The organism is Herbiconiux sp., from assembly GCF_023264855.1.
In the GTDB taxonomy this organism is placed as follows: Bacteria; Actinomycetota; Actinomycetes; order Actinomycetales; family Microbacteriaceae; genus Herbiconiux.
In genome coordinates, this window is the sequence record NZ_JAHFUW010000008.1 from 1 (window position 1) to 56,722 (window position 56,722).

Consider the following 56,722-nt stretch of genomic DNA (forward strand, 5'->3'; position numbering starts at 1 on the left):
GAGTCGACCACCGAGACCGGAACCCGCATCACCTTCTGGCCGAGCCGCGAGATCTTCGAGACCGTGGAGTTCGACTACGAGACCCTGCGTGCGCGGTTCCAGCAGATGGCCTTCCTCAACAAGGGCCTCGCCATCAAGCTCACCGACGAGCGCGGCGGCGAGTCGGGCGAGGAAGAGGAGACCACGGTCACCTACCTCTACGAGAACGGCCTCAAGGACTACGTCGAGTACCTCAACCGCTCGAAGAAGGCCGACCTGGTCAATGAGGAGATCATCTCCTTCGAGCAGGAGGACACGGTGCGCAAGATCGCGCTCGAGGTCGCCATGCAGTGGACCACGGGTTACACCGAGAGCGTGCACACCTACGCGAACACCATCAACACGCACGAAGGCGGCACTCACGAAGAGGGCTTCCGCGCCGCGCTCACCACGCTGGTGAACAAGTACGCGCGCGAGAAGAACATCATCAAAGAGAAAGACGACAACCTCTCCGGCGACGACGTGCGCGAGGGCCTCACCGCCGTCATCTCGATCAAGCTCGCCGAGCCGCAGTTCGAGGGCCAGACGAAGACCAAGCTCGGCAACACCGAGGCCAAGGCCTTCGTGCAGCGGGTCGTCAGCACCGAGCTCACCGACTGGTTCGACCGCAACCCCGTGCAGGCCCGCGACATCATCCGCAAGGCGATCCAGGCGTCGCAGGCCCGGATGGCGGCCCGTAAGGCGCGCGAGCAGACCCGCCGCAAGGGACTGCTCGAGGGCGGCGGGATGCCCGGCAAGCTCAAGGACTGCTCGAGCCGCGATCCCGCCAAGAGCGAGATCTTCATCGTGGAGGGTGACTCGGCCGGCGGCTCCGCCATCCAGGGCCGCAACCCCGAGACCCAGGCCATCCTGCCCCTGCGCGGCAAGATCCTGAACGTCGAGAAGGCCCGCCTCGACCGCGCGCTCGGCAACGCCGAGGTGCAGGCGATGATCACGGCGTTCGGCGCCGGCATCGGGGAGGACTTCAACCCCGAGAAGGCTCGCTACCACAAGATCGTGCTGATGGCGGATGCCGACGTCGACGGCCAGCACATCACCACGCTGCTGCTCACCCTGGTGTTCCGCTACATGCGGCCGCTGATCGAGCTGGGCTACGTGTACCTCGCGATGCCGCCGCTCTACCGGCTCAAGTGGTCGAACGCGCCGCACGACTACGTCTACTCCGACGCGGAGCGCGACGCGCTGCTGGTCGACGGCCAGGCCGCCGGCAAGCGCATCCCGAAAGACAACGGGATCCAGCGCTACAAGGGTCTGGGCGAGATGGACTACCGCGAGCTGTGGGACACCACCATGGATCCGGATACCCGCACCCTCCGCCAGATCACCCTCGACGACGCGGCCGCGGCCGACGAGATCTTCAGCACCCTGATGGGCGAAGACGTCGAGTCGCGCCGCAACTTCATCCAGCGGAACGCCAAAGACGTGCGCTTCCTGGACATCTGACCCTTCGATCGAGACTGATACCTCCTTATGACAGACGAAATCACTCCGCCCGCCGGAGACCGCATCGAACAGGTCGATCTCCAGCTGGAGATGCAGCGCTCCTACCTCGACTACGCCATGAGCGTGATCGTGGGGCGTGCCCTGCCCGACGTGCGCGACGGCCTGAAGCCCGTGCACCGCCGCGTGATCTACGCGATGTACGACGGCGGATACCGCCCCGACCGTGCCTTCTCCAAGTCGGCGCGCGTCGTCGGCGAGGTGATGGGCCAGTTCCACCCGCACGGCGACTCCTCCATCTACGACGCGCTGGTGCGGTTGATCCAGCCGTGGAACCTGCGGTACCCGCTGGCCCTCGGCCAGGGCAACTTCGGCTCGGCCGGCAACGACGGCGCCGCCGCCGCCCGATACACCGAGACCAAGATGTCGCAGCTCGCCCTCGAGATGGTGCGCGACATCACCGAGGAGACCGTCGACTTCCAGGACAACTACGACGGCCGCACGCTCGAGCCGGTCGTGCTGCCCGCGCGGTTCCCGAATCTGCTGGTGAACGGATCCGTCGGTATCGCCGTCGGCATGGCCACGAACATCCCTCCGCACAACCTGCGGGAGGTGGCATCCGGAGCCGTCTGGTACCTCGAGAACCCCGAGGCCAGCCGTGAAGAGCTGCTCGAGGCGCTGATGCAGCGCATCAAGGGCCCCGACTTCCCCACCGGGGCGCAGATCCTGGGCGTCAAGGGCATTCAGGATGCGTACCGCACCGGGCGCGGATCGATCACCATGCGCGCGGTCGTCAACGTCGAAGAGCTGCAGGGCCGCACCTGCCTGGTCGTGACCGAGCTGCCCTACCAGGTCAACCCCGACAACCTGGCCGTGAAGATCGCCGAGCTGGTGAAAGACGGCAAGCTCGCCGGTATCGCCGACATCCGCGACGAGACCTCGGGCCGCACCGGCCAGCGCCTGGTGATCGTGCTGAAGCGCGACGCCGTGGCCAAGGTGGTGCTGAACAACCTCTACAAGCACACGCAGCTGCAAGACAACTTCGGCGCCAACATGCTGGCGATCGTCGACGGCATCCCGCGCACCCTCCCGCTGGACGGCTTCATCACCGAGTGGGTGGCGCACCAGATCCAGGTGATCGTGCGCCGCACCCAGTACCGCCTGCGCGAGGCCGAGGCCCGCATGCACATCCTGCGCGGATACCTGGCGGCGCTCGACGCGCTCGACGCGGTGATCGCCCTCATCCGGCGCTCGCCCACCGTCGAGGAGGCCCGCGACGGCCTGATCGACCTGCTCTCGATCGACGAGCTGCAGGCCCGCGCCATCCTGGAACTCCAGTTGCGCCGACTGGCCGCGCTGGAGCGCCAGAAGATCCAGGACGAGGCCACCGAGCTGCAGACCCGGATCGACGAGTACAACGTCATCCTGGGCTCGCCGTCGCGTCAGCGCGAGATCATCACCGAAGAGCTCACCGAGATCGTCGACAAGTTCGGCGACGACCGGCGCACCGAGATCATGTTCGGCTTCGACGGCGACATGAACATCGAAGACCTCATCCCCGAAGAGGAGATGGTGGTCACGGTCACCCGTGGCGGCTACGTCAAGCGCACGCGCAGCGACAACTACCGCAGCCAGCACCGCGGCGGCAAGGGCGTCAAGGGCGCCCAGCTGCGGGCCGACGACGTGGTGGAGCACTTCTTCGTCACCACCACGCACCACTGGCTGCTGTTCTTCACCAACCGGGGTCGCGTGTACCGCGCCAAGGCCTACGAACTGCAGGAGGCCGGCCGCGACGCGAAGGGCCAGCACGTGGCGAACCTGCTGGCGCTCGCGCCGGAGGAGCAGATCACGCAGATCCTCGACATCCGCGACTACCAGGCGGCGCAGTTCCTGGTGCTCGCGACGCGGGGCGGCCTGCTGAAGAAGACGGCGCTGACCGAGTACGACACGAACCGCTCGGGCGGCATCATCGCCATCAACCTGCGCGAAGACGACGAGCTCGTCTCGGCGCTGCTGGTGGATGAGGACTCCGACCTGCTGCTGGTGTCGAAGAAGGGCATGTCGATCCGCTTCACGGCGACGGATGAGGCGCTGCGGCCGATGGGCCGCGCCACCTCCGGTGTCATCGGCATGAAGTTCCGCGGCGACGACGCGCTGCAGGGCGCCTCGGTGGTCTCCGACGAGGGCTACGTGTTCATCGTCACCGAGGGCGGCTACGCCAAGCGCACCTCGGTGGAGGAATACCGGGTGCAGGGCCGTGGCGGCCTCGGCATCAAGGTGGCCAAGCTGCAGGATGCGCGCGGCGACCTGATCGGCTCGCTGATCGTCGGCGAGGACGACGAGGTCCTTGTGGTCCTTGCCAGCGGCAAGGTGGTACGCTCTGCCGTGGCCGAGGTACCGGCTAAAGGACGCGACACGATGGGCGTGGTCTTCGCTCGCTTCGCGGACGAGGATCGCATCATCGCGGTGGCCAAGAACACGGAACGCAACCTGGATTCCGAGGATGCGGAGCCGCTCGACCCCGAAGCCCCTGCGGCTCCTGGAGAGGACGTAACGACGGATGAGTAACCTCGGCGACAAATTCGCGAAGAAGACGGCGCGGGTCGCCACCACCAAGCAGGTTCGGCTGAAGCTGGTCTACATCGACTTCTGGTCGGTGCTGAAGATCTCCTTCCTCTTGGCGATCATCCTGGGCATCGTGACCGTGGTCGCCTCGTTCCTGGTGTGGTCGGTGCTCAACCAGACGGGCGTGTTCGACTCCGTCAACACGCTGCTGCAAGACATCGCGGGTGCCGGCAACTTCGACCTGTTCGACTTCGCCTCGCTGCCCCAGGTGATGGGCTTCTCCGTCGTCGTCGCCGTGCTGAACGTGATCGTGATCACGGCGCTCGGCGCGATCTGGGCGGCGCTGTACAACCTCGCGGTGCGGATCACGGGCGGCGTCATGCTGGGGTTCACCAACAAGTAGACCGTATTCCGCTGGCCGATTTAGTGATCGGGGCTTCCGTAGGATAGTCTCGTCTCTGGTCAAAAAACGGGGCTATAGCTCAGGCGGTTAGAGCGCTTCGCTGATAACGAAGAGGTCCAAGGTTCAAGTCCTTGTAGCCCCACGAGAGATCCACAAGAAATCTCCGGGAGATCGGTGCGGTTCGTCCGCAAGATCTCTTGGGGGGCCTTAGCTCAGTTGGTAGAGCGCCTGCTTTGCAAGCAGGATGTCGGGAGTTCGATTCTCCCAGGCTCCACTGGCCACGGGAATGGGACGCGTACACGCGTCCCATTCGTCGTTGGTGGCAGCACTTTCGGGGTCGCATCGGCGCGGTCCCGGTGGATGGTCGGGGGGCCGCAGTGGGGATGTACAGACGAATCATTTCAGCGGTCGCCGTCGTGAGCGTGCTCGTGGCGGGCGGAATGCTCGTGCCGGGGGTTGCGGCGGCGGCGCCCGGGGCGGCGGTCGTGGCATCCGTCGACGTGACGCCGACCGATGCGCTGCGCGAGCCGTGCGCCGACGTGCTGGTGGTGGGGGTGCGCGGATCGGGGGAGAGCTCGGGATACGGTCCCACCGTGCAGAACGCGGTGCAGCAGGTCGCCGACTCCATCGGCGATCAGCGGGTGACGCGGTTCAGCACGGTGGAGTATCCATCCGAGGCCGTGTGGAAGGCGTTCACGAACGCCCTCTCGCAAGCACTGCCTACCCCGGGCCCGTGGACCTTCTTCGACGGCGTGCAGGAGGGTGTCGAGCAGCTCACCGCGATCCTGTCCGACTCCGAAGCGCGTTGCCCGATGGAGAAGTGGGTCGTGATCGGCTACTCGCAGGGCGCCCTCGCCGCTCACCGAGCGCTCGCCTACGGCTTCTCCCAAGACGTCGACCGCTTCGCCGGGGTGATGCTGATCGCCAACCCGGCCCGCGGCACCACGAACATCCCGAGCAGCGGATCGGCCGAGCCCGGGCGCGGCGTCAGCACCATGCTCGACCTCTATTCGCCGCCCTATCCGTCCGAGCTCGAACCCGTCACGATCAGCTACTGCGACGACCTCGACCTCGTCTGCGACTATTCGAATTGGGTCGAGCAGATGGCCGAATTCGATACCACGCTGGTCTGGGAGGCGATAGGCATCCACGGAGAGTCCTACAAACACGCCTCGCTGGTCACCCCCGAATCCGATTCCATCCTGCGCGCCCTGGCGAACACCCCGACGCTGCCGACGACGTTCACGAAGGTGTCCTGCCAGCCGTCGGCCCCGGTATCCGGCGCCGTGCAGAATCACTTCCCGGCCGCCGGTGACGACCCGATCGGCGCGTGGTCGGTCACGCCCGGCATGAAGGTGGGCCGGGCCACCACCACCGAGCTCGGGTTCACGCTCGGGGGCGGTGCCGACTTCGTGCTGGGCCAGGACGGCGGGTACGTGGCATCCCTTCCCGCAGGGGAATACGTCATCCCGCTCACCTTCCGCTGGCGCGCGGTGGACGGCGCCGGAGTGGCCGGTTCGCGGCCGGGCAAGCCGGCCACCCTGTACCTCACCGTGCGCGACTACGTCTGCGGCAGCCTCGCCGGCCACCTGGCCGTGGAGGGCTGGAACCCCGATCCGGTCTCCGGCGTCGCCGTGACGGCCTACCGTGCGGATACCGACGAGGTGGTCGCGAGCAGCACGAGCGACGGTTCGGGCGACTGGTTCCTGCTGGGTCTGCGCGAGGGCGCCTACGACGTGCGCTTCTCCGACGGCGACGGCGGATACTGGGATCAGTACTACACCGGCTCGGCGCCCCGCGAGGACAGCCGCTACTACCCGACCGCCGTCGAGGTACCCGGCACCGGGGACACGGTCGCCCTGGACCAGACCCTCACCCACGCCGGTGTCCTGAGCCTGCACCTCCGGTCACAGAAAGACGGGTCCCGCGTCACCGGGTTCCATGCCTCGCTCTACGGCGCGAGCGAATCGACCCTGAGCGACGAGTGGGGAACCCTCGTCATCCCCGAAGTCTTCCCTTCGGACTCGCACTGCGTCTGGATCGCCAGCTGGGACGACGCATCCCCTTACGTCGCCTGGGCCGGACAGATCTTCCGCAATGACACCTGGATCTCGATGCGTACCGAGGCCACCATCTCGGGCCGGGTGGTGGATGCCGCGGGGCGGCCGGTCGCGGGAGCGACGGTGCACGCGGACCGGCAGTCGTACGACAACGACGGAGGCTCGGGCAACTGCTACCGGGGCTTTCGCGATCACGATTCGCAGGATGCCGTGACGGCCGCCGACGGAACCTACCGCGTCCGGCACCTCTATGGGGGAAAGGCGTTCTCGGTGAGCGCCTCGCTCGAGGGATACGAGGTGCGGCGCACGTCGACCGCACCAGTGGATGCGCTGCCCGACGGCGGAGCCGCCGGCGGAGTGGACTTCGTGGCCGCTCCCGTCGCGCTGGCCACACTCACGGCCACCCCGAAGCCCACGGTCTCGGGCACGGCCCGGATGGGGCAGACGCTGACCGCGACGCCGGGAAGCTGGAAGCCGGCTCCCGTGACGCTGGCCTATCAGTGGCTTCGCGACGGGAGCCCGATCGACACGGCCACCGCATCGAGCTACCGGCTCACGGCGGAGGACCGAGGTCACCGCGTCGCCGTCTCGGTGACCGGATCCAAGGCCGGCTACGCATCCGTCACCACCACCTCCGCGCTGTCGGCCGTGGTCGACGCCGCGGAGGAATCGCCCGACGTCGACCGGGTATCCGGCGCCGACCGGTTCGAGGCGGCCATCAACGTGTCCCGCGCCGCGTACCCGGGTACGGCACCCGTGGTCTACATCGCCACCGGCACGAACTACCCGGACGCGCTCTCGGCGGGCCCCGCCGCCGTTCACGAGGGTGGGCCGCTGCTGCTCACGGCAGGTGCGACGCTCGACCCCCGGCTGAAGGCCGAGCTGAAGCGGCTCTCGCCCGCGAAGATCGTGCTGGTGGGCGGAACGGCATCCATTCCGCCGGCGATCCTCACGGCTCTGAAGACGCTGCAGCCGAATACCGTGCGCATCGCGGGCGCCGACCGTTACGAGGTCTCGCGCGCGCTGGCCGACCGGGTATTCGGCACAGGAGGTGTCTCGCGCGTGCTGGTGGCCACGGGCGCCAATTTTCCGGACGCGTTGAGCGCCGGATCGGCGGCCGGAGCGGCGAGCGGGCCGGTGGTTCTCGTGAACGGGGGAGCGGGCGTGCTCGACGACGACACGCGGGACCTGCTGAAACGGCTCGACCCCGATCAGATCGTGATCGCGGGAGGCCCGGCCTCGGTGTCGCCAGGAGTGGCGAAGGCGCTCGCGACGCTCGCGCCCACGGTGCGACGAGGGGGTGCCGACCGGTTCGAGGCGAGTGCCGCCATCAATCTGCTCGCCTTCCCCGCGGCGGACCGGGCCTTCCTGGCCACCGGACTCAAGTTCCCCGACGCGCTGGCCGGCACCGCGTGGGCCGGCCACGAGCGGGCACCGCTGTACGTGGTGACCGACCGCTGCGTGCCGCAGGTCACCCTCGCCGCCCTGAAGACGCAGGGCGTGAAGAAGGTGACGCTGATCGGAGGCGAGGCCTCCCTCGATGCCGACGTCGCCGCCCTGAGGGGCTGCTGACTCCTCATCGCCCAGTCCTCGGGCGCGATGATGAGGCAGGGGAACGACGAAGGCCCCGCACCAACCGTGCGGGGCCTTCGTCGTATCCGGTGAGAGCTCAGCCCTCGGGGTCGGTCTCGGGCTCCGGGTCTTCGTCGGCGATCCAGAGCTCGTCGTCGGCCCGGAAGGTCTGCCAGATGGCATAACCGAGGCCGACGGCGGTGACGACACCGAGGCTGACCGCGAAGACGAGGCCGACCTTCGAGCCGGCCGACTTCGGAGCGGCCTTCTGCAGCGACTTGGAGGCCTTGGAGACCTGCTTGCCGGCCTGCTGCACGAACTCCGGGTTCTTGGAGGACTGCAGCACCGCGGCGGCGGAGCCGACGGTACCGGCGATCGCGGGCAGCACGTCGGTGGCGAAGCGGTGCTTGACGGTCTCGCCGGCCACCTTCACATCCGCGACCTTACGGCTGATGGCCACGGCACCGCTGTCGACAGCGGTCTTCACCCGGGGCTTCACCTCTTCATCGGCCAGGTAGCCGGCCTGGCGCCCGGCCTCACGCAGAATCGCGTTGGCACGGTCGAGAACGTCCTGCTGGTCGACCCACAGGTCTTCTGCCGTTCCCTTCAGGCGCGTGAGCGCTTTGCGGCGCTTGCGGGAAAGACTCATAAGAAACCTCCATCGGCGAGAGCACGGTCAGTGTCATCTTGCCACGCAATCCCCGACCGGAGTAGTTCGGACCACTGATCATCCGCTTCGCATCGCCTGGAGCTTCACTGGATGCCCGATGCCGGTGTGACACAATTGGCACATGCCCGCACACACGCACGTCGCTACCCTCACCACCAACCACGGCCCGATCGTGGTCAACCTGTACGGTCACCAGGCACCCAAGACCGTCAAGAACTTCGTCGGCCTCGCCACGGGCGAGATCGAGTGGACCGACCCGAAGACGGGCCAGCCCACGAACGCCCCGTTGTACGACGGCATCGTGTTCCACCGCATCATCCCCGGCTTCATGATCCAGGGCGGCGACCCGCTGGGCAACGGCACCGGCGGCCCGGGCTACAAGTTCGACGACGAGATCAACGGCGAGCTCAACTTCAACGAGCCCTACATCCTCGCGATGGCCAACGCCGGCATCCAGGGCGGCAAGGGCACCAACGGATCGCAGTTCTTCATCACCGTCGGCAACACCAGCTGGCTGCAAGGCAAGCACACCATCTTCGGCGAGGTGGCGGACGACGCCTCCAAGCGCGTCGTAGACAAGCTCGCCGGTGTGGCCACCGACGCCTACGACCGTCCGCTGGACGACGTGGTGCTCGAGAGCGTCACCGTCGAGGCGGTCTAGGTCCGGCTCCGGCCGTTCCCACCGACCCCGTTCTGCATTCCGGCATCCTGACCCGTCGATGAGCAGCGCCTCGGCCAATCCCGACAACTACTGCTACCGGCATCCGGGCCGGCAGAGCTACATCCTCTGCCAGCGCTGCGGGCGAACGGTCTGCCCGGAGTGCCAGGTGCAGGCCGCTGTCGGCGTGCACTGTGTCGAGTGCGCCGCTCAGGATCGCCGTTCGGCACCGAAGGTGAACCGCGGCCGTCCGGCCTTCCTGCGCAACCTCACCGGCGCGGGCGCACCCGTCGTGACCTACGCGCTGATCGCGATCTGCGCCGTGGTGTTCCTGCTGCAGTCGATTCCGGGGCTCGGCGTCACGGCGGCGCTGCAGTTCGCACCGGCGTACGTGCTGCCGGTCGGGGCTCCCTTCGAGCCGTGGCGGATGATCACCTCGGTGTTCACGCACGGATCGATCCTGCACCTGCTGCTGAACATGTACACCCTGTTCATCTTCGGCAGCGGACTGGAACGCCTCCTCGGGCGCTGGCGCTACCTGGCGCTGTATCTGATCTCCGGGCTCGGCGGATCGGTCGCCGTCGTGCTCTTCGCGAGCCCGCTCTCCGCCGTCGTCGGCGCATCCGGAGCCATCTTCGGCCTGATGGGCGCGTTCTTCGTGATCAACCGGCACCTGGGCGGCAGCAGCATCCAGCTCGTGGTGCTTGTCGGCATCAACCTGGCATACGGGTTCTTCGTTCCCGGTATCTCCTGGCAGGCGCACCTCGGCGGTCTGGCCGTCGGCCTGCTGATCGCCCTCATCTACGTGCGCACGCGCCCGATCCGGATGAAGACCGCGCAGATCCTGCTGGTGGCGGCTGTCGCCGTGGCCCTGGTGGCCATCACGGTCGTCCGCGTCCTGGTCTGATCAGCCCGCCCGGGAGCGCGGATCCGGGCCGGAGATTCCACAGGGTTATCCACAGCTGTGGACTTATCCACAAGGTTATTAACATTGGGGATAATTACAGCCGTGTAATTCTCCCCAGGCTGGGCAGCGGCGAAAGAGCGCCTCAGCGCCAGCGCGTGGTCATGATGAAGCCGATGAAGGCGATCCCGAAGCCGATCAGGATGTTCCAGCTACCCAGGTCGGGAATGGGGAAAAGGCCCTGTGACACGTAGAACACGATGATCCAGAGCAGGCCCACGATCATGAAGCCGAACATCACCGGCTTGAACCACACCGGGTTCGGGTTGTTCGCGGAGGACTCGTCGCTCGATGCGCGCTGGACATCGCGGCTTCGGCGGGCGACGTCCTTCGTGGATGCTTTGTCTCGGGCCATGCCGATGATTCTAACGGGCTTTGCCTATGCGTTCTCCACCGGTTCTCCACAGGCTGAGCACTCGGGGCCGTCGCACAGGCATTACCTTTTAGGATGGTGAGCATGAGCGAGCCGTCCGCCCCGCACGACGCCGTGCCCGAACAGCTCCCGATGCGTCCGCGCCGCCGCAAGCGCAGCCCGGTCTCAAAAGCCATCGGCGTGTTCGGTGAACTGCTGATCACGGCCGGTGTGCTGGTGCTGCTGTTCCTCGGCTGGCAGTTCTCGCTGAACGGCATCATGCTGAACAACCAGCAGGCCTCCGAGGCCGGATCGCTGTCGCAGAACTGGGCGGCCGAGTCGCCGACGGCGGCACCGGTCCCCAGCGCGAGCGCCGGCGCCGAGCCGGCGGGCACGTTCCTCTACGGCGAACCGCCGGCCGGCGGTTCCGAGCCGGGCACCGGCGACGACTTCGCAGTGATGTACGTTCCGCGCTTCGGCAGCGACTTCAAGAAGACCATCGCCGAAGGCGTCGATCCGAAGACCGTGCTGAACAACGGCGGGGCGGGGCATTACGTCACCACCCAGATGCCCGGGCAGGTGGGCAACTTCGCCATCGCCGCGCACCGCGACGGCTGGGGCAGCCCCTTCCTCAAGATCAACGAGCTGCAGCTCGGCGACCCCATCTATGTCGAGACCCAAGACGGCTGGTACACCTACACCTACCGCAGCTCCGAGTACGTCACGCCCTACGGTGTCGGCGTGATCGACGCGGTTCCCCAGGTGCCGGATGCCACGGCCGCCGACCGCATCATCACCCTCACCAGCTGCAACCCGCTCTACATCGCCTCGGAGCGCATCATCGCCTACGGCGTGCTGACCGACTGGACACCGCGATCGGCCGGCGCACCCGCCGCCATCGCCGGACTCGTGGGGGCCTAGACCATGTACGCAGCCTTGTGGCGCATCCTGCCCGGACCTCTCTGGGTGCGCATCCTCATCGTCGTTGTGCTGGTCGTGGCCGTGCTCTACGCACTGGCGTTCTGGGTGTTCCCCTGGATCGACGATTTGACCGCTCCGACGCAGGATGTCACGGTGGACCAATGACCCGCGTTCTCGTGATCGACAACTACGACAGCTTCGTCTACACGCTGAACGGCTACCTCCAGCAGCTCGGCGCCGAGACCGTCGTGGTGCGCAACGATGCGTTCGACTCCGCCGACGCCGCCGAGACCATCGCCGAGTACGACGCGGTGCTGCTCTCGCCCGGCCCCGGCAAGCCGTCGGAGGCCGGGGTGTCCATCTCCGTCGTGTTCGCGGCGCTCGAGGCGCAGAAACCTCTGCTCGGCGTGTGCCTCGGCCACCAGGCGATCGCCGAGGCGATGGGCGCCACGGTCACGAACGCCGAAGAGCTCATGCACGGCAAGACCTCGGTCATCCGGCACGACGACAGCCCGTTCTACGACGGGGTTCCCGACGGCTTCACCGCCACCCGTTACCACTCGCTCGCGGTGGTCGACGGCACGGTGCCCGACACGCTCGTGGTGACGGCACGCACCGAAGGCGGCGTCATCATGGGCCTGCGTCATGCCGAAGCCCCTGTCTACGGCGTGCAGTTCCACCCAGAGTCGGTGCTCACCGAGGGCGGCTACCGGATGCTCGGCAACTGGCTGGCCACCGCCGGGCTCGACGACGCCCCCGCGAAGGCCGCCACACTCAACCCGCTGCTGCGCACCGCCCAGGCCTAGCCGTCCGTACCGGCAGGCCGTGCCGGTCCGGTGACGGTCGCCACGATCTCGTCGAGCGTGCGCCCGAAGGCGAAACGGTACCAAGCCACGGCATCCTCGCCGGAGAGCTGAGCGACGAAGCCGTCGTCGCCGGTAGCCGACCAGCGCTCTCGCCCGGGCGGCCAGGACGTCATCGGCCGCAGTGGCGGTCCCTGATCCGGCGTCGGAAGGGGCAGCCGAGGAAGCGCGTTCCTCTCCCGCTCGCGTGAGCCGACGGCAGCCGTGAGCCAGAGCTCGGCGAAGGAACTCGGGCGGAGGTTCGCGATGGGTCCCGGGTTCTCCCCGTGGTGGACGAGCGTCATCGTGTCCGAACGGACGACGATCCATCGCTCGCCGTGGGCGTCGAGTCGACAGCGCGTGTCCGAATGCAGATCGATCTTCGCGCCGAGGCGCTCGAGCGCCTCGATGCAGGCGGACGACAACAGCTTCTGGGGAACATCACGTTCGCGCCGGCGTTGCTCCTGCTCGAGACGCTCGGCGGCGAGCGGCGCGTACTCCGCACTCAGGGCCTCGCGATCGGCCGCAGCTCCCGCGGCCAGCCGCTCGTGCAGCCACTGCGGGTCGATCTGCAGGAAGTAACGGAAGACCACCGGCAGCGGAGACCTGCGTGCCTGCAGTCGGCGGTTCTCGACCAGCAGCCTCACGCCGTGGTCCGTCGACCACACCGCGGACACGATGCCGTCGACGACCGCGACCCAGGACCATCCGCGGCTGCGGATCTCCGGATGCGTCGCCTCGAGCACCTCGGCGAGGGGCGTGCGGTTCCTGAACGACCGGCGATACGCGTGCGACGACATGTCGTCGCCCATCGCAACGCTGTCGCGATCGACGTCGACGAGAAGACGAGCACCGAGCATGGCGACGATGCCGTCCGGTCGAGGCCGGCTCAGGTGCCGGTGCAGTAGGTGAGGCTGATCTCGGACTTCTGCAGAGCGTCGCCGGCGGCGATCGACTGCCGCGTCACCGGGTTGTCGGCCTGCGCCTTGCATCCCGGATCGGCCACCCAGGTCACCGTGAGCAGGCTGTTCTGCAGCTCGTTGTTCGCATCGGCGATCGGCTTGCCGGTGACATCCGGAACATCGACCAGCCCGCTGGAGACGATGATGTTGATCGTGTCGCCCGCAAAGGCCTGGCTACCGCTCTCGGGGTCGGTGCGGATGACGGAGTCGACCGGTGCGTCTTTCGAATTCTCTTTGATGGTCTGCCCGACGGTCAGCCGAGCCGCCGTGATGGCCGCCGTGGCATCGGCCACACTCTTGCCCGAGAGGCTCGGGATCGCCACCGCCTCCTTGCCCTTGGAGACCTGCACCTCGATGACCGTGCCGGGGCTCACGATCGTGCCGGAGGCCGGATCGGTCTCGACGACCTGCCCCTCGGGGATGCTGTCGCTGAACACCTCGAAGCGGGCGGTCACCAGATCGAGCTGCTGCAGCGTCGCATCCGCCGCCTCGAAGGTCTGACCCGTGACGGTCGGGATCTGCCTCGAGGTGTCGGGCAGAGCGCTCGTCGGCTGCAGGGTGAGCACCCAGAACACGATGGCCACGAGGATGACGGCGACCGAGGCGATGCCGGCCCAGATCCACACCACGGGCGGGCGGGACTGCGTGCGCACGGTGTACTCGTCGTCGCCGGCGAGCTGGGTGAGGGCGGACTCGTTGCCCTGCGCGAGGCTCGGTGGGGCGCCGAACAGGGAGGACTGGAAGTCGTCGGCCGGCAGGCGCTTGGACGGGATCTTGCCGGCGCCCGCCACCTCGAGGTCGGCGCGGAACTCGACGGCGCTCTGGAATCGGGCGAAGCGGTCTTTGGCGAGGGCGTGCAGCACGACCTGGTCGATCGCCGGCGAGACCAAGGGATTGATGCTCGACGGGGCGACCGGCATCTCGCTGACGTGCTGGTAGGCGACCGCCACCGGGGTCTCGCCCTTGAACGGGGGCTCCCCGGTGAGCATCTCGAACAGCACCACGCCGGTGGAATAGAGGTCGGTGCGGGCGTCGACGGACTCCCCGCGCGCCTGCTCGGGCGAGAAGTACTGCGCCGTGCCGAGGATGGCGGTGGTCTGCGCGACCGTGGCCGAGGAGTCGGAGATGGCGCGGGCGATGCCGAAGTCCATCACCTTGACCTGGCCGCCGTGGCTGACCATCACGTTGCCGGGCTTGATGTCGCGGTGCACGACGCCGGCTCGGTGCGAGTACTCCAGCGCCGTGAGGATGCCTTCGGTGATGCGGATGGCCTCGGCCGAGTCGACCGGCCCTTCGCGGATCAGGTCTTTGAGCAGCTTGCCCTCGACGAACTCCATCACGATGAAGGGAACGATCCCTTCGAAGCCGCCGGCCTCGGCCACGCGCTCCTCGCCGGCGTCGAAGACCCGCACGATCGTCGGATGCGCCATCCGTGACGCCGCCTGCGCCTCCTGACGGAAGCGGGTGCGGAACACCGGGTCGCCGGCCAGCGACGACTTCAGCAGCTTGATGGCCACTTGGCGCCCCAGCCGCTCGTCGCGACCGGAGTACACGTTCGACATCCCCCCGCGGCCGATGAGTTCGCCGAGGCGATACCTCCCGGCGAGGAGACGGTTGTCGTCGGTCACTGTTGCTGCTCCTGGATCGTGGGGATGAGCCTCGGGTCGCTCGTCGTGGGAAGGGAAGGGGTGCGGTGGGGGTGCTGCCGGCCTCGAACGGTTCGGATCAGTTGCCGTTTCCGGGGTCGGGGCTGGAACTGCTCGTGGGGCCGGCCACGGTGCTGAGGCTCAGCACCGGTGAGTTGCCGGAGGCCGACCCCGAGCAGCTCACGCTGTAGCTGATCTCGATCGGGGTTCCCGCAGCGTCGGCCGTGAAGCCCGCCGCGGTGCCGGACTGTGTCTGCAGCGTGGCGCCGGTGACGTTGACCGTGTATCCGTCGAGCGTGGTGCCCGACGGGCAGCTGTAGGTGGTCCAGGTGACTTCGAAGCCCTCGCCGGCGATGACCGACTTGTCGGTGACGCCGCTACCGCCCGTGGGAGCGGTGGACGGGGAGGTCGGCACGATCACGTTGCCGTAGACGGTGAGGGTGATGGTGCTGTCCTTCGGCACGTTGCCGACAGGGGAGGCCTGGTAGACGAAGTCGACCTGGTCGGCCGAGGGAGCGGCGTTGCCGACCGCCCGGGCCGCGCTGAGACCCTTACCCGCGAGGATCGCGGCCGCCTCGTCGAAGGACTTGCCCTTCAGCTCGCCCTCCGAGATCGAGACCGTGGTGGCGCTCGGCGAAGGTGTCGGCGTGTTCGAGGTCGGCACGGGTGACGGCGCCGAACTCAAAGCCGGCGTGGTGGCCGGCGCCGCACCGTTGCCGCCCTGCAGAACGAGGGCGACGATGGTGCCGACGAGCACCAGGGCCAGGATGATGATCAGCACGATCAGCGGCCAGGTCCAGGGCGAGCGCTTCTTCGGCTCGTCCTCGGCCACCTCGGTGCCGGGCGGCGGGGGAACGGGCTGCGCGGATGCTGCGCCAGGGGCCTGCAAGACCGTGGTGGCCTGCGTGGCGCCCGCGGCCGGCATCAGCTGCGTGGCCATGGTGGGAGGGAGCGGTTCGTTGCCGAGCACGGCCGGCACGGCGGCCGCGGCCGAGGCGATGTCGCCGCGGCGCAGGGCCATCGCCGCGCGGGCGAGGTTGCCGGTGGAGGAGGGCCGGTCGGCCGGCTTCTTGGCGATGCAGGAGAGCACGAGGTTGCGCACCGGCTCGGCGACCGTGACCGGCAGCTCGGGCGGTGCCTCGTTGATCTGCGCCATGGCGATGGCCACCTGCGACTCCCCGGTGAAGGGGCGCTTGCCGGCGAGGCACTCGTAGGCCACGATTCCGAGCGAGTAGATGTCGGTGGTGGGCGAGGCGGGCTGGCCGCTGGCCTGTTCTGGCGAGAGGTACTGCACCGTTCCCATCACCTGACCGGTGGCCGTGAGCGGCACCTGGTCGGCGATCCGGGCGATGCCGAAGTCGGTGATCTTCACGCGGCCGTCGGGCGTGATCAGGAGGTTGCCCGGCTTGATGTCGCGGTGCACGAGCCCCGCGGCGTGCGCGGCCTGCAGGGCGAGCGCGGTCTGGGCCACGATGTCGAGCACGCGATCCGTCGACAGCACGTGCTCGCGCTCGAGGATGGTGGACAGTGCCTCGCCGGGCACGAGCTCCATCACGAGGTAGGCGCTGCCTTCTTCTTCGCCGTAGTCGAAGACGTTGGCGATGCCCTCGTGGTTGACGAGCGCGGCGTGACGGGCTTCGGCGCGGAAGCGCTCAAGGAAGCCCGGGTCGCCCAGGTACTCGTCTTTCAGGATCTTGATGGCGACGGTGCGCCCGATCACGAGGTCGGTGGCCTGCCAGACCTCGCCCATGCCGCCGATCGCGATCCGGCTCGAAAGCTCGTACCGGCCACCGAAGGTCACCCCTGCTGTGGGTCTCATTTACTCAGCACCGCCTCTAGTACTCGTTTTGCGATCGGTGCGGCCAATTCGTTGCCTGAACCGGATTGACCCAACCCACCACCATCTTCTACGACCACTGCGACGGCTACCCGAGGGTTGTCGGCGGGAGCAAAACCGGTGAACCACAGAGTGTAGGGATCGCCCTCCCCGTTCTCCGCCGTTCCGGTCTTACCGGCCACACTGACTCCGTCTATTCTTGCATTAGTCGCTGCGCCGGAATCGACTGCCTCGACCATCAGATCCGAAAGTGTCGAAGCTGTTATAGAAGTCAGCGGCGTGCCGAACTCCTTCGCTTCGAAGCCCTGCAGAAGGCTCAGATCCGGGGCCCGGATCTCGTCCACCAGGTTCGGGGTCATCAGCTTTCCTCCGTTCGCGACCGCGGCCGAGAGCATCGCGATCTGCAACGGCGTGGCCGTGTCGCTGCCCTGGCCGAAGGCCGAGAGCGCGAGCTGCGCGTCGTCGAGCCCGCGGGGGTACACGCTGGTCGAGACATCCATCGGCACCGACAGCTCGCTGCCGAAGCCGAACGCCTTCGCCATGTCGCCGAGCGCGCCCTCGCCCATCTCCACGCCGAGCTCGGCCATCGGGATGTTGCAGGAGAGCACGAAGGCGGTGCGGATGCTGACGCTCTCGCCGCCCCCGCAGGTTCCGCCCCCGGCATTGGAGACCGTGGAGTCGCTGCCGGGCAGCGGCAGGCGCGCGAGGTTCGGCTCGGTGTGGTTCACGTCGAGGCCGGCGTTCTGCAGCGCCGCCGAGGTGGTGACGATCTTGAAGGTCGAACCGGGAGGGTTGAGGTCGTTGATGGTCTTGTTGATCAGCGGATCGCCGTCGGCCGCGAGCAGCGTGTCGTAGGTGTCGAGCACTTGCTGCGTGTCGTGCACGGCGAGCGTGTTCGGGTCGTAGTCGGGCTTGGAGACCATGGCCAGGATGCGCCCGGTCGAGGGCTCGATCGCCACGACCGCGCCCTGGTAGCTGCCGAGCGCATCGTAGGCCGCCTGCTGCACCACCGGGTCGATGGTGAGCTCGACGGAGGCGCCCTGTGGGTTCTGACCGGTGACCAGGCGGTTGAGGTAGTCGAGGAACTGCGAGTTCGAGGTGCCGGAGAGGTAGTCGTTCATCGCCTGCTCGATCTGGCTCGAACCCTGACCCAGGGTGTAGTACCCGGTGACCGCGCTGTAGAGCGGCCCCTGCGGGTAGCTGCGCTGGTACTTGAACTCGTCGTTCGTGGGCACCGAGACGGCGATCGGCTGGCCGTCGACCAGGATCGGGCCGCGCTCGGTGTCGTAGCTGGCGTAGATGGTGCGGGCGTTCCGGGCGTCGCTCGCGAGGGCATCCGCCTGGAAGAACTGGATGATCGTGGTGGACACGAGCAGGGTCAGGAACATCGCGAAGACCACGATGCTCACGCGTTTGAGTTCTCGGGTCACGGCTCTAGATCACCAGCCTTGGCTGATTGCGGACTGTGTCCGACAGGCGCAGCAGCAGCGCGACGATGATCCAGTTGGCCACCAGCGACGATCCGCCGGCCGCCATGAACGGCGCCGTGAGGCCGGTCAGCGGGATGACGCGGGTGACTCCGCCGATCACGATGAAGCACTGCAGCGCCACCGTGAACGAGAGGCCGACACCGAGCAGCCGGCCGAAGTCGTCTTGCCCGGCGAAGCTGATCCGGAACCCGCGCGAGATGAACAGCAGGTAGAGCGCCAGGATGGCGAACATGCCCGCGAGGCCGAGCTCTTCGCCGAGCGAGGCGATGATGTAGTCGCTCTGCGCGAGCGGGGTGATGTCGGGCCGGCCCTCGCCGAGCCCCGTGCCGATGAGGCCGCCGTTGGCCAGGCCGAACAAGCCCTGCACGAGCTGGTAGCTACCGCCGTCGGCGTCGTAGATGGCGGGGTTCAGCGCATCCAGCCAGTTCGTGAAGCGGTCGTTGACGTACACCAGCACCTGACCCGCGATCACGGCACCCGCGAGGAAGAGCCCGACGCCGAGCACCACCCAGCTGGCGCGGCCGGTGGAGACGTAGATCATCACCACGAACAGGCCGAAGTAGAGCAGGGCCGTGCCGAGGTCGCGCTGGAAGATGATGATCGACATCGAGAGCGCCCAGAGAACCAGGATCGGCCCGAGGTCGCGGGCCCGCGGGAACCGCATGCCGAGGAATTTGGTGCCGACCATCGAGAGGCTGTCGCGGCGGGAGACGAGGTAGCCGGCGAAGAACACGGCGAGGGCGATCTTCGCCACCTCACCGGGCTGGAACGAGAACTGGCCGACGTGGATCCACACCCGGGCGCCGTTGATCTCCTGGCCGATCACCGGCAGCATCGGCAGCAGCAGGAGCAGGGCGGCCACCAGCATGGCGAGGTAGGTGTAGCGCTGCAGCACCCGGTGATTCCGGATGACGACGATCACCACGAGGGCCAGCGCGATGGCCAGGCCGCTCCAGACGACCTGGCGCACGGCCGTGCTCTCCCAGCCGGTGAGCTTCTCGGCGATGTCGATGCGGTAGATCATCGCGATGCCGATGCCGTTCATCAGCGCCGCGATCGGCAGGATGAACGGATCGGCGTTCGTGGCCACGAATCGCAGGGCGACGTGCATGCCGAGCACCAGCACCGCGAGGCCGGCGCCGAGCGTGAACACGGTCATGTCGGCGTAGCCGAGTGCGCCGAACTGCACCAGCACCACGGCGAAGGCGTTCACGGCGCAGACGAACAGCAGCAGGAACAGCTCGAGATTGCGCAGCTTCTGCGGCACCCGGATGCGCCGGATGCCCCGGCCCGGTGTGGCGGAGGCGGGTTCGGCGGCGGGGGCGACCGCGTTCGTCACTGGCCCGCCCCTGGGGTGGGGTCGGTGGCGGGTGCGCTCGTGGGGGTGGGCGTGGCCGTGCCGGTGGGTGCGGGGGTCGCCGATCCGTCGCCCCCCAGCTGGGTCTCGGTGCCGGTGGCCGCCGCGTCGCTCAGCCGCTTCACGATCTCCAGCGCCGCGGTGACGGAGTCGGCGCTGATGGTGTTCTCGACCTGACGCTGCGTGTACGGAGGCAGCACCTCGGTGGTGATGTCGGTCTCCTGGAAGACGTGCGAGAGCTCGATCGGGCCGACGGTCTGCTGGATGCCCTGGAAGATGGCGACGGTTCCGTCGGAGCTGCCCACGTAGTAGCGGGTCTGCGTCCAGCGGTAGCCGGCGTACAGGCCCGCGGCGATCAGGGCGAGCACCACGAGGGCGCCGACCAGCCAGGTGACCTTGCGGCGCCGGCTGCGGCGGCGGTCTTCTTCGATCAGCTCGTCGAGGTAGTCGTCCGACTCGGCCTCGAAGTGGCTCACCGCGGGCGTGCGGTGCAGGCGGAGGCCGGGGCGCGAGGAGCGGCGGCCGGGCTGCTGCTCGAAGGCGATCGGAAGCGCGGCCGAGCCGACCAGCACCGGGCTGGTCTCCGGCGTCTCGATCGACTGGTGCACATCCACCACCACGACGGTGACGTTGTCGGGGGCGCCGTGATCCAGGCTGGCCTTCACCAGCGCGTTCGCGGCATCCTTGGGCTGGATGTTGCTGCCCAGGATCTTCTCGATGTCTTCGGGCTCGATGACCCCCGAGAGGCCGTCGGAGCAGAGCATCCAGCGGTCGCCCGGGCGGGTGTCCATCACCTGCAGGTCGACCTCTGGGGCCGCGTCGACGTCGCCGAGCACGCGCATCAGCACCGAGCGGCGCGGGTGGGTCTTCGCCTCCTCGGGCGTGATGCGGCCGGAGTCGACCAGGCGCTGCACGAAGGTGTGGTCGATGGTGATCTGGGTGAGCGCGTCGTCGCGCAGGCGGTAGACCCGGGAGTCGCCGATGTGGGCGAGGGCGACGCTCTGGCCCACTCGCACCAGGGCGCTGAGCGTGGTGCCCATGCCGGTGAGCTCCGGATGCTCGTAGACGGTCTCGGTGAGCACGGCGTTGGCCGCGACGATGGCCTCCTGCAGCGCGAACTCGGCGTCGACCGCCGAGGTGTACTGGCCGTCGATCTCGATCAGCCGCTTGAGCGCCAGGGCGCTCGCCACGTCGCCGCCCGCGTGACCGCCCATCCCGTCGGCCACGGCGAAGAGGGTCTCGCCCGCGTACCCGGAGTCCTGGTTGTTGGAGCGGATCTTGCCGACATGGGAGACGGCCGCGCTCACGGTCACGATCGCCATGGGCTACCGCCGCAGTTCGAAGCTCGTGGCTCCGATTCGGATCGGCGTGTTCAGGGGCACGTGCGTGGGCGAGGTGACCCGCTGGCCGTCGAGGAAGGTCCCGTTGGTGGAATCGAGGTCTTGGATGACCCACTCCTCGCTCCACACCATCAGGCGGGCGTGGTGCGTGGAGGTGTAGTCGTCGCGGATGACGACGCTGGAGTCGGAGGAGCGGCCGATCGTGAGGGGCTCGGTGCCGAGGGGGATCTCGCTGCCGGCCTTGGTGCCGGAGGTGATGACCAGGCGCCGGGCGTTGGCGGTGCTGGCGTGCGGCGGGCCGCTCAGTTCGGTGCCGGGGGCCGGCACGAAGGTGGGCACCTTGGGGGCCGGAGGGGCGGCCGCTGCTGCGGCACCGGCAACGGCTGCTGCGGCCCCTGCGGCCACCGGGGCCTGGCCGGCGCCGGATGCCGCCCCGGAGCCGGCGGCGGATGCAGCGCCGCTCGTCGCGGCGGGGGCCTCGCGCAGCTTGCGAACGCGCTGGCCGAACAGGTCGGAACGCATCGCGTACACCACGATGAAGATGAACACCCAGAGCAACGCCAGGAAGGCGAGCTGCAGGATGAGGAGTGTCAGTTCGCTCATGTCGCCGCCTACCGCCAGAATCCGCCCGGATCGGCCTGGGGCCGACCGTTGGAGGCGGAGCCGGCCGCCGGGGCGCCTGCTCCCGACGAGCGGGACCCCGATGAGCCGGAGCCCGTTTGGGGAACGACCCGGAAGACGATGCTCGTGCGGCCGATCAGGATGACCGAGTCGGGCTCGAGGGTGGCGCGCTGGAAGGCCTGGCCGTTCAGCTGCGAGCCGTTGGTGCTGCCGAGGTCGCGCGCCTGGGCGTGCGAGCCGTCCCAGAGGATCTCGACGTGCTTGCGCGAGGTACCGGTGTCGTCGATGGTGATGTCGGCGTCGCTGCCGCGCCCGATGATGGTGCGCGACTTGGTGATCGGGTAGCGCTGCCCCGCGACGTCCAGAACCGGCGTCCAGGTGACGTTGCCCTGCACGGTGGAGGACTCGATCCGCACCACGCCCGTCGTGAGCTTCGCATCGCCCTCGAGCTCGATCGACACGGCGCCGGCGAACTGGAAGCCCTGCTGGGCCGCGTGCTGGGTGACGATCTGGTGCAGGTCGTCGATCAGGGCCTGGCCGATGCCGGTCATGCGCTGCAGATCGGCCGGCGCGAGCAGAACCCGGAAGCTGTTGGGAACCAGGATGCGGTCGCGCGAGACGACGGCCGCGGTGGTGTCGAGCTCGCGTTTCAGGGCCGACGAGATCTCGACCGGCTGGAGCCCCGAGCGGAAGGTCTTCGCGAATGCGCCGTTGACGGCGCGCTCGAGACCCTTCTCGAAGTTGTCCAGTATTCCCACGTCAGATCGTTCCCATTCTCCCGGCACTGCTCCGATGATGTTACTTGCCTTGCGTGGCAATCCACCTAAGGAGGCGCTCAAGAGCGCCTCCTACCCACCCGATGGGGCGCCCGAGGGCGCCTTCGATGCCCTTCGGAGCGTGCCTTGACGTGCGAGTTCGCGACCATCGCATCCGTCGTGCTAATCTCTCCTAGTTCGCGCGAGTGGCGGAATTGGCAGACGCGCTGGCTTCAGGTGCCAGTGCCCGCAAGGGCGTGGGGGTTCAAGTCCCCCCTCGCGCACGAACGCAAGGGTCCGACTTCCCGGAGTACCAGGGAGTTCGGGCCCTTCTCCTTTGCGGACCCTCTCCGTTTCTGCCCCGCTTCTCAGGCTCGGTCGGCCAGGCTCAGCGGGGGACGAGCATCCGGTCGAGGGCCTCGGTGATGTCGTCGCGCACGCGAGCGTCGGGGGTCGTCGACTCGCCGTCGCCGGGCTGGGGGCCGTAGTCGCCGAACTGGGCGTGGTTCGCGCCCTCGATCACGACGAAGTCGGTCTCGGCGGGCAGCTGGGCGCGGGAGGCCTCGATCTTGGCGGGGGTGCTGAGGCCGTCGTTGCTCGCGGAGATCGACAGCACGGGCTTGCCGAGTCCGGAGGCGTCGCCCGCGCAGTACGAGCCGAAGAGCACCAGGCCCGCGATCGCGTCGTCGGTGGCGTACTGGCAGGCCTTCACACCGCCGAGTGAATGTCCGCCCACGTACCAGGTGCTCACGTCGGGGGCGAGGGCCGTGAAATCGCCGATCGGGCGCCATTCGAGGATCGCGTAGTTGGCGATGGGGCGCACGATCACCACGGTGCTGCCCGCCTCGACGGCGCCGCTCAGCTTCTCGGCGTAGGCGAGCGGATCGACCTTGGCACCGGCGAGGAACACCAGGCCCACGCCGTTCGACTCGCCGGCGGGGGAGAGCACGACGGATCCGTAGCTGTACTGCACGTCGACCGCCGAGTTGCCGGCGAGGGCGAGCACCGGGTCGCGTTCCGCGGCGTACGTGACGTGGGCATCGGCCAGGAACCCCACGATCGCGAGCACCAGGAGCACGACCAGCGCGATCGCTCCGGCTCCGATGCGGCGGGCGATCGGATGCCGGCGCTGGGCGGGGGAGGATGGTGCGTCGGTCACGGTTCGACCCTATCCCCGGGCACCGACGTCAGCGGGGTGCCCGGGCAGCAGGGGGGTCAGCGGCCGAGACCGAGGGTGTCGTACCGGGCGAGCGCGTCGGCATCCGTCGCCCGGGTGGCGGCCCGGCGCGCGCCGTCGAGGGCCGCCACCGGATCGGCCTCCTGCCGCGCCAGGTCGAGTTCGTGACGGGCGGCGGCGAGACGGGTGCGGGCATCCGGACCCACCCGGCCACGGCCGGCGGCGATGGCGTCATCGGCCGTGCGGATGTGGCTCTCGGCGATCGCGATGGCACCCACCAGGGCCGAGCGGGCCGAGTCGAGCCGCTGCTGCGCCGTGCGGGCGATGGCGAGGGTGTCGTCCAGGCGACCGGCCGCGGCGGCGAGGGCGTCGACGTCGGCGACGGGATCCGCGGCGGTGCGCGCGCGGGCGGTGTCGACGGCGGCCTCCAGGGCGGCGGAGGCGGCGGTGATCCGCTCTGCGGCCGCCGGGTCTTCGACCGAATCGCGCAGGTGGGCCGCCTCGGTGCGCTGCACTCCGGCGGCGCTCAGGGCCGTCTCGCGGGCGACCCGGGCGTCGCGCAGGGTCTGACGCATCCGTTCCACCGCGTCCAGCCGGGCCTGTGCCCGTCGAACGGCCGCCTCGGCCTGCTGCGCCTGGCGTGCCGCGGGAGCGAGGGTGCTCGCGCTGAGGGCGGCCTCGGCGGCGGTCACGTCCCGTTCCGCCGCGTCGAAGGCCTGCTCGACCTCGTCCGCGGCGCCGGCCACCGGGGCGATCGCCGTGCTCGCATAGGCGTCGGCGAGTTCGGACAGGGTCGCCCGCGCCTCGGGCAGTCGTGCACGCCCGGCGGCGATCGCGGCGCGCGTGCGGGCGAGGGCGTCGGGGGCCGAGGTCTCGTCGCGCCGGCGTTCCTGGATGCTGCGGGACTGCGCCGTCACGAGCGCGAGCGCGGAATCGCTGAGACTCAGGATGCGCTTGCTCCAGTCCCTCTGCTGCTGCTCGGTGTCGGGCACCGAGTCGTCGAGCCGCTGCCGCAGCGCGAAGGCCTCCGAGGCACGCCGGCGGGCCGTGTCGAGGGCCTCGGCGAACTCGATGGCGGCTGCCTCGCCGAACTCGGCCCGGGTGAACTCCACCTCGTCGACGGCTTCGCGCAGGGCGTCGTCCATCTGCACGAGCTGGATGCTGGCGCGCTTGACGAGTTCGTCGACCGGCAGGCGCACGGGGGCCCCGCCGCCCTGCAGGGCATCGCCCGTGCTGCGGGTGAGTCGACCCGGTACCGGGCGGCCGAGGCGCCGGCTGCGGCGCCGCAGCAGCGAGGCGCCGACGACCAGGGCGGCGATCACCCCGGCGAACACGACGAGGCTGGGAAGAAGGGAGAAGTCGCCCATGCCACCCATCGTAGGGAGTGCGGATGGGCGGGGGCTGGCTGTCGGGCCGGGCTGGTGGGCCGCGCGGTGAGTAGAGATTGCTCATAACGCAGCGGGTGGTCGCTCGAACAGAGTGGGGAGCGGATCCGTCGCACCCGGCGCCCGGATCGCATCACGTCCGTCGAAATGAGCCCTTCTCCATGTCTGCTTTCCGTGTACCCCGCAAACGATCCCCGCGACCCGGACTGATGGCTACGGCCGTCGTCGCGGGCGCCGGCCTGGCACTCGTGGCTGCGGGACCGGTCTTCGCGGCCACGCCGGTGCACGGGGTCGCGCCGGCGGCGCCGCATCCGATCGTCGTGCAGGCTCCCGGGGATCAGATCTCGGTGTCGGTTCCGGGGGTGGGGCCCGACTTCGGCTACGTCAAGCAGGGCAACGTCATCACGCGCACGATCGAGATCCTGAACGACGGCGTCGATTCGATCACCATCGACCCGGCGACCTTCAACGCGCTGGCCGCGCCCTTCACGCTGGTCTCCACCACCATCGTGAAAGGGGTGGCGATCGCGCCTGGCCAGCGCAAGTCGGTCACGGTCACGTATACCGCTCCCCCTGCCGGAACGAAGTCATCGCAGCTGATCAACCTCCAGCTCGTCGACTTCGATCGACCGGGCACCGGCTCCTACGCCATGCAGTTCATGGCCGAGTCTCTGGCCACCGACCGGGCGCACTTCGAGGCGACGACCGCGGCGGGCGCGAGCACGGTCGCGTTCGGCTCCGTGAAAGTGGGAGCGAGCGCCGTCGTGCCGATGAAACTCGTGGTGCAGGGGATCGACCCGTTGTTCTTCAAGGAGAGCGCGATCGAGGTGAAAGACCAGACCGGCAAGCCCCTGCCCGTGACGGTGTCGAAGTCGTCGTTCGGCAGCGGCAAGACCTTTGCGCCCGGCGACACGGCGACGTTCGAGCTGACCTTCGCCCCGACCGCTGCGGGCACGTACGACGGCACCGTCACCATCATCGCCCAGGTGATGAACGGCGACCCGGAGACCCCGGCGCTGATCGTCGTGCGTCCCCTGACCGGTTCGGCGCCGGCCGTCGTGATCCCGACGCCCGCCCCGACTCCGACTCCCGTGCCGACGACGCCGAGCACGCCTACGCCGCGGCCCACCACTGCGCCCGGCACGGGCGGCACGGGCGGCTCGGGAACGGGGACCGGCTCCGGTACCGGAACCTCCGGGTCGTCCGTCTCAGGGATCGGCTCCGGGGCCGGGGCGGGCTCGGGCTCGTCGCTGGCGCACACCGGCGGCTCGCCCGTGATCGGGCTGGGCTTCGCCGGGCTCACGCTGGCTCTGGGTGGCGGCGCCCTCGCGCTCGTGAAGCGCTCGCGCCGGCGCCTCCAGCGCGACTAGAGCAGGGCGTCGCGCAGTTGGTCGACGGAGTGCACGACGGCGATGGCTCCCACCGCCTCGGCGGGGGAGCCGTAGCCCCACTCCACCATGATCGCGGGTACGCCGTGCGCCGCCGCGCCCTGGACGTCGTGCTCGCGGTCGCCCACCATCACGAGGTTCGAGAGATCCACGTCCTGAGCCCGCAGTCGCACCAGTGCCTCCTCCACCACGTCGGCCTTGGCGCTGCGGGTCTCGTCTTCGGATGAGCCGCAGATGACGGTGAAGCAGTCCGAGAGCTCGAGGTGCGCCAGCACGCGGAGCGCCTGGGTCTCGGCCTTCGAGGTGGCGAGGGCCAGCGGAATGCCAGCCGCGTGCAGCGCCCGCACCAGTCCCACCATGCCCGGGTAGACCGTCGAGTCACCCTGGGGGCCCTCCGACGCCGCCAGGCCGCGGTAGACGAGCAGCGCCTCCTGGGCCTCCTCGTCGTTCATCGACGCGACCTCGCGGAATCCGTCGAGGATCGGCGGGCCGACGAAGGCCACCAACTCCGCCGGCAGCGGCACCGGGCGACCCATCTTCTCGAGTGTGCGGGACAGCCGGCCGATGATGCCGGGGGCGGAATCGGTGATGGTCCCGTCGAGATCGAAGAGGATGCAGGACCACGGTTTCGCGGGGCTATGGGTAGTCACTCGCTCGATTCTACGGTCGAGCCCCGACGGCCCGGAATCCGGGAGGTGGATCATGCCCGCCGGACAGCGAACGCCGGGTTGAGAGGGAATAGAATCGCCCGACCATGCTCGCATTCGCCGCGCGCCGGATCGGGCCGCTCCTGACCGCGCTCCTCCTGATCGCTGCGGTGATCGTGATCGCCACCGGCGTGCTGCCCTGGCCCGACACCGTCGAGCTGGCCCGACGGGTCACTCCGGTGCTGGCCTTCGTGGTGGCCATCACCGTCGTGGCCGAACTGGCGAGCGAAGCGGGCGTCTTCACGGCGCTCGCCGAGCGGATGGCGGGCTGGGGCCGCGGCCGCATCGCGATGCTCTGGCTGCTGGTGCTGGCGCTCGCCGTGGTGAGCACGGCGTTCCTCTCGCTCGACACCACGGCGGTGCTGGTGACCCCGGTCGTGGTGGTGCTCGCTCTGCACATCGGCATCTCACCGATCCCGTTCGCGCTCGCGGCCGTCTGGCTCGCCAACACCGCGTCCCTCTTCCTCCCGGTGTCGAACCTCACGAACCTGCTGGCGGCGGGGTCGTTCGACGGCGGGGTCGCCGGTTTCCTGGCGGTGGTGTGGGCACCCGCCGTGGTCGGCGTCGTGGTGAGCGCGGGCATCCTGTCCCTGGTGTTCCGCCGATCCCTGCGCGGGCGCTTCGAGCTGCCCGAGCGCACCCCGGTCGACGACCGGCCGTTGCTCGTGTTCAGCGCGGTCGTGGTGCTTCTGCTGCTCCCGATGCTGGTGTCGGGCCTCGAGGTGGCCTTCGTGGCCGGGGGAGCAGCCGTGCTGCTGCTCGCCGCATTCGTCATCCGGCGCCCGCGAGCCATCGGCCCGTCGCTGGTGCCCTGGCAGGCCCTCGGCATCGCCATCGGCCTGTTCGTGCTGGTCGAGGCGGCTCACGCGCACGGTCTGGAAGACCTTCTGGCGACGGTCTCCGGATCGGGCGACGACCCGCTCAGCCTGCTTCATCTGGCCGCCGTCGGCGCTCTCGGCGCCAACACCATCAACAATCTGCCGGCCTACCTCGTGCTCGAGCCGCTGGCCGGCGACCCGGTGCGGCTGGCCGCGCTGCTGATCGGCGTGAACCTCGGCCCGCTGGTGACCCCGTGGGCGTCGCTTGCCACACTGCTCTGGCACCAGCGGCTGACCACCCTCGGTGTGCGCATCTCCTGGCCGCGATTCATGTTGCTCGGCCTCGTGGCCGTGGCGGTGATCGTGCCGCTGGCCGTCGTGGCCTTGGCGCTCACCAACCCCGCTTGACGCGAGACGGGCGGGTGTGTGTCAGGCGGTGACGAACTCGCGCTTCACGACCTGTGCGATGCTGCCGGCGTCGAACTGCACGGCGACGAAGTCGGCGGTCTCCACCAGTGCGAGCGCCTGCGGTGCGGCGAGGAACATCGCCTTCGTGCCGGCCCGATCCGCTTCCGGAACCGCCAGGCGCAGCTCGGCGAGCGAGGTGAACAGCGGCAGCACGAGCTCACCGGTGGTCGAGAGCAGGGTGCGTACCTGCGGGTCGGCCGCATCCGTCGTGCCGGTGATGTCGACGACGAGGCCGCCGGTGCGCATCGCCTTCAGCAGGGCGTCGAGGGTGCTCCGATTCGGCAGGCGCCCGAACGTCTCCAGCGCCCTGCGCAGGGGGCGGTTCGAATACGACTTGGGGAATGCCGGAGTGCTGCGTGCCACCCGTTCAGCCTAGAGGGCGGCATCCGCGGGGCGCCGACGCCGTCAGAACAGGCGGCTGTCGGCGTCGTCGAGACCGCGCATGGCGTCGTAGTCGAGCACCACGCAGCGGATGCCTCGATCCTGAGCCAGGGTGCGCGCCTGCGGTTTGATCTCCTGGGCCGCGAACACGCCCTGCACCGGCGAGAGGTGCGGGTCGCGGTTCATCAGCTCGAGGTAGCGGGTGAGCTGCTCGACGCCGTCGATGTCGCCCCGCCGCTTGATCTCGACGGCGACCGCGGCACCGCCCGAGTCCCGGGCCAGGATGTCGACCGGCCCGATCGCGGTCATGTACTCCCGGCGCACCAGCGTGTGCCCGTCGCCCAGGAGCGTGATCTGCTCGGCCAGCAGCTTCTGCAGGTGCGCCTCGACGCCGTCTTTCACCAGGCCGGGGTCGATGCCGAGCTCGTGCGCGGAATCGTGCTCGATGTCGTACAGCGAGACCACGAGCACGTCGTCGGTCTTCTTCTGCGTGACCTTCCAGAGCTCGGTGATGCCCGCCTCGGCCTGATCGGCGTCCGGCTCGAGCACGGTGATCGAGCACGGCGGGCTCATCCAGTTCAGCGGCTTGTACGAGCCGCCGTCGGAGTGCACCAGGATGCTGCCGTCGCTCTTCAGCATCAGCAGCCGCTTGGCGAGCGGCAAGTGGGCGCTCAGACGCCCGGCGTAATCGACGGAGCAGGTGGCAATGACAAGACGCACCTGTAGAGCGTAACCGTCAGGCGGTGCCGGGGGCGGTTCAGGAGGCGCCGGCGCCGGCGTTCGCCTTCACGCGGGCGCGCGGGCCGGTGAGCTCGCGGGCGGCCGGCGAGGCGAGGCCGGCGAGGGCCACCAGCACGAGCACCAGCAGCAGGGCGTTCCGGATGCCGAAGTCGTGGCCGAGCAGCCCGATCACCGGCGGGCCCACCAGGAAGGCCACGTAGCCGATGATCGCGACGGCGCTCACCCGGGCCGCGGAGCTCTTGGGATCGGGCGCATCCGCGGCCGCCGACATGCCCACCGGGAAGCCGAGCGAGCAGCCGAGCGCCCAGAACACCACGCCCACGACGCCGACCCAGAGGGTGGGGGCGATGATGAAGGCGAGGATGCCGAGGAAGCCGAGGATCGCGCCGGTGCGGAGCACGGGCACGCGGCCGAAGCGGTCCAGCAGGGGGCCGCCGGCGACCCGTCCGGCGGTCATCGCCACGGTGAAGACGCCGAAGACCACGGCGCCGAGGGTGTTGTCGGTGGAGAAGCCGTCGACGACCGCGAGGGCCAGCCAGTCGTTCGCCGAGCCTTCGGCGAACGCCATCCCGAGCATGATGACGCCGATGGCGAGCAGGCGGACGTCTGTCCAGACGGCGAGGCTCGCGCGGAGGCGCTGGCCCCAGGTGCCGGTGGCGGCCAGAGCCTCGGCGTCGGCGTCGCCGGCGCTCGCGGTCTCGGTCGAGGCCGCCGCTTCGGCGCCCTTCGGGACGAAGCGGATGGCGACGAGCGCGCTCGCCACGATCAGTACCGCGATCACCGACAGGTGCACGCCCACGCTCACCGAGAGGGCGGAGGCGAGCGCGCCGATGCCCGCGCCGGTGACCGTGCCGAAGCTGAAGAAGGCGTGCATGAGCGGCAGCACGGTCTTGCCGATGCTGCGCTCGACGGCGGCGCCCTCGACGTTCATAATCACGTCGACGGCCCCGTTGCCGAAGCCGAAGAGCGCCAGCCCCGCGCCCACCACGACCGCCGAGCCGGTGAAGGTGGCCCCGAGGCCGATCACCGCGGTGGCGACGGCGATCAGCATCAGGCACAGCAGCATGCCCGCGCGCGCTCCCCAACGGCCCATGATGTGCGGTGCCGCGATCAGACCGAGGATGGCGCCGATCGACATCATCAGGATCAGCACTCCGACCTGGGCCGTGTCGATCTGCAGGAGGTCGCGCACGGCGGGCAGCCGGGCGATCCAGCTGGCGATCGAGAAGCCCGAGAGCGCGAAGATCGCGAAGATGGCGTTCCGCCAGGCGGTGAGCTGACGGCGGGTGAGGGTGTCGGTCATGGGTTCCTTCGGGGCGCCGCCGAGGCGGTGGGAGGGGAGCCGGTGAAACGGCGGGCTGAGCGGGAAATCTCTGATCGAATCGATTCGATCGAAACGATTCGACTACGCTACCGAACATGTCCCGCCCGGAGCAACCACGAGCCACGCTCTCGCACGTGGCCGAGCGTGCCGGGGTCTCGCGCTCCACGGCCTCGCTCGCGTTCAGCGGCGCGGGCCCGGTATCGGCGGCCACGCGCGAGCGGGTGATGCGGGCGGCCGCCGAGCTGAGCTACTCGGGGCCGGATCCGCGGGCCCGATCGCTGCGCCAGGGCCGCTCGGGGGTGGTCGGCATCGTGTTCGACGAGCGCCTGCTGCACGCGTTCCGCGACCCGGTGAACATCGCGACGCTCGATGGCATCGCCTCGGGGCTGGAGGTCGACAGCAACGGCCTGCTGCTGATGACCGAGACGGGCGCGACGGGAGGCGGCATCCGTTCGGCGTCGGTCGACGCGGTGGTGTTGATGGGCTGCAGCCCGCTGTTCGACGAGATCGTCGCCGTGCTCACCCAGCGCGGCATCCCGCTGGTCTCCATCGAAGGCGGCCGCGTGCCCGGCGTCGTCGACATCGCGCTCGACAACGCGGATGCCACGGAGACCCTCGCCCGGCATCTGCACGCGTTCGGCCACCGGCGGGTCGCGATGGTGACCCTGGGAGTGGATGCCCGGCGCACCGAAGGGCCCTTCCCCACCACGCGTCGGGAATCGATCACCACGGCGGTGACCGCCGATCGGCTGGCCGGAGCGCTCCGGGTGTTCCCCGACCTCGTGGCCTACGCCTCCTCGTACAACCTGGTGGAGAACGGGATGCGGGCGGCGCGCGCCCTGCTCGAGGTGCCCGAGGCCGAGCGCCCGACCGCGATCATGGCGCAGAGCGATCTGCTCGCCGCGGGGGTGCTGCAGTGCGCGGCCTCCCTCGGGCTGCGCGTGCCGGAGGATCTCAGCGTGACCGGATTCGACGGCGTGCCGCTGGACGGACTGGGCCTGCACGACCTCACCACGATGCAGCAGCCCACCGCCGAGAAGGGGCGCGCGGTGGGGCGGGCCGTCGCGGCACTGCTCGCGGGCGAACCGGCGGCGTCGGAGCGGTTCGAGTGCCGCCTGCACGTGGGCGGCACGACCGGGCCGGTGCCGGCGGGGGCCTAGCGGGGGAACGAGTTGTCCCCAGGTGGCGCCGGCGACCGGGTTCTCCACAGCTCGGGTCGATCTGCGGGGCCGAACGGCGCGTGCACTACTGTCGTGCTCATCAGCGGTTCGGGCACGAGGGAAGGAGGGCGAGCATGACGCAGGCGGCGCCGAGGGTGACGGTGGCGGGCACCGCGCCGGCGCGCAGCGGGCTGGTCTTGATCGCCCTGATCCTCGCCGCGGGGGTCGCGAACCTCAACCTCTCGGTGGCCAACGTCGCCCTGCCCTCGATCGGGCACGACTTCGACGCCTCGCAGACCGCACTCAATCTGGTGGCCGTCGGCTTCTCGCTGGGGTTGGCCGGCTCCGTGCTCTACCTGGGTGCGCTCGGCGACCGGCACGGCCGCAAGCGGATGCTGGTGCTGGGTCTGGTGCTCAGCATCCCGGCCGCCCTGCTGGCCTCGCTCGCACCCTCGGTCGAGGTGCTCTTCGTGGCGCGGCTGGTCGGCGGTGTGGCCGCGGGAATGGCCTATCCCACCACGCTGTCGCTGATCACCGCACTGTGGAGCGGGCCCAGGCGGATCGCGGCGATCGCGCTCTGGTCGGGCCTCGGCGGCGCGATCTCGGCGCTCGGGCCGCTCGCCTCCGGCTGGCTGCTCGGGCAGTTCCACTGGGGATCGGTGTTCCTGATGACCATCCCGCTGGCGGCGGTCACCTTGGTGCTCGTGCTGATCGTGGTGCCGGCCAAGGTGAACGAGGGCCGCGACCCGGTCGACAACCTCGGCGGTGTGCTCTCGATCGTGATGGTCACCTCGCTCGTGCTCGCCATCAACTTCGCCGCGGTGCCGGGCGCCGGAGTGTTCTCGCTGGTGCTCGCGGGGATCGCGGTGCTCGGTGGTGCGGGCTTCGTCCTGCGCCAGCGCCGGGCGGCGCATCCGCTCTACGACCTGCGCATCGCGCGGCGGCGGCCGTTCTGGGTGGCGGCGGTCGGCGGCATCATCGTGTTCGGCTCGCTGATGGGCGCGATGTACGTGGGGCAGCTGTTCCTGCAGAACGTGCTCGGCTACACGGCGCTCGAGGCGGGGGCGTCGATCCTGCCGGCGGCGGTGCTGATGGTGCTCGCCTCGCCGCTGTCGAGCCGGCTGATCGCGCGGTTCGGGGCGCGGATCGTGTTCCTCATCGGCTTCGCCTGCTGCCTGCTGGCCTTCCTCACGATGTACCTGTTCTGGGACGTCGGCTCGCCGTTCTGGCCGGTGGGGCTCGGGTACGCCCTGATCGGCCTCGGGGTGGGGATCGCGGGGCCGCCCGCCTCCCGGTCGCTGACCGACTCGGTGCCGGTGACCCGGGCCGGGATGGCGTCGGGAACGTCGGATCTGCAGCGCGACCTCGGCGGATCGATCATGCAGTCGGTGCTGGGTGCGATCCTGACGGCCGGCTACGCGGCGGCCACCGCGGCGGCGATCAGCTCGGCGCCGGCCTCGGTGCAGACGCAGATCACGAGCGAGGTGCAGGCCCAACTGCAGAAGTCCTTCGACGGCGCGGTGGCGATCGCACAGCAGCATCCGCAGTACGCCGATGCGATCGTGGCGGCCGCTCGCCAGTCGTTCCTCGACGGCGCCGACTGGGCCTACGCCACGGGCATGCTGACGATGCTGGTCGGGGCGCTGCTGGTGCTCGTCTTCTACCCGCGCAAGGCGCGCGAGCACGAGCTGTTCGCCGAGTACGCGCGGGCGGATGCGCGGGTGGCGGAGGTCGCAGAGGCCGAGCCCGGGGTGACGGCCGCCTCCGGGGCGGAACCCGGTTCTGCCGGCGGGGCAGGGAGGTCGAGCGAGCGCACAGGAGAATAGGGGCATGCGTCTCACCGTGCTCGGCACCGCAACGCCCTTTCCTCGCCCCGACAACCCCTGTTCGGGCTACCTGCTCCAGGGGGGAACCGTGGACGACGAGAGCGGCGGAGCGGATGCTCCGGGTGCGACCGTCTGGATCGACGCGGGTGCCGGCACCCTCGCCGAACTGCAGCGCCACACCTCGATCGGGGCGCTCGACGCGATCTGGATCTCGCATCGCCACGCCGACCACGCCGCCGACCTGCTGGTGGCCTATTACGCTCTGCGGTTCGCCGAGGGCCGGCCCGAGCATCCGGTTCCCCTTCCGCTGATCGCGCCGGAGGGGATGCTCGAGCGGCTGAGTGCGTTCCTCGGCCCGTCGTCGGTCGACGAACTGCCCCGGGTGTTCGACTTCCGGCCGATGAGCGGCTGGGGTGAGGCCGTGTTCGGCTCGCTGACGCTCAGCTGGGGTCCCGTGCAGCACGGCGTGCCGGCCTTCGGCCTCACCGTCGACGAGGGCGGCCGCCGTCTCGCCTACTCGGGCGACTGCGCGCCCTGCCTCTCGCTCGAGGAGATCGGCGAGAACGCCGACCTGCTGCTGGTGGAGGCCGGTTACGACCGGGCGCCCGAGGGCGAGCCCGCCGTGCACCACACCCCCGAGGAGGCGGGACGCTCGGCCGCCACGGCCGGTGCCGCCCGCCTGGTGCTCACGCACCTCGCGGAGTCGCTGGTTCCGGATGCCGCCCGCGCCCGGGCGGCCACCGCCTACGCGGGCCCGATCGAGCTCGCGCACCCGGGAGCCGTCTTCCTGGTCTGACCCCGAGGCCCACGGCACGGCACGGAACGGGTGCGGGCGGTGCGTCAGCGGGCGGCGGGGGCTCCGGTCACGATCCAGCGGGAACCCCGGGCGCGGAGGCCGAGCGTGAGGGCGCGTGCTCCGATATAGCCGAGGCCGAACGCCAGCCAGAGCCAGACGAGGCCGGCCGTTCCCGAGGGCTGGATCAGGGCCACCGCGATCAGCAACGGCGCGTACATCGCGAGGTTCACGAGCCCCGTCAGCGCGAGATACCGCGCGTCGCCGGCGCCGATCAGCACGCCGTCGAGCACGAACACGAAACCGGCCAGCGGCACGCCGATCGCCATCACGAGCATCGTCGCGGTGAGATCCTGCCGCACCTCGGGCGAGGAGCTGAACACGAACCCGGCGAACGGCGCGGTCACCGCCACCAGTACGCCGAGCAGCACCCCCGACAGCAGGCCCCAGCGCACCAGCCGCCTCGTCACGGCGTGCACGCGCGGCACATCCGAGGCGCCGAGCCCGTGCCCCACCATCGCCTGACCGGCGATCGCCAGCGCATCCAGCACGAACGCCAGCGTCATGAACACCGTCATGGCGATCTGGAACGCCGCCAGCTGCGTCACCCCGAGCGAGGACGCCACCACGACCGTGGCGAGGATCGCCGCGCGCAGGCTGGCCGTGCGCACGAGCAGCCATCCGCCGGCCAGGGCCGCGCCCGTCACGCCGTCCAGACCGGGCCGGAGCGAGACACCGTGCCGCCGGGCGGCCCGGATCGCGATCACCACGTACACCGCGGCCATCGCCCACTGGGCCACCACCGTGCCGACGGCGGAACCGGCGATGCCCCAGCCCGCGCCGTAGATCAGCACCGCGTTCAGTGCGGCGTTCGCCGCGAATCCGGCCACCGCCACCACGAGCGGCGTGCGGGTGTCCTGCAGGCCGCGCAGCAGTCCGGTGGCCGCGATCACGATCAGCATGCCGGGCAGCCCGATCAGCGAGATCGACAGATACGTCTCGGCGTTCTGCTGCACGGCTTCGGTGCTCCCGAACAGACGGATGACGGCACCCACGAGCGGCCAGCCGGCGACGGCCAGCAGCACCCCGACGCCCAGCGCCAGCCACATGCCGTCGATACCCGCCTTCACCGCGCCCGGGGTGTCGCCGGCACCCAGACGCCGGGCGACGGCCGGCGTGGTGGCGTAGGCGAGGAAGATCAGCAGCCCGACGACCGTCTGCAGGATCGCGCTGGCGACGCCGAGGCCGGCCAGAGCATCCGCCCCCAGATGGCCCACCAGCGCGGTGTCGGTGAGCAGGAACAGGGGCTCGGCGACGAGCGCTCCGAGGGCTGGGACCGCGAGGCGCAGGATGTCGCGATCGATCGTCAGCACTCCATCAGCCTAGGACTCTGGTGCCCTCCGCCCCCCGGCTGGTAGCGTGCCGAATGTCAGCCCCGAACGCGCGCTCCGCTCGTGCGGGCACCTGCCCCCACCCTGCGAAAGGCCGCGCGATGCCCGAATTCAGCTACGGACCGGTCGAACTCATCCTGGTCGGATTCGACGGGGAGCGACCCGGCCCCGAGATCGTCGACGCCCTGCGGGACGTGATCGACGCCGGCACCGTCCGGCTGCTCGACCTCCTGTTCGTCACCCGCTCGCCTGAGGGCGCGCTCACCGTGCTCGAACTCGAAGATGCGGGCGACGCGATCGGCCTCGGCGAGGTCGTGCTGGAGGCCACCGGGCTCGCCTCGTTCGAGGACATCGAGGAGCTGGCCGCCGAGATCCCCGCGGGCTCCTCGGCCGCTCTGCTCGTGATCGAGCTGGCCTGGGCGAAGAACCTCGCGTCGAAGCTCGCCGCCGGCCACGGTGCCGTACTGAGCACGGAGCGCATCCCGGCCCCCGTGGTGAACGAGGTCCTGGCCGCGCTCGCGGACTGAACAGCGGCAGCGCTGCGCTGCTTCCACCCACCTCACGAAGACCCTTCCGTACGATCCGACAGGAGAACCGACATGCCCATGTTCCGACGAGCTGGCCGACCAGGCCTCATCGGCCTCGCCGCCCGCACCGCCGTCGTGGCCGGAACCGCCAGCGCGGTCTCCGGCGGGATCCACAACCGTCAGATGCAGAAGGCCCAGGGCCAGCAGGATCAGGCGGCATTCCAGGCCCAGCAGCAGCAGGCGCAGATCGACGCCGCAGCCGCGGCCGCCGTGGCCGCTCAGCAGGCCGCGGCTCCGGCTCCGGCACCTGCCGCACCCGCGCCTGCGGGTGGTGTCGACATCATCGCCGAGCTGCAGAAGCTGGCCGCCCTCAAAGACGCCGGCGTTCTCACCGACGCCGAGTTCACGGCCGCGAAGGCCAAGCTGCTGGCCTGACCCGCACCCCCCTCGCTTCCGCCCTCCCGGCACGCTGTCGGACGGGGTGCGTAGAGTTACGGGGTGACTGCATCCGGAATCGACACCAACGAACTCGACCCCAGCATCCGCGCGCAAGACGACCTGTTCCGGCACGTCAACGGCCGGTGGATCGCGCGCACCGAGATCCCCGAAGACAAGGCGCGCTACGGCTCGTTCTACGAACTCGCCGAAGAGGCCGAGAAGAACGTGCGCACCATCATCGATGAGGCCAAGGATGCCGCTGAGGGCACCGAGGCCCGCAAATTCGGCGATCTCTTCTCCTCGTTCATCGACGAGGAGCGCATCGACGCCCTCGGGGCCGCCCCCGTGGCGCCGCAGCTGGCGCTGATCGACACCATCGACGATCTGCCCACCCTCGCCCGCACCCTCGGCCGCCTCGAGCGCGAGGGCGTCTCGGGCCTGCTGCGCCTGTTCGTCGACAACGACCCGGGCGATCCCGAGCGCTACCTCGTGTTCGTCGAGCAGGGTGGCATCTCGCTGCCGGATGAGAGCTACTTCCGCGACGAGAAGTTCGCGTCGGTGCGGGAGGCCTACCTCGGCCACATCCAGCGGATGTTCGAGCTCGCGGGGCTGGATGACGCCCCGCGCCGGGCGCAGCGCGTGTTCGACCTCGAGACCGCCATCGCGGCCACGCACTGGGACAACGTGCGCACCCGCGATGCCCAGGCCACCTACAACCTGCTCGGCTGGGATGCGGTGGTCGACCTCGCGGGGCCCTCGGGCGCCGTCGACGGCGGGTCGTTCCTGGCTCTCTGGCGCGAGGCCCTGGATGCCCCGGCCGGCGTCTTCGACGAGCTCGTCGTGCGCGAACCGAGCTTCGTCACGGGCGTCTCCGAGGTGCTGGCCGGCCAGCCGCTGGGGAGCTGGAAGGACTGGCTGGCCTGGAAGGTCGTGCACGGCTGGGCGCCCTACCTCTCGAGCGACTTCGTGGAGGAGAACTTCGACTTCTACGCCCGCACGCTCACCGGCACCCCGAGCATTCGTGCCCGCTGGAAGCGCGGCGTCTCGCTGGTGGAGGGCGCCATGGGAGAGGCCGTCGGCCGCATCTACGTCGAGAAGCACTTCCCGTCCACGGCCAAGGCGGCCATGGACATCCTGGTAGCCAACCTCATCGAGGCCTACCGCCAGTCGATCACCACGCTGGAGTGGATGAGCCCGGCGACGCGCGAGCGGGCACTGGAGAAGCTCGGCAAGTTCACGCCCAAGATCGGCTTCCCGGTGAAGTGGCGCGACTACTCCGCGCTCGCGATCAGCCCCACCGACCTCATCGCGAACGTGCGCGCCACGAGCGAATTCGAGTTCCAGCGCGAGCTCGGCAAGATCGGCAAACCGCTCGACCGCGACGAGTGGTTCATGACGCCGCAGACGATCAACGCGTACTACAACCCCGGGTTCAACGAGATCGTGTTCCCGGCGGCCATCCTGCAGTTCCCGTTCTTCGACGAGTCGCGGGATGCGGCGGCCAACTACGGTGCGATCGGTGCGGTCATCGGGCACGAGATCGGTCACGGCTTCGACGATCAGGGCTCGCGGTTCGACGGCGACGGGAAGCTCACCGACTGGTGGACGGAAGACGACCGCGAGTCGTTCGAGAAGCTCACCTCGTCGCTGATCGCGCAGTACGACGCACTCGCTCCGGCGCAGGTTCCCGAGCACCACGTGAACGGCGCGCTCACCATCGGCGAGAACATCGGCGACCTGGGCGGCCTCGGCATCGCCTGGAAGGCCTACCTGCTCTCCCTCGATGGCGCCGAACCGCCCGTCGTCGACGGATTCACGGGCGCCCAGCGCTTCTTCCTCTCCTGGGCGCAGGCCTGGCAGCAGAAGTCGCGCGACGAGGAGGTCATCCGCCTGCTCTCGATCGATCCGCACTCGCCGAACGAGTTCCGGTGCAACCAGATCGTGCGCAACATCGACGAGTTCTACGCGGCTTTCGACGTGGCCTCCACCGACAGTCTCTGGTTGGACCCAGCTGAGCGTGTGACCATCTGGTAGTACTGCCGAACCCGGGCGCGCGATCTGATCCCGCCCGGGAGGCCGAGGGAGGCTCCTGAGCATGCCGGATTCGATCCGTCGCCGCGCGCGAGACGAGCGGGACGCCGCCGCCCCGCGCGGCCGCCGTTCGGTCGGCGACGGCTCCGACGGCGTGATCTTCCGCAAGGGGTTCGCCTCGCTCACCGAACTGGCGCTCTCCGGCGTGCAGGTGACGGCGTCGGTGGTCGACCTCGAATCGGGCCGCGTGCTGTTCTCCGTCGACGACCACCTCTCGGTGCCGACGGCCTCGATCGGCAAGGTGCTGCTGCTGATCGAGGTGGCGGCACGGATCTCCGCTCGCGACGGGCGCTCGCGTGAGGCCGGGCGGGAAGGCACCTCGCCCCGCACGGCGCGGGCCGCTCCCGGGGCGGAGGCGCTCAGCATCCTGAACCGCACGGCGCAGGACTCGGTCGCCGATTCCGGTCTCTGGCAGCATCTGCAGGTGCCGGCCCTGCCCTTGGCCGATCTCGCCGCACTGATCGGTGCCACCAGCGACAACCTCGCCACCAACGTGCTGCTGCGCCGCATCGGTCTGGATGCCGTGCGGGCGCGGGCGGAATCCCTGGGCCTCCGGCGCACCCTGCTGCTCGACATCGTGCGCGAGGTGCGCGGTCCGGATGACGCACCGCAGCTCTCGGTCGGCTCCGCACGCGAGCTCGCGGGCCTGTTCCGCCGGCTGCAGCGCGGCGAGATCGTCGACGCGACGACGAGCGAACTCGTGGTCGGCTGGCTGGGTCTCGGCACCGACCTCTCGATGGTCGCGGGAGCCTTCGGGCTCGATCCGCTGGCCCACCTGGGCGAAGACCACGGCATCACCCTGTTCAACAAGACCGGAACGGATGCCGGCATCCGCTCGGAGGCGGGCGTGGTGCAGGGCCCGCGGGCCGGTGTCTCCTACGCGGTCACCATGCGCTTCAACGACTCCACGCTGCCCGGCCGCCTAGCGGTGCTCGACGGCATGCGCACCCTCGGCACCGACCTGCTCGAGTACATCTTCTGAGTCGGGACCACCCGCTCAGCCCGCTAGTGCGCTAGATAGCCTCGCAGTTGGTCGAACGTGATTGCTGAGACGGTATTGGTACCGCCGAGCACGACGATGTGACGCGGGTTGAGCCGGCGCAGTTCGGTTGCGATGACGGCGGGGATGCCGTCGGCGGTGACGAGCAGCACCGGCGCGCCACGGCGGATGGCGGCAGCAGACCCGGAGAGCGCGTCGGGGAAGACGGCACCGGAGGCGACATACACCGTCGTGGTATTGGCGGGGAAGGTGCCGGCCGACACCGCTGCCGAAACGGCGTATCGATCAGCGCCGCCGACCCTGGTGGTGGGGGCGACCTGGTTGAGCGCGGTGAGAACACCGTCGGACACAGTGTTCGTTCCACCGAGGACGATGATCTTCGTGGGGGCGAGCCGCTTGAGTTCGGCGGCGACCGAGGCGGGGACCGCTCCCTTCTGCACGAGCAACACGGGTCCCTTGAGTGCGCCTGCGGCGGCGGAACCGGAGAGGGCATCAGGAAACACTTCACCGGAGGCGACGTAGGCTACCGGCGGCGATGCGGCGAAGAAGACGGCCTGCGACGCATTGGCGGAAACCTCGTACCGGTCTGCGCCCGCAATTCGGATCACTCCGGAGCGCGAAAATGTCCTCAGTTGATTCTCAATGTCCGAGCTCACCGTATTCGTGCCTCCCATGAGGAGGATGACCAGCGGGTGGAGGCGGCGCAGTTCGGCTTGCACCGCAGCTGGGAGCAGGTCTGCCTGAGTGAGAAGTACCGGGGCAGCGGCGGCGCCGGCGGCGGCGGAGGCAGATAGCGCATCCGGGAAGACCTGGCCCGATGCGACGAAGGCTCGATCGACGTCAGCCGGAAACGTATCGGCGGAGGTCGCTGCCGATACGGCATATCGATCGGCGCCCCCCAGACGATCTATGCGGGAGTCTGCTGCGGTATTGCGGATGTAAACCTGGTCGATACCCGTTGCTGTCTCCGGTGTCAGGTTGGTCGCATTCGAGGTGAAAGCCACGAACTGGCCGTCATCCGAAGGCACCGGAAAGTACGACTGCCGATCCGTCCGCGAGGTGGTTCCTGAGGCGGGCATTCCGACGAACTTGAACACTCCTGTCGCAATATCCAGAAGGTAGGCGCGATTAGTGCTTGGGAGACCTTCAACCTCAGGGACGACCTTACTAATGGAATCGAATGCCAAGTGCTGTCCATCGGTGGAGAGTCGAAGGTTCGAAAGGGAGAACTTGGGTGCCAGATCTCGGGTCATTGCAGTGGTGGTGTCACGGATGTATCCGCCTCCAGTCCCGCGCGACGTGGTCAGGTTGGAAGCACTGCTCCCGAAGGCCACCAACGTCGCGTCGCCGGACATCGTCATCGACTCGACGGGGCGATTCGCGCCGGTGACGGCATCAGCGCTGACGCTCGCCAGAGTCGTCGTTCCGGCTGGCACGTTCCTCAGAAACACTTGCGGGATGGAATGCACATCGGTCGGTGTGAGGCTTGCGGCGCTGATGAAACCGACAACGCTGCCGTCGGATGAGACCGAAGGTAGGAAAGCTCCGAGCCGGGCACCTTTGCCCGCGGACTCGATACTCGCCATCGTCGTCGTGCCCGCTGCGATGTCGCGCACGAAGACCTGGCCGAATCCACGGTTGTCCTCCGTCGTGAGGTTTGTCGAACCCGAGGTGAAGACGACCGCATTCCCATCACGGGAAAGGCTCATCTCAGATGGGACTCCACTGTTGCCCACATCGTGGCCTGCAGTGTTACTCACGTCGATGACTGTGGAGGTGCCCGTCTCGCTGGACCACAGGAAGACATGCGGAATTCTATCTGAGACGCCGGATACGAGATCGGTAGCGCTTGACAAGAACGCCACCTTGGTGCCGTCTCCGGAGATCGACGGCCTGGATGACGTTAAATCGCCGGGAGCGCCTGTGCTCGTCGCGCTTACCAGCCGAGTCGTTCCGGTCACTGTATCGCGCACATACACTTGCGACCTGCCAGTCGGATTGGCGACGACCATGTTCGTAGATTTGGTCGCGAAGGCGACATACCTACCGTCGGACGAAATCGATGAGACCCCCGAGATGTCGACGGAACCGGATGGACTGTCACCGCCCTGGGGCGGCGTTACACCCGCCACGCTTACCAGCTGAGTGCTCGAAGGACCGGGGCCTGCGGCATGCGCGGCAGGTACACGCGACACGGGCGTGAGCCCGGTCAGCAACAGCCCTCCTAGTGCCAGCGCGGCGAGGCCCGTCGCAATCCGTTCGCGCATCGTGAACCTCCAGGTCGACGGACCCACCGGGTGCAGGTCGTACAAACCTGAAGGTATATCACTTTATTCGCGAATTCCAGTGCCGTCAGCGGGTGAGGGCCGAGAGCAGGCGCAGCGCCTCGCCGACGGCGGGCACGTGGTCGGCGCCCGGGCGGGTGACGGCGACGATCAGACGGTGATCGCCGCCCGCCGTGGGACGCGCGTGGACGCCCGGCGGCAGCGGCGAGGTGGTGAGGGCGAGGGCCGGCAGCAGGGCGACGCCGAGGCCGGCCGCGACCATGCTGATCACGGCCACGACGTTGTCGGTCTCGAACGCGATCGCGGGCGCGAAGCCGCTGCGGGCGCAGGAGTCGAGCAGGTGGCTGCGGCAGCGCGGGCAACCGGCGATCCAGTTCTCGTTCCGCAGCTCCGCCAGGTCGACGGCCGCGGAGTCGAGCTGGTAGTCGTCGCCCACGCTGCCGCCGGTTCCGGATGCCGCGACCCCGCCCCGGAGGGCCGGATGCCCCTCCGGCGCCAGCAGCACGAGATCGTCGCGCTGCAGCGCGGTCACCACGAGCCCCTCGGTGCCGGCCGCGAAGGCGTCGTTCGGATCGGCCGGATAGTGGAACGCGATCGCCACGTCGCTGAGGCCGTCGCGCACGGCCACGACCGCCTCGGGCGGTTCGGCCTCGAGGTAGGTGAAACGCACGCCCTCGTGTTCGGCCCCCATCGCCTGGATGAGTCGGGGCACGATGGTCGATGACGCCGAGGGGAACGCGGCCAACCGCACGCGCCCGGTGCGCAGCCCCGACAGATCGGCCAGTTCCCCGGCGGCCGCATCCAGCGCCCCGAGCACCGCCTCCGCGTGACGGGCGAGCACCTCGCCCGCATCCGTCAGCCGGATGCCGCGACCCGAGCGAGTAACCAAGGTCATGCCGATGCGCGACTCGACGCGCTTGAGCTGCTGGCTGAGGGCCGGCTGGCTGAAGCCGAGCACGGCGGCGGCTCGCGTGATCGAGCCGTAGTCGGCGATGGCCGCGACCGCGCGGAGGGTCTGCGAGTCGAGGTCGAACGTGCCGGCGAGCGGAGTGAGGGTCACGGCGCCAGACTACGGCAGATCCATAACGTGATGTGATGGGAACCATCCCAAGTCGGTTCTTGTCGAATGAGTGCGAGGTCGCGAGGCTGGAGCCATGACAAGCCGAGCCACCGCGAGCCCCCTCTCCCTCGATGCGCTGCGCGAGCACTTCACGGTGCGTCCCGGGTATCTCTCGGCCTGCATGATCGGGGTGCCGCCACGCGAGGCGGTCGAGGCGCTGACGGCTGACCTGGCCGCCTTCGCGGAGGGCCATCGCGATCCCGGCTCGTACGGTGTCGCGGTGGAGCGGGCGCGTGAGGCCTTCGCCCGGCTGAGCGGAGTGCCGGCTGATCACGTGGCCGTCGGGTCGCAGGCTTCGGTGACGGCGGGGATGATCGCGTCGTCGCTTCCTGCCGGCTCGGAGGTGCTCGTGGTGGAGGGCGACTTCAGCTCGATGGTGTTCCCCTTCGTGGTGCAGGAGCAGCAGGGACGCCTCTCGGTGCGCTGCGTTCCGCTCGACGCGCTCGCGGCGAGCATCCGCCCGGAGACCGCGCTCGTGTCGTTCTCGCTGGTGCAGTCGGCCACGGGCGCGGTGGCCGACGTCGACGCCGTGCTCGAGGCGGCGGCCGCACACGGGGCCGCCACGTTCTGCGACACCACGCAGGCGGTGGGCTGGATGCCGGTCGACGCCTCCCGCTTCGACGCCACCGTGTGCCACTCCTACAAGTGGCTCTGCGCGCCCCGCGGATGCTGCTTCACGACGCTGCGCCCGGCCTTCGCCGCGCGGCTCGTGCCGAACTCCGCCGGCTGGTACAGCGGAGACGACGTGTGGGGCTCGTGCTACGGACCGGGGATGCGGCTGGCCGGATCCGCCCGCCGCTTCGACGTCTCGCCCGCCTGGCAGGCCTGGATCGGGGCGGCCGAGTCGCTCGAGCTGTTCGCCTCGGCCGATGCGGAGGAGATCCGCCGCCACTGCGTGGGACTCGCGGATGCGCTCTGCCGCCGCCTCGGGGTGTCCGAGGCGCACAGCGCGATCGTGACCTGGCCGGATGAGGACGGCCGCGCGATCGCCGCGCTGACCGAGGCTGGTATCGCCGCCTCGTCCCGTTCGGGCCGGGTGCGCGTGGCGTTCCACGTCTGGAATGACGCCTCCGACGTCGAGCGCGTCTGCGCGGCCCTGGGTCTCTCGGCGTGAGGAGGGTCAGTCGATCAGGCCGAGGGCGGCCAGGCGGCGGAGGGTCTCGGCGCCGGCCGGGGGACAGCGGTCGAGGTCGGCCGTGGTGACCCAGTGCAGGGCGTCGACCTCGCTCGAGGCGACCGGAGCATCCGTCGTCTCACCCCGGAAGACCTGCATGTGCACCAGCCGCCCGTCGGGCTCGCCGTGCGCCTGCACGCTCACCGTGAACAGCTCGTCGAGGCTCGCCGGGTCGACCGAGACACCGATCTCCTCCCGGGCCTCGCGCAGCACCGCTTCCGCCGCAGTCTCGCCCGGATCGATCTTGCCGCCCGGCATGTAGTGCACCTCGCGCGCCCGCGCGGTCACCATCAGCACCCGCCGTTCGCGCACGAGCGCCAGCGCCGCCACGGCGATCGGCGGCAGAGCGGCACCAGTCATCCCCGCAGTTTAGGGGACCCGGATACCCGGTGAGGTGCGACCTTCGGCTCTAAAACCCGGGAAATAGAGCCACGACCCGCAAGTCAGCGAAGGGGGAGGGGCGAGGAAACGACTAGAGAGTGCCGGTGCGGTAGTCGTCGAGCGAGACGGCTCCGGATGCTGCCGCGGCGGCATCCGCCTGGGCTGCGATCTCCGACCGGAGGGCGGCCGCGGAGCCGAGACCGAAGAGGGTCTCGATGGCGGCGAACACCTCGTCGGCCCGGCCTTCGCGCGCCAGTTCGCGGGCGCGCACCGAGGGGGAGTGCAGGATGACGCCCACGAGGTGCCGCAGCGAACGCTCGGTCTGCTCGGCCGCGGCTGCGGCGAGCACGGTCGCGGACGGATCGGCGGTGGCCGCGGTGGCGATGGCCGAGGAGCGCGACCGCCCGATCTCGGCGTCGAGCAGGTCGAACAGGTGCGAGCGCAGGGCCACGACCGCGGGGGTGACGGCTGACTCGGCCTTGCCGGCGCGGTATTCCGCGGCCGCCTGGTCGACCAGGGCGCGCGCATCCGACTCGGCGTTCAGTTCGTCGAGCGGCGCGTGCAGGCTGATGGTCTCGAGGTCGAGCAGCTCGGCTCCGGCCACTCCGGCGACGGCGGGGTCGACGTTGCGCGGCAGACCGAGGTCGATGATGAGACGGCGGGTGAAGGCGCCGGGAAGCGAGGCTGCGGCGCGCAGGTGGTCGGCATTCAGCACGACGGTGGCCGCCGTGCTGCAGGTGATCACCACGTCGGCCGTGGCGACGGCCTCGAGGAAGCCGCCTGCGGGCACCGGCTCGAGCTCTTGCTTGGCGGCGAACACGGCCGCACGGCCCGACGGCGAGAACACCCGGATGTCGGTGACCCCGCGGTCGCGCAGGTTCGCGAGCGTGACGCGGGCGTACTGCCCGGTGCCGACCAGCAGCACGCGCGTGGCGGCCCAGTCGGTGACCCGGCTCTCGCCGAGATCGAGGGCGAGGCGGGCGAGCGAACGCCCCGCGCCGCCGAGGCCCGTCTTCGTCTTGACGCCGCGGGAGGTCTGCGAGGCACGCTGGAACAGCCGCTCCAGGTCGGAGGAGGTCGTGCCCTCGATCCGTGCGGTGCTGAGCGCCCGCTTCACCTGGCCGGCGATCTCGTCTTCGCCGACGACGACCGACTCCAGGCCCGACGACACGGCGAACAGGTGGTCGGCCACGCCGTCGCCGCAGAGCAGCGTGAGACTGTCGCGCAGCTCGTCGACATCGGTTCCGGATGCCGCGCTGAACGACTCCGCGGCCTGCTCCACGGCCAGCGAGAGGCCGGCGGTGAGCGGTTCGTCGATGTCGAGGTAGGCCTCGAAGCGGTTGCAGGTGGCCAGCACGACCGCGCCCTGCACGAAGTCGCTCTCGGCCACGAGGCTCTTGGCGACGTCTGCGGTGCCCACCGACAGCTTCTCGAGGAGGTCGAAGCCCGCGTTCCGGTGATTCGCGGTCAGGCAGATGAGCACTAGCTGATTGTACGCCCCCAAAACTGATCATCTGCTGGCCCGAGGGTCGCCGAGAGCACTCTCAGCGGCCCTCACGTTCGTGGTCGGGTGGTCAGTCCCAGAGAACCGTGGGGTTCTCGCTCGCCATGTCGACCGAGGGGGAGCCGAGCGAGGGGGCGAAGATCAGGTCGCAGGTTCCGGATGCTCCGCCCTGGCTGCACTGCGCGGTGACGTCGACCGATCCGATGTAGTCGCCCTGGGCGAGGGTGGGGTTGTCGTAGCTGAGGGTCGGTTCGAGCGAGCTCAGCGTGGTCTGGCCGTCGGCCGAGAGGGTGCGCTTGATCGTGCCGTCGACGAGGGTGGTGCCGTCGTCGAGGGTGGCGGGCAGCTCGAGCCCGCAGCCGGCGGCCAGCGTGGTGGAGGCGAGGCATTCGTTCGCCGCCGCGGTCACGATGCTGCGGAACTGCTGCAGCGCCTCATCCGTCAGCACTGGCTCGATGTCGCCGGTGTCGCCGGATTCGAACGGCGCGGTCACCACGACGGTGGTGGTTCCCTCGAGCGTGAAGTTGGGCAGGTCGGTCGCGAGCTCGTAGGCGCCGGGGAAGACCTCGACCTCGTCGGCCTGCACGGCGACTCCGTTCACGGTCAGGCCGATGCCGTCGAATTTCGCCGTGCTGATGTAGCCCGTGCCACCGCTGACCTGCCACTCCCCGTCGCCGTCGTAGTCGAGAACCGAGTACTCGGCCTGCACCGGGTCGCCGCCGAGGAGGTATCCGACCGTGACGTCGGCCGATCCCTCGTCGCCTACCTGCTGCACGACCTCGATGTCGGTGATGGGTGCGAGCTCGTTGGACGCCGCGAGCACCTCGTTGGTGAGCAGTGTGTCGTCGTCCGGGGCGGAGCCGAGCAGCCCGAGCGCGGTCTCGGCATCGCTTTCGCTCAGCGCGGTGAGGTAGCTCACCACCGTGTCGGAGGGCTTGCGGGCGTTCGCGGCGTTGGTGGCCGCGATGCTGTTGGCCACCAGGGCGACCACCACGATGATGACGACGATCAGCGCCACCGCACCGCCGATGATGCCGATCAGGGCGCCGGCACCGAGACGGCGCTTCTTCGGCGGTGTGCCGCCGGGGCCGGGGGCTCCGGATGCGCCGGGCACCGAGGGCCCGTAGCCCGGGTGAGGCTGTGGGGCCTGGGGCGCCCCGGGGCCGTAGCCGGGGTGGGGCTGGCCGGGTGCGTAGGCCTGGGTCGGCTGCGGAGCGCCGTAACCCGGATGCGGCTGTGCGAGCTGCTCCGGCGTGTAGCCCGGATGCGGCTGGTTCCGCGCGGGAGCTGCGGGATAGGCCGGCGGGGCGACAGGAGGAACGGGCGGTGCCGGGGGCACCGGCGCCTCGGGGGCCGCAGGAGGATCGAACGGCGCCGGTGGCGGCACGGGCGTGGTGCCGGGCTGCTCGCCCGATCCGCTCGGCTTCGTGGAATCGGGCTGGTTGCGGTCTGCGGTGTTCTCGTCGTCGCTCATGGCGCCCCCTCGTATCGTCACCTGTCTACCACCGCTGCCGCGCCGACCCCATGGGCAGAACTCCCCATCGGCGCCGCTCGCCCGCCCGTCGGGTGCCTCGGGGCACACCTCCGGCCCCACCCGCCGGGGCGTCCAGCCGCCCGCCGTAAGATGTGGCGGTGACTCTGCCCGCGACGCATCCGCTCTCCGACGGCCGCACGGCCGACTCCCCGCTCATCACCACCTACCTCGGCACGCGGGGCCCGATCACCCCCGTGTGGTTCATGCGCCAGGCCGGCCGCTCGCTGCCCGAGTACCGCGAACTGCGGGTCGGAACCCGGATGCTCGACGCCTGCCTCGACCCGGCGATGGCCAGCGAGATCACGCTGCAGCCGGTGCGCCGGCACGGTGTCGACGCGGGCATCTTCTTCAGTGACATCGTCATCCCGCTGCGCCTGGCCGGCGTCGACGTGGAGATCGAGCCCGGCCGCGGCCCGGTGCTCGCGAAGCCGGTGCGCACGCTCGCCGACGTGCAGGCGCTGCCGGATCCGGCCGGCGCCGACTTCTCGGCCATCCAGGCCGGTGTCGCCCAGACCGTCGCCGCGCTCGGCCGCACGCCGCTGATCGGCTTCGCCGGGGCCCCCTTCACGCTCGCGGCCTACCTCGTGGAAGGCGGGCCGTCGAAAGACCACATCCGCGCCCGCACCCTCATGCACGCCGACCCCGAGGCCTGGGAGGGGCTGCTCGACTGGGCCGCCGCGGTGACCGGCGCCTTCTTGCGCGCCCAGCTGCTGGCCGGTGCCAGCGCCGCGCAGCTGTTCGACTCGTGGGTCGGCTCGCTCTCCCGCGCCGACTACGTGCGGCGCGTGGCGCCGTTCTCGGCGAAGGCGCTCGCGCCGATCCGGGATCTCGACGTGCCCGTGGTGCACTTCGGGGTGGGCAGCGGCGAGGTTCTGAAAGAGATGCACGCCGTGGGCGCCGACGTGGTGGGCGTCGACTGGCGGCTGCCGCTGGACGAGGCCTCGGTGCGGCTGGGCGGCGGCGTGACCGTGCAGGGCAACATCGACCCCGCGCTGCTCGCGGCGCCGTGGGAGGTGCTCGAGGCGCACGTGCTCGACGTGCTGCGGCGCGGCCGGAGCGCCCCCGCGCACGTTCTGAACCTGGGGCACGGCGTGCCGCCGGAGACCGACCCGGCGGTGCTGACGCGCATCGTCGAGCTCGTGCACGCGCAGGGGGAGGGGCAGGGGCAGGATGCCTGAGCTGGCGGATGCGGGACCCGGCGAGCCCGAGAGCTCGGCGCTGCCCGACGCGGTCGACGTCGTCGTGATCGGCGGCGGCGTGGCCGGTCTGGTGGCCGCCCGGCAGCTCGCGCACCTCGGCCAGTCGGTGCTGCTCGTGGAGGAGCGGCCCGTGCTCGGCGGTTTCGTCGCGCGGCACGAGGTGGCGGGCGTCGCGCTCGACGCCGGGGCCGAGAGCTTCGCCATCCGCAAGGGCACCGTCGCGGGCCTGGCCACCGACCTCGGCCTGGGCGACGACATCGTGACCCCGGATGCCGCCGGCGCCTGGGTCACCTGGAACGGCGGCACCGCGCCGCTCCCGGCCGCGGGCGTGCTCGGCATCCCGGGCTCGCCGCTCGCCGACGACGTGCGCCGCATCCTCGGCTGGGGCGGCTCGCTGCGCGCCTATCTCGACCGCCTGATGCCGCTCGTGCGGGTGCGCACCGAGACCGACCTCGGCGACATCGTGCGCCGCCGGATGGGCCAGAGGGTGCTCGACCGGCTCGTCACCCCCGTGGTCGCGGGCGTGCACTCCGCCGATCCCGGTGTGGTCGACGTTCACACGGTCGCCCCCGGACTCACCCAGGCCATGACCACGCAGGGGTCGCTCTCCGGCGCCGTGATGGCGTTGCGCGAGCAGGCGCCGGCGGGGTCGCTCGTGCAGGGCATCGCGGGCGGGGTCTACCGGCTCGTCGAGGCGCTCGAGGCCGACTGCCGGTACTACGGCGTGCAGATCCGCACCCGGACGCGCGCGGCCACCGTGGCACGAGCGGTCGAGGCGGGTTCGGTGACGGATGCGGCGGCTCCGGGGGATCCGGATGCCGGCGGCACGACTTCTGCAGCCGACCCGGTGTGGCGGATCGAACTGGAGAGCGCTGTCGGCGAGAGCGAGAGCGAGAGCGAGGGCGAGGGCGAGAGCGAGGGCGAGACCGCGCCGCAGACCGCGGACGACGCGTCCGGCCGGACGATCACGGCCCGGGCGGTTCTGCTGGCCACCGGTTTCCGCGGCGGGCTGCGCCTGCTCGGCGAGATCGCTCCCGAGGTGCTGCCGCCGGCGGCCTCCTGGCCCGAGCCGGCCTCGGTCACCCTCGCCACGATCGTGGTCGACGAGCCGCGCCTGGACGCGCATCCGCGGGGCACCGGGGTGCTCGTGGGCGAGGGTACGCCGGGCGTCGCCGCCAAGGCCCTCACGCATTCGAGCGCGAAATGGCGGTGGCTCGCCGACTCGCTGCCCGCGCACCGGCACGTTCTGCGGCTGTCGTACGGTCGCGGACACGCCGTGGCCGGGGCATCCGGAGCCGAGATAGCCGGAGCCGAAGCATCCGGAACCCCGGCGTCCGTCGCCCCCGAGGTGACCCTCGCCACCGCCCTGCACGACGCCGGCACGCTGCTCGGCGTTCCGCTCGCGCCGGGATCGGTCGCCGGATTCGCCGTGACGCCCTGGAACGATTCGCTCGCCTTCGCCACCGTGGGCCACAAGGCGCGCGTGCGCCTCCTGCTCGCCGGGGTGGAGGCCGTGCCGGGTCTCGAGGTCGCCGGTGCGTGGGTGGCCGGCACCGGGCTCGCCGCCACGGTCGAGCAGGCGCGGGTCACCGCATCCGGGCTCGCCGCCCACCTGCGCGGGGAACGCCGGGCGCCGCAGGGGTGAGACTCGCGCAGAACCTGGCAATCGACGCCATGCGGCCTCCGACCAGGGGGACTACGCTTGTGAGGACGCTGTATTCATGATCGATCGGAGTAGTAATGCGCGGAAAGATCATCTTCGTCGTCGGGCTGGCAACGGGATATGTGCTCGGAACACGTGCAGGGCGTGAGCGCTACGAGCAGATCAAAGCCGGAGCGGAGAAGGTCTGGAACACGCCGGCCGTGCAGTCGGGTGTCGACAAGGTGCAGGAGTTCGCCGGTGCGCGGGTCGATTCCGTGAAGGCCGACCTCTCGGCCAAGGCTCATAGTGCGCTCTCGGCCCTGATCGGCCGTGAGCCGCGCACGTCGTCCTCCACGACCGCCTCCACGGCGGCCGCGAAGGTGGGTTCGACGCGTGCCACGCCCACGAAGACCGCTGCGGCCAAGCCCAGCGCCGCCAAGCCGACCGCCGCCAAGGCGTCTGCCGCGAAGAAGCCGGCCACCGAGCCGACTGCCGACACCGACGCCGACGAGTAGGAGAAGGCACCGTGACCGAAGAACGCGACAAACGAGCGCGCCGCTCGCTCGTCTCCTTGTTCGCCGAGCTGCCCACGCTGATCATCCAGCTGCTCAAAGACGAGATCGAGAACCTCAAGCGCGACCTGACCGCACGCCTCGCGAAGCTCGGCATCGGCATCGGCCTGTTCGTCGCCGCCGCGCTGTTCGCCTTCTTCGCGCTGGCGACACTCATCGCGGCAGCCGTGCTCGGTCTCGCGACGGTGCTGCCGGCCTGGGCCTCGGCCCTGATCGTGGCGGGCGCTCTTCTGGTGCTCGCCGCCATCCTCGCCCTCGTGGGGCTCTCGTCGGTGAAGAAGGGCGTTCCGCCCGTGCCCGAAGAGGCCATCGCGAGCATCAAGAAAGACATCAACACCGTCAAAGGATTGGGTCAGTGATGAGTGAAGCTCCGAAGACGGCGGGCGGATCGGGAACAGCTCCCGCCGACGCCCCGCAGCGCTCCAAGGCCGAACTGCTCGCCGACATCGAGAAGAACCGCGCCGACCTCCGCGCCACGCTGGATGCCATCGAGTTCAAGCTCAACCTGCCCAAGCAGGCCCGGCACGCGGCCCACCGTGTGAAGAGCCGGGTCAACCGCCTCCGCCACGACAACCCGGTCGTGTTCGGCACGGTGGTGGCCGGAGCCGTCGCGGCCGTGGGGGCCGCCGCCGTGCTCGGCTTCCGCTTCGCCGCCAAGAAGTAGCGTGCGCGCCCGCCCGAGCGCCGCACCACTGACAGCACCGACCCCCCTGGCACCATCGCTTCACCGCACCACGATCACGAACGAAGAGGAACATGACTGACCCGACAGTCGAGTCGACCGCCCACTCCGCCGAACAGCCCGGCTCTCAGCCGCTTACCGCCCGCGATGTGGAGGACTCGGAGGCGGTGCCGGTCATCGGCTACACGCTCTGGGCGGTGTTCCGCCGCAATCCCGATGCCCCGCTGTTCCTCGACGGTGCCGAGGTTCCGGATGCGATCGCGCAGCTCGACGACACGATCGCCTCGGTCGAGGGCGAAGACGTCATGGTGCGCGGTCTCTACGACGTCTCGGGGCTGCGCGCCGACGCCGACGTGATGGTGTGGCTGCACGGCAGCGTGCCCGAGACCCTGCAGTGGGCTCTTCGCCAGCTGCGACGCACCCGGCTCTTCGTCGACCTGCTGCCCACCTGGAACGCGATGGGCGTGCACCGTGACGCCGAGTTCTCGTCCAACCACCTGCCGGCCTTCATGCGCGGCAAGGAGCCGGCCGCCTGGCTGACGGTGTACCCCTTCGTGCGCTCGTACGAGTGGTACATCCTGCCCGAGGAGGAGCGCCGCGCGATGCTGGCCGACCACGGCCGCAAGGGCGCGCAGTACCGATCGGTGCTCGCGAACACGGTCGCCTCGTTCGCACTGGGCGACTACGAGTGGATCCTCGCCCTCGAAGACGACGACCTGCTCAACCTGGTCGACCTGATGCGTCACCTGCGTGCGACGGATGCCCGGCTGCACGTGCGGGAGGAGGTCCCGTTCTTCACGGGACGGCGCATCGACACCGCCGAGATCGTCGAGGTGCTGCAGTGAGCGCCCGCATCGTCCCCGGCGCGAGCGCGGCCGCCGCGTCCGGACCAGAGCACGTCACGGAGCCGGTGGCCTACGACGCCATCCTGCTCGCCTCCTTCGGCGGGCCCGAGGGTCAAGACGACGTGATCCCCTTCCTCCGCAACGTCACGCGCGGGCGCGGAATCCCCGACGAACGGCTCGAAGAGGTGGCGCACCACTACCGCGCCTTCGGCGGCATCAGCCCGATCAACGCGCAGAACCGCGAGCTCAAGGCCGCCCTCGAGGCGGAGCTCGCCGGCCGCGGCATCGACCTGCCGGTGCTCTGGGGCAACCGCAACTGGGATCCCTATCTGCGCGAGGCCTTGACCGAAGCGGATGCCCGCGGGTTCCGCACCCTGATCGCGATCGCCACGAGCGCTTACAGCTCGTACTCGAGCTGCCGGCAGTACCGCGAGGACTTCGCCATCGCTCTGGACGAGACGGGCCTCGGCGGCACGATCACGATCGACAAGGTGCGCCAGTTCTTCGACCACCCCGGTTTCGTGCAGCCCTTCATCGACGGCGTCGGCAAGGCGCTCGCCGACGTGCGCGAGCGCTTCGAGGGCATCGATCCGACGCGCGAGATCGAGGTGCTCTTCACCACGCACTCGATCCCGAGCGCCGACGCCGAGCGCTCCGGCCCCGCCTCGCGCGGGTTCGGGCCGGACGGCGCCTACGCGGCACAGCACCGGGCCGTGGCCGAGGTCGTCATGCTCGCCGCAGCCGGCGCGAGCGACGTGCCCTGGCAGCTGGTGTACCAGTCGCGATCGGGCCCGCCGAGCCAGCCGTGGCTCGAGCCCGACATCAACGACGCCATCGCCGAGCTCCCCGCCAAGGGCGTGAAGGCCGTGGTGATCGTGCCGCTCGGTTTCGTGAGCGACCATATGGAGGTCATGTGGGACCTCGACAACGAGGCTCTCGAGTCGTGCGCCGAACACGATCTGTTCGGCGTGCGCGTGCCGACCCCGGGCGTCGACCCCTCCTATGTCGCCGGACTGGTCGATCTGGTTCTGGAACGCGTGAACGGCACACCCGTGGCCGAGCGGCCCGCCGTCACCGGCCTCGGTCCGTGGTACGACGTGTGCCGCCCCGGATGCTGCGAGAACGTGCGCCTGGGCTTCAAGCCCGCGCTCTCCGGGATCGCACCGTAGGCCGGAACGAGGGCGGGAGCATGAGCGGAGCACTGCGCGTGGCGACACGGGGCAGCGCTCTTGCGCGCGCCCAGACCGGTCACGTGGTCGCCGCCCTGGTGGAGGCGACCGGTGTCGAGGTGGAGACGATCATCATCACCTCCGAGGGCGACCGCTCGAAGGAGTCGCTCTCCAGCCTCGGCGGAACCGGTGTCTTCGCCAGCGCACTCCGCGAAGCGCTGATCGCCGGAGAGTGCGACCTGATCGTGCACTCGCTCAAAGACCTGCCCACGGCGCCGTACGAAGGGCTCGTGCTCGGTGCCGTACCCGAGCGCGAAGACCCCCGTGATGCCCTCTGCACGCGCGACGGTCTCACGCTCGACGAGCTGCCCGAAGGCGCCTCGGTGGGCACCGGCTCTCCCCGCCGGGTGGCTCAGCTGCTCTCCCTCCGGCCTGATCTGCGGATCGTCGACATCCGCGGCAACGTCGACACCCGTCTCGGCCGCGTGCGGGACGGCGACCTCGACGCCGTCGTCCTGGCGGCGGCCGGGCTCGGTAGGCTGGGTAGGCTGGACGCAGCATCCGAACTCTTCGCACTCGATCTCTGGCCCACCGCGCCGGGGCAGGGTGCGCTCGCGATCGAGACCCGAGAGGGAGACAGCATCCCCGAACTGTTGAGCATCGAACACCCGCCCACGCGCACGGCGATCCTCGCCGAGCGCGCGGTGCTCGCTGCCCTCGAGGCGGGATGCGCGGCTCCGATCGGCGCGACGGCTACCGTGGCCGGCGATGAACTGCACCTCTCGGCCACCGTCTACCAGGCCGACGGCGCCGCCGAACTCGGCTGCGAACGATCCGCCACCCTTCTCGGCGACGACCTGCTCGTGGCCGACCTGCTCGGCCAGGCGGTGGCCGCCCAGCTGCTCGAAGACGGGGCGGCCGAGATCGCACCCCTCGGCCCGGGCGGCACGGAATGACGGCCTGGTCGCAGCGCCCGCTCGGCGGCTGGCGCATCCTCGTTCCCCGCGGCGGACCGTGGGGCCACGGCGTCGCCGCCGACCTGCGGGCCGTCGGCGCCAAGCCGATCGTCGCCCCGATGATCAACTTTGCTCCCACCGAAGACGCCGAGACCCTCGAGCGCGCCCTGCAGGCGCTCGCCGCCGGGTCGTTCGACTGGCTCACCATGACCAGTGCCACCACGGTCGACGTGCTCACCGCCCACCAGGCCGTCGTTCCTCCGGAGACGCATATCGCCGCGGTGGGGGAGACGACCGCCGCCGCGCTCACGGCGGCCGGTTACAAGGTCGACCTCGTGCCGCCGGAGGACAACTCCGCCAAGGGCCTGCTGCGTGAACTCAAGCGCTTCGAGCAGTTCGGGCCCGAGCTGCGCGTGCTCACCCTGCGCAGCGACATCGCGAAGCCGGTGCTCACCGAGGGGCTGATCAAGCGCGGCCACACCGTCGAGTCGGTCGTGGCCTACCGCACCATCGGCGTGGAGGTCGATCCGCAGATCCGCGCCGACGTGGCCGCCGGGGCGATCGACGCCGTCTTCGTGACCTCGGGATCCGTGGCCGAGCAGGTGCAGCTGCAGCTGGGCCCCGTGCCCGAGTCGACCCTCGTCGCCGCGATCGGCCCGCGCACGGCCGACGACGCGCGCGCCTACGGTCTGCGGGTGGACGTGATCGCCAAGGGCCGCTCCTCCGAATCGCTGATCAACTCGGTGATCGAGGTGGCGAACGCCCGGCGTGCCGAGGGCCGCGACGAGGACGACCGCTCCGACTTCTGAGACTCTTCCGGGCACTCCCACCCCTCCTGACTCTCATACGGGCCACACCGGCCGGAACTGCACGCTGATGCGCGGCCCGACCGCCTGCTTGGTCTTCAGCACTGCGTGCTCGTGGGTGCGCTGACAGCTGCCGCCCATCACCACCAGGTCGCCGTGCCCGACCGGGAAGCGCAGCGTCTCGCCTCCGCCCTTCGGCCGCACGGACAGGGTTCGGGCCGCTCCTACCGACACGATCGCCACCATCGTGTCGCGATCGATGGTGCGGCCGACCCGGTCGCCGTGCCAGGCCACGCTGTCGTCGCCGGTGCGGTAGAAGCACAGCCCGGCCGTCTGGAACACCTGGCCGGGCGGGCGCCCGTAGTGCTCGTTGAGCGCATCCTGGGCCCGGGTGAGCACGAGATCGGGATAGACCGACCCGGCACCGAAGCGGGAGACGAGCCGGGGCACCTCGACCACGCGGTCGTACATCTCCCGCCGGTCGGCCTGCCAGGGCACGTCGACCGCGAGGCGCTCGAACAGCGCGTCGGAGTTGGAGACCCACCCCGGCCGCAGGTCGATCCAGGCCCCGTCGCCGAGCACGGTGCGCTGCACGGTTCCCCCGAGATCCTCCAAGACGGGGTCGGCGGCGAGGTCGTCGAAGAGCGAGGTCTGGAAGTCGATGTTCATGTCGCCATCGTACGCACATTCGAACATGTGTTCGAGTTAAACCTCGTGACCTGTGGAGAACCGGCCGGCTCTGCA

General features: G+C 69.9%; 51 protein-coding genes and 3 tRNA genes. 31 read left to right on the top strand and 23 right to left on the bottom strand.

What is annotated here, in order from left to right; all coding sequences use genetic code 11:
• From Q0D75_RS04850 to Q0D75_RS04875, 6 genes are all read left to right on the top strand, one after another.
• Positions 1–1,482: DNA gyrase subunit B (locus Q0D75_RS04850; protein WP_291050009.1), on the top strand; the 1,482-nt coding region annotated here is incomplete at its 5' end.
• Between the two features lie 27 nt (positions 1,483–1,509).
• Positions 1,510–4,047, top strand: a complete 2,538-nt coding sequence (gene gyrA / locus Q0D75_RS04855; protein ID WP_291050010.1) for a DNA gyrase subunit A — start codon at positions 1,510–1,512, stop codon at positions 4,045–4,047.
• On the top strand, positions 4,040–4,447 hold the full coding sequence (locus Q0D75_RS04860; RefSeq protein ID WP_291050011.1) for a DUF3566 domain-containing protein: 408 nt from the start codon (positions 4,040–4,042) through the stop codon (positions 4,445–4,447). Before gyrA ends, Q0D75_RS04860 begins: the two co-directional genes overlap by 8 nt.
• 68 nt (positions 4,448–4,515) lie before the next feature.
• Positions 4,516–4,589, top strand: a tRNA-Ile gene (locus tag Q0D75_RS04865).
• A gap of 59 nt (positions 4,590–4,648) precedes the next feature.
• Positions 4,649–4,721, top strand: a tRNA-Ala gene (locus Q0D75_RS04870).
• 109 nt (positions 4,722–4,830) lie between these two features.
• Positions 4,831–8,079, top strand: coding sequence for a cell wall-binding repeat-containing protein (locus Q0D75_RS04875; RefSeq protein ID WP_291050013.1), 3,249 nt, complete (start codon positions 4,831–4,833; stop codon positions 8,077–8,079).
• A 97-nt stretch (positions 8,080–8,176) separates the two neighbouring features.
• Here Q0D75_RS04875 and Q0D75_RS04880 read toward each other — a convergent pair whose 3' ends face one another.
• A complete protein-coding gene (locus Q0D75_RS04880) occupies positions 8,177–8,728 on the bottom strand; it encodes a hypothetical protein (RefSeq protein ID WP_291050015.1) in 552 nt (183 codons plus the stop codon).
• A 142-nt stretch (positions 8,729–8,870) separates the two neighbouring features.
• Between Q0D75_RS04880 and Q0D75_RS04885 the strand changes: the two genes are divergently transcribed.
• On the top strand, positions 8,871–9,410 hold the full coding sequence (locus Q0D75_RS04885; RefSeq protein ID WP_291050017.1) for a peptidylprolyl isomerase: 540 nt from the start codon (positions 8,871–8,873) through the stop codon (positions 9,408–9,410).
• Between the two features lie 58 nt (positions 9,411–9,468).
• Positions 9,469–10,314: a rhomboid family intramembrane serine protease gene (locus Q0D75_RS04890; protein ID WP_291050019.1), complete on the top strand. Its 846-nt coding sequence runs from the start codon at positions 9,469–9,471 to the stop codon at positions 10,312–10,314.
• A gap of 142 nt (positions 10,315–10,456) precedes the next feature.
• Here Q0D75_RS04890 and Q0D75_RS04895 read toward each other — a convergent pair whose 3' ends face one another.
• The gene (locus Q0D75_RS04895) at positions 10,457–10,726 is read right to left on the bottom strand and encodes a cell division protein CrgA (protein ID WP_291050022.1); all 270 of its coding nucleotides are present in this window, start codon (positions 10,724–10,726) and stop codon (positions 10,457–10,459) included.
• Positions 10,727–10,828: 102 nt separating this feature from the next.
• On the opposite strand from Q0D75_RS04895, the gene Q0D75_RS04900 reads away from it, so the two are divergent.
• The 3 genes from Q0D75_RS04900 to Q0D75_RS04910 are packed head-to-tail and all read left to right on the top strand — an operon-like array spanning position 10,829 to position 12,450.
• On the top strand, positions 10,829–11,644 hold the full coding sequence (locus Q0D75_RS04900) for a class E sortase (protein WP_291050024.1): 816 nt from the start codon (positions 10,829–10,831) through the stop codon (positions 11,642–11,644).
• Between the two features lie 3 nt (positions 11,645–11,647).
• Positions 11,648–11,809 carry a hypothetical protein gene (locus Q0D75_RS04905; RefSeq protein ID WP_291050026.1) on the top strand — a complete coding sequence of 54 codons (162 nt, stop codon included), beginning with the start codon at positions 11,648–11,650 and terminating at the stop codon, positions 11,807–11,809.
• On the top strand, positions 11,806–12,450 hold the full coding sequence (locus Q0D75_RS04910; protein WP_291050028.1) for a gamma-glutamyl-gamma-aminobutyrate hydrolase family protein: 645 nt from the start codon (positions 11,806–11,808) through the stop codon (positions 12,448–12,450). The genes Q0D75_RS04905 and Q0D75_RS04910 overlap by 4 nt, the downstream gene beginning before the upstream one ends.
• Here Q0D75_RS04910 and Q0D75_RS04915 read toward each other — a convergent pair.
• From Q0D75_RS04915 to Q0D75_RS04950, 8 genes are all read right to left on the bottom strand, one after another.
• Positions 12,447–13,346, bottom strand: coding sequence for a hypothetical protein (locus Q0D75_RS04915; RefSeq protein ID WP_291050030.1), 900 nt, complete (start codon positions 13,344–13,346; stop codon positions 12,447–12,449). The genes Q0D75_RS04910 and Q0D75_RS04915 overlap by 4 nt on opposite strands.
• Positions 13,347–13,375: 29 nt before the next feature.
• Entirely contained in the window at positions 13,376–15,076 is a 1,701-nt protein-coding gene (gene pknB / locus Q0D75_RS04920; RefSeq protein ID WP_291050032.1) for a Stk1 family PASTA domain-containing Ser/Thr kinase, read from the bottom strand.
• A 97-nt stretch (positions 15,077–15,173) separates the two neighbouring features.
• Entirely contained in the window at positions 15,174–16,913 is a 1,740-nt protein-coding gene (locus Q0D75_RS04925; RefSeq protein WP_291050035.1) for a protein kinase, read from the bottom strand.
• The gene (locus tag Q0D75_RS04930; protein ID WP_291050037.1) at positions 16,910–18,361 is read right to left on the bottom strand and encodes a penicillin-binding protein 2; all 1,452 of its coding nucleotides are present in this window, start codon (positions 18,359–18,361) and stop codon (positions 16,910–16,912) included. Before Q0D75_RS04930 ends, Q0D75_RS04925 begins: the two co-directional genes overlap by 4 nt.
• 4 nt (positions 18,362–18,365) lie before the next feature.
• Positions 18,366–19,760, bottom strand: coding sequence for an FtsW/RodA/SpoVE family cell cycle protein (locus Q0D75_RS04935; RefSeq protein WP_291050039.1), 1,395 nt, complete (start codon positions 19,758–19,760; stop codon positions 18,366–18,368).
• Positions 19,757–21,100: a PP2C family serine/threonine-protein phosphatase gene (locus tag Q0D75_RS04940; RefSeq protein WP_291050041.1), complete on the bottom strand. Its 1,344-nt coding sequence runs from the start codon at positions 21,098–21,100 to the stop codon at positions 19,757–19,759. Before Q0D75_RS04940 ends, Q0D75_RS04935 begins: the two co-directional genes overlap by 4 nt.
• 3 nt (positions 21,101–21,103) lie before the next feature.
• A complete protein-coding gene (locus tag Q0D75_RS04945) occupies positions 21,104–21,721 on the bottom strand; it encodes an FHA domain-containing protein (protein WP_291050043.1) in 618 nt (205 codons plus the stop codon).
• An 8-nt stretch (positions 21,722–21,729) separates the two neighbouring features.
• The gene (locus Q0D75_RS04950) at positions 21,730–22,497 is read right to left on the bottom strand and encodes a DUF3662 and FHA domain-containing protein (RefSeq protein WP_291050045.1); all 768 of its coding nucleotides are present in this window, start codon (positions 22,495–22,497) and stop codon (positions 21,730–21,732) included.
• Positions 22,498–22,694: 197 nt separating this feature from the next.
• On the opposite strand from Q0D75_RS04950, the gene Q0D75_RS04955 reads away from it, so the two are divergent.
• Positions 22,695–22,778 (top strand) — tRNA-Leu (locus Q0D75_RS04955).
• Between the two features lie 104 nt (positions 22,779–22,882).
• Here Q0D75_RS04955 and Q0D75_RS04960 read toward each other — a convergent pair.
• Positions 22,883–23,653, bottom strand: coding sequence for an alpha/beta hydrolase (locus Q0D75_RS04960; protein ID WP_291050047.1), 771 nt, complete (start codon positions 23,651–23,653; stop codon positions 22,883–22,885).
• 56 nt (positions 23,654–23,709) lie between these two features.
• Complete coding sequence (locus Q0D75_RS04965) at positions 23,710–25,038, bottom strand: hypothetical protein (RefSeq protein WP_291050049.1); 1,329 nt, start codon at positions 25,036–25,038, stop codon at positions 23,710–23,712.
• Positions 25,039–25,265: 227 nt separating this feature from the next.
• On the opposite strand from Q0D75_RS04965, the gene Q0D75_RS04970 reads away from it, so the two are divergent.
• Positions 25,266–26,426, top strand: coding sequence for a choice-of-anchor D domain-containing protein (locus tag Q0D75_RS04970; RefSeq protein ID WP_291050051.1), 1,161 nt, complete (start codon positions 25,266–25,268; stop codon positions 26,424–26,426).
• Here the strand turns inward: Q0D75_RS04970 and Q0D75_RS04975 are convergent.
• A complete protein-coding gene (locus Q0D75_RS04975) occupies positions 26,423–27,094 on the bottom strand; it encodes an HAD hydrolase-like protein (RefSeq protein ID WP_291050053.1) in 672 nt (223 codons plus the stop codon). The genes Q0D75_RS04970 and Q0D75_RS04975 overlap by 4 nt on opposite strands.
• A gap of 104 nt (positions 27,095–27,198) precedes the next feature.
• Here Q0D75_RS04975 and Q0D75_RS04980 point away from each other — a divergent pair, with 104 nt between their 5' ends.
• Positions 27,199–28,377 carry an SLC13 family permease gene (locus tag Q0D75_RS04980; protein ID WP_291050055.1) on the top strand — a complete coding sequence of 393 codons (1,179 nt, stop codon included), beginning with the start codon at positions 27,199–27,201 and terminating at the stop codon, positions 28,375–28,377.
• A gap of 21 nt (positions 28,378–28,398) precedes the next feature.
• Here the strand turns inward: Q0D75_RS04980 and Q0D75_RS04985 are convergent, their stop codons facing one another.
• The 3 genes from Q0D75_RS04985 to Q0D75_RS04995 are packed head-to-tail and all read right to left on the bottom strand — an operon-like array spanning position 28,399 to position 30,946.
• Positions 28,399–28,800 (bottom strand): SseB family protein, encoded by a 402-nt coding sequence (locus Q0D75_RS04985; protein ID WP_291050057.1) that lies wholly within the window; start codon positions 28,798–28,800, stop codon positions 28,399–28,401.
• Positions 28,801–28,842: 42 nt separating this feature from the next.
• Positions 28,843–29,538, bottom strand: a complete 696-nt coding sequence (nucS, locus tag Q0D75_RS04990; RefSeq protein WP_291050059.1) for an endonuclease NucS — start codon at positions 29,536–29,538, stop codon at positions 28,843–28,845.
• 37 nt (positions 29,539–29,575) lie between these two features.
• A complete protein-coding gene (locus Q0D75_RS04995; RefSeq protein ID WP_366513409.1) occupies positions 29,576–30,946 on the bottom strand; it encodes an MFS transporter in 1,371 nt (456 codons plus the stop codon).
• A 32-nt stretch (positions 30,947–30,978) separates the two neighbouring features.
• Between Q0D75_RS04995 and Q0D75_RS05000 the strand changes: the two genes are divergently transcribed.
• The 3 genes from Q0D75_RS05000 (at position 30,979) to Q0D75_RS05010 (ending at position 34,665) form a co-directional block, all read left to right on the top strand.
• Positions 30,979–32,043 carry a LacI family DNA-binding transcriptional regulator gene (locus Q0D75_RS05000; RefSeq protein WP_291050063.1) on the top strand — a complete coding sequence of 355 codons (1,065 nt, stop codon included), beginning with the start codon at positions 30,979–30,981 and terminating at the stop codon, positions 32,041–32,043.
• A gap of 134 nt (positions 32,044–32,177) precedes the next feature.
• A complete protein-coding gene (locus tag Q0D75_RS05005; RefSeq protein WP_291050065.1) occupies positions 32,178–33,869 on the top strand; it encodes an MFS transporter in 1,692 nt (563 codons plus the stop codon).
• 4 nt (positions 33,870–33,873) lie between these two features.
• Entirely contained in the window at positions 33,874–34,665 is a 792-nt protein-coding gene (locus tag Q0D75_RS05010; RefSeq protein WP_291050067.1) for an MBL fold metallo-hydrolase, read from the top strand.
• 44 nt (positions 34,666–34,709) lie between these two features.
• On the opposite strand, the gene Q0D75_RS05015 is transcribed toward Q0D75_RS05010, so the two are convergent.
• A complete protein-coding gene (locus Q0D75_RS05015; protein ID WP_291050069.1) occupies positions 34,710–36,035 on the bottom strand; it encodes an MATE family efflux transporter in 1,326 nt (441 codons plus the stop codon).
• Positions 36,036–36,154: 119 nt separating this feature from the next.
• Between Q0D75_RS05015 and Q0D75_RS05020 the strand changes: the two genes are divergently transcribed.
• From Q0D75_RS05020 to Q0D75_RS05035, 4 genes are all read left to right on the top strand, one after another.
• Positions 36,155–36,580: a DUF6325 family protein gene (locus Q0D75_RS05020; protein WP_291050071.1), complete on the top strand. Its 426-nt coding sequence runs from the start codon at positions 36,155–36,157 to the stop codon at positions 36,578–36,580.
• Positions 36,581–36,652: 72 nt separating this feature from the next.
• Positions 36,653–37,015 carry an SHOCT domain-containing protein gene (locus Q0D75_RS05025; RefSeq protein ID WP_291050072.1) on the top strand — a complete coding sequence of 121 codons (363 nt, stop codon included), beginning with the start codon at positions 36,653–36,655 and terminating at the stop codon, positions 37,013–37,015.
• A 63-nt stretch (positions 37,016–37,078) separates the two neighbouring features.
• On the top strand, positions 37,079–39,052 hold the full coding sequence (locus Q0D75_RS05030; RefSeq protein WP_291050074.1) for a M13-type metalloendopeptidase: 1,974 nt from the start codon (positions 37,079–37,081) through the stop codon (positions 39,050–39,052).
• A 61-nt stretch (positions 39,053–39,113) separates the two neighbouring features.
• On the top strand, positions 39,114–40,091 hold the full coding sequence (locus tag Q0D75_RS05035; RefSeq protein WP_291050076.1) for a serine hydrolase: 978 nt from the start codon (positions 39,114–39,116) through the stop codon (positions 40,089–40,091).
• Positions 40,092–40,114: 23 nt separating this feature from the next.
• Here the strand turns inward: Q0D75_RS05035 and Q0D75_RS05040 are convergent, their stop codons facing one another.
• Together Q0D75_RS05040 and Q0D75_RS05045 are read right to left on the bottom strand one after the other, a co-directional pair.
• Entirely contained in the window at positions 40,115–42,421 is a 2,307-nt protein-coding gene (locus Q0D75_RS05040; RefSeq protein WP_291050078.1) for a cell wall-binding repeat-containing protein, read from the bottom strand.
• Between the two features lie 40 nt (positions 42,422–42,461).
• Entirely contained in the window at positions 42,462–43,454 is a 993-nt protein-coding gene (locus tag Q0D75_RS05045; RefSeq protein ID WP_291050080.1) for a LysR family transcriptional regulator, read from the bottom strand.
• A gap of 94 nt (positions 43,455–43,548) precedes the next feature.
• Between Q0D75_RS05045 and Q0D75_RS05050 the strand changes: the two genes are divergently transcribed.
• The gene (locus Q0D75_RS05050; RefSeq protein WP_291050082.1) at positions 43,549–44,628 is read left to right on the top strand and encodes an aminotransferase class V-fold PLP-dependent enzyme; all 1,080 of its coding nucleotides are present in this window, start codon (positions 43,549–43,551) and stop codon (positions 44,626–44,628) included.
• 6 nt (positions 44,629–44,634) lie between these two features.
• On the opposite strand, the gene Q0D75_RS05055 is transcribed toward Q0D75_RS05050, so the two are convergent.
• The 3 genes from Q0D75_RS05055 to Q0D75_RS05065 all read right to left on the bottom strand — a co-directional run bounded on the left by Q0D75_RS05055 (position 44,635) and on the right by Q0D75_RS05065 (position 48,047).
• A complete protein-coding gene (locus Q0D75_RS05055) occupies positions 44,635–45,048 on the bottom strand; it encodes an NUDIX domain-containing protein (protein ID WP_291050084.1) in 414 nt (137 codons plus the stop codon).
• Positions 45,049–45,160: 112 nt separating this feature from the next.
• A complete protein-coding gene (locus Q0D75_RS05060) occupies positions 45,161–46,552 on the bottom strand; it encodes a glutamyl-tRNA reductase (protein WP_291050086.1) in 1,392 nt (463 codons plus the stop codon).
• 91 nt (positions 46,553–46,643) lie between these two features.
• The gene (locus Q0D75_RS05065; RefSeq protein WP_291050088.1) at positions 46,644–48,047 is read right to left on the bottom strand and encodes a hypothetical protein; all 1,404 of its coding nucleotides are present in this window, start codon (positions 48,045–48,047) and stop codon (positions 46,644–46,646) included.
• A 158-nt stretch (positions 48,048–48,205) separates the two neighbouring features.
• Here Q0D75_RS05065 and hemE point away from each other — a divergent pair, with 158 nt between their 5' ends.
• The 9 genes from hemE (at position 48,206) to Q0D75_RS05110 (ending at position 55,981) form a co-directional block, all read left to right on the top strand.
• Positions 48,206–49,285, top strand: coding sequence for a uroporphyrinogen decarboxylase (gene hemE, locus Q0D75_RS05070; protein ID WP_291050090.1), 1,080 nt, complete (start codon positions 48,206–48,208; stop codon positions 49,283–49,285).
• The gene (locus Q0D75_RS05075) at positions 49,278–50,951 is read left to right on the top strand and encodes an FAD-dependent oxidoreductase (RefSeq protein WP_291050093.1); all 1,674 of its coding nucleotides are present in this window, start codon (positions 49,278–49,280) and stop codon (positions 50,949–50,951) included. The genes hemE and Q0D75_RS05075 overlap by 8 nt, the downstream gene beginning before the upstream one ends.
• A 95-nt stretch (positions 50,952–51,046) precedes the next feature.
• Positions 51,047–51,463 (top strand): YtxH domain-containing protein, encoded by a 417-nt coding sequence (locus Q0D75_RS05080; RefSeq protein WP_291050095.1) that lies wholly within the window; start codon positions 51,047–51,049, stop codon positions 51,461–51,463.
• Positions 51,464–51,474: 11 nt separating this feature from the next.
• Positions 51,475–51,879, top strand: a complete 405-nt coding sequence (locus Q0D75_RS05085) for a phage holin family protein (protein WP_291050097.1) — start codon at positions 51,475–51,477, stop codon at positions 51,877–51,879.
• A complete protein-coding gene (locus tag Q0D75_RS05090; RefSeq protein ID WP_291050099.1) occupies positions 51,879–52,184 on the top strand; it encodes a DUF3618 domain-containing protein in 306 nt (101 codons plus the stop codon). The genes Q0D75_RS05085 and Q0D75_RS05090 overlap by 1 nt, the downstream gene beginning before the upstream one ends.
• Positions 52,185–52,276: 92 nt before the next feature.
• Entirely contained in the window at positions 52,277–53,047 is a 771-nt protein-coding gene (gene hemQ, locus Q0D75_RS05095) for a hydrogen peroxide-dependent heme synthase (protein WP_291050102.1), read from the top strand.
• The gene (locus Q0D75_RS05100) at positions 53,044–54,216 is read left to right on the top strand and encodes a ferrochelatase (RefSeq protein ID WP_291050104.1); all 1,173 of its coding nucleotides are present in this window, start codon (positions 53,044–53,046) and stop codon (positions 54,214–54,216) included. Before hemQ ends, Q0D75_RS05100 begins: the two co-directional genes overlap by 4 nt.
• Before the next feature lie 20 nt (positions 54,217–54,236).
• Positions 54,237–55,172, top strand: coding sequence for a hydroxymethylbilane synthase (hemC, locus tag Q0D75_RS05105; RefSeq protein ID WP_291050106.1), 936 nt, complete (start codon positions 54,237–54,239; stop codon positions 55,170–55,172).
• Positions 55,169–55,981: a uroporphyrinogen-III synthase gene (locus Q0D75_RS05110; protein WP_291050108.1), complete on the top strand. Its 813-nt coding sequence runs from the start codon at positions 55,169–55,171 to the stop codon at positions 55,979–55,981. Before hemC ends, Q0D75_RS05110 begins: the two co-directional genes overlap by 4 nt.
• A gap of 33 nt (positions 55,982–56,014) precedes the next feature.
• Here the strand turns inward: Q0D75_RS05110 and Q0D75_RS05115 are convergent, their stop codons facing one another.
• Positions 56,015–56,647 (bottom strand): alpha-ketoglutarate-dependent dioxygenase AlkB, encoded by a 633-nt coding sequence (locus tag Q0D75_RS05115; protein WP_291050110.1) that lies wholly within the window; start codon positions 56,645–56,647, stop codon positions 56,015–56,017.
• Positions 56,648–56,722: the final 75 nt, after the last annotated feature.

What these genes read in the sequence shown, in the direction of transcription:
- Q0D75_RS04915 (WP_291050030.1), bottom strand. Translation starts at nt 13,346, where the DNA reads ATGCTCGGTGCTCGTCTTCTCGTCGACGTCGATCGCGACAGCGTTGCG.
- Q0D75_RS04885 (WP_291050017.1), top strand. Translation starts at nt 8,871, where the DNA reads ATGCCCGCACACACGCACGTCGCTACCCTCACCACCAACCACGGCCCG.
- Q0D75_RS04875 (WP_291050013.1), top strand. Translation starts at nt 4,831, where the DNA reads ATGTACAGACGAATCATTTCAGCGGTCGCCGTCGTGAGCGTGCTCGTG.
- Q0D75_RS05000 (WP_291050063.1), top strand. Translation starts at nt 30,979, where the DNA reads ATGTCCCGCCCGGAGCAACCACGAGCCACGCTCTCGCACGTGGCCGAG.
- Q0D75_RS04945 (WP_291050043.1), bottom strand. Translation starts at nt 21,721, where the DNA reads ATGAGCGAACTGACACTCCTCATCCTGCAGCTCGCCTTCCTGGCGTTG.
- hemQ (WP_291050102.1), top strand. Translation starts at nt 52,277, where the DNA reads ATGACTGACCCGACAGTCGAGTCGACCGCCCACTCCGCCGAACAGCCC.
- Q0D75_RS05005 (WP_291050065.1), top strand. Translation starts at nt 32,178, where the DNA reads ATGACGCAGGCGGCGCCGAGGGTGACGGTGGCGGGCACCGCGCCGGCG.
- Q0D75_RS04880 (WP_291050015.1), bottom strand. Translation starts at nt 8,728, where the DNA reads ATGAGTCTTTCCCGCAAGCGCCGCAAAGCGCTCACGCGCCTGAAGGGA.
- Q0D75_RS05010 (WP_291050067.1), top strand. Translation starts at nt 33,874, where the DNA reads ATGCGTCTCACCGTGCTCGGCACCGCAACGCCCTTTCCTCGCCCCGAC.
- Q0D75_RS04860 (WP_291050011.1), top strand. Translation starts at nt 4,040, where the DNA reads ATGAGTAACCTCGGCGACAAATTCGCGAAGAAGACGGCGCGGGTCGCC.
- Q0D75_RS05020 (WP_291050071.1), top strand. Translation starts at nt 36,155, where the DNA reads ATGCCCGAATTCAGCTACGGACCGGTCGAACTCATCCTGGTCGGATTC.
- Q0D75_RS05075 (WP_291050093.1), top strand. Translation starts at nt 49,278, where the DNA reads ATGCCTGAGCTGGCGGATGCGGGACCCGGCGAGCCCGAGAGCTCGGCG.
- Q0D75_RS05115 (WP_291050110.1), bottom strand. Translation starts at nt 56,647, where the DNA reads ATGAACATCGACTTCCAGACCTCGCTCTTCGACGACCTCGCCGCCGAC.
- hemC (WP_291050106.1), top strand. Translation starts at nt 54,237, where the DNA reads ATGAGCGGAGCACTGCGCGTGGCGACACGGGGCAGCGCTCTTGCGCGC.
- Q0D75_RS04890 (WP_291050019.1), top strand. Translation starts at nt 9,469, where the DNA reads ATGAGCAGCGCCTCGGCCAATCCCGACAACTACTGCTACCGGCATCCG.
- Q0D75_RS05055 (WP_291050084.1), bottom strand. Translation starts at nt 45,048, where the DNA reads ATGACTGGTGCCGCTCTGCCGCCGATCGCCGTGGCGGCGCTGGCGCTC.
- Q0D75_RS04970 (WP_291050051.1), top strand. Translation starts at nt 25,266, where the DNA reads ATGGCTACGGCCGTCGTCGCGGGCGCCGGCCTGGCACTCGTGGCTGCG.
- Q0D75_RS04925 (WP_291050035.1), bottom strand. Translation starts at nt 16,913, where the DNA reads ATGAGACCCACAGCAGGGGTGACCTTCGGTGGCCGGTACGAGCTTTCG.
- Q0D75_RS05035 (WP_291050076.1), top strand. Translation starts at nt 39,114, where the DNA reads ATGCCGGATTCGATCCGTCGCCGCGCGCGAGACGAGCGGGACGCCGCC.
- Q0D75_RS05090 (WP_291050099.1), top strand. Translation starts at nt 51,879, where the DNA reads ATGAGTGAAGCTCCGAAGACGGCGGGCGGATCGGGAACAGCTCCCGCC.
- Q0D75_RS04910 (WP_291050028.1), top strand. Translation starts at nt 11,806, where the DNA reads ATGACCCGCGTTCTCGTGATCGACAACTACGACAGCTTCGTCTACACG.
- gyrA (WP_291050010.1), top strand. Translation starts at nt 1,510, where the DNA reads ATGACAGACGAAATCACTCCGCCCGCCGGAGACCGCATCGAACAGGTC.
- Q0D75_RS05110 (WP_291050108.1), top strand. Translation starts at nt 55,169, where the DNA reads ATGACGGCCTGGTCGCAGCGCCCGCTCGGCGGCTGGCGCATCCTCGTT.
- Q0D75_RS04940 (WP_291050041.1), bottom strand. Translation starts at nt 21,100, where the DNA reads ATGGCGATCGTGACCGTGAGCGCGGCCGTCTCCCATGTCGGCAAGATC.
- Q0D75_RS05065 (WP_291050088.1), bottom strand. Translation starts at nt 48,047, where the DNA reads ATGAGCGACGACGAGAACACCGCAGACCGCAACCAGCCCGATTCCACG.
- Q0D75_RS04895 (WP_291050022.1), bottom strand. Translation starts at nt 10,726, where the DNA reads ATGGCCCGAGACAAAGCATCCACGAAGGACGTCGCCCGCCGAAGCCGC.
- Q0D75_RS04900 (WP_291050024.1), top strand. Translation starts at nt 10,829, where the DNA reads ATGAGCGAGCCGTCCGCCCCGCACGACGCCGTGCCCGAACAGCTCCCG.
- Q0D75_RS05025 (WP_291050072.1), top strand. Translation starts at nt 36,653, where the DNA reads ATGCCCATGTTCCGACGAGCTGGCCGACCAGGCCTCATCGGCCTCGCC.
- Q0D75_RS05080 (WP_291050095.1), top strand. Translation starts at nt 51,047, where the DNA reads ATGCGCGGAAAGATCATCTTCGTCGTCGGGCTGGCAACGGGATATGTG.
- Q0D75_RS04905 (WP_291050026.1), top strand. Translation starts at nt 11,648, where the DNA reads ATGTACGCAGCCTTGTGGCGCATCCTGCCCGGACCTCTCTGGGTGCGC.
- Q0D75_RS04980 (WP_291050055.1), top strand. Translation starts at nt 27,199, where the DNA reads ATGCTCGCATTCGCCGCGCGCCGGATCGGGCCGCTCCTGACCGCGCTC.
- Q0D75_RS04965 (WP_291050049.1), bottom strand. Translation starts at nt 25,038, where the DNA reads ATGGGCGACTTCTCCCTTCTTCCCAGCCTCGTCGTGTTCGCCGGGGTG.
- Q0D75_RS05050 (WP_291050082.1), top strand. Translation starts at nt 43,549, where the DNA reads ATGACAAGCCGAGCCACCGCGAGCCCCCTCTCCCTCGATGCGCTGCGC.